The organism is Agrobacterium sp. LR_9 (assembly GCF_041954855.1).
Classification (GTDB): Bacteria; Pseudomonadota; Alphaproteobacteria; order Rhizobiales; family Rhizobiaceae; genus Agrobacterium; species Agrobacterium leguminum.
Window position 1 is genome coordinate 56,969 of the sequence record NZ_JAVAYA010000016.1, and the last position, 56,242, is coordinate 113,210.

Genomic DNA, 56,242 nt, shown 5'->3' on the forward strand with positions numbered 1-56,242 from the left:
GACGGTTCCGTCGTCGCATTCGATTTCCACCAGAATATGGGCGCGGCGGTCAAAACGCATGGATGCGCTTTCGAACGGCGTGTCCAGCCGGTGTTCGAGCAGATGCGTGCGCACCGCTGTGATCTTCATGGCTCCCCTCCCGCTTGTCTCGATCAGGCCTCCAAATCAGGCTTTGCGCTTATGCGTGCCGATCAAGGCGTCGAGCATGCCGATTTCCTCATTGGTCAGATCCTTCAGCGGCGCACGCACCGGACCGGCGTTGAAGCCCTGCAGGCGCACGCCTGCCTTGACGGCGGAGACGGCATAACCCTTGGCGCGGTTGCGGATCGCCATGAACGGATAGAAGAATTCCGTCAGGATACGCTCGCAGGTGGCGCGTTCGCCGGCGCGCAGCGCGGCGTAGAATTCATTGGCAAGGCCCGGCACGAAGTTGAAGACAGCCGAGGAATAGGTGGTGAAACCGGCGCCGAGATAGGCTTCGGCAAACAGTTCCGCCGTCGGCATGCCGCCGAGATACATCAGGCGATCACCCATCTTGGCGGTGATCTGGCGAACGAGACCGATATCGCCGGTGCCGTCCTTGAAGCCGACGAGGTTCGGGCATTCGTCGCAGAGACGCGCCAGCGTATCCGCCTGCAGCACGGAATTGTCACGGTTATAAACCATGACGCCGATGCCGACCGACTGACACACCTTCTTGATGTGGGCGTAAAGGCCTTCCTGCGGCGCATCGATAAGGTAATGCGGCAGAAGCAGGATGCCGTCCGCGCCGACCTTTTCGACCGAGCGGGCGATATCAACGGCAATCTCGGTGCCGTAACCGCAGCCGGAAACGATGGCGGTTTCACCGGCCACATCCTTGGCGGCGGAAACGATGGTCGGAATTTCATCCGGCTTCAGCGAGAAGAACTCACCCGTGCCGCCAGCGGCAAACAGCACCGGCGCTTTATAACCGGCAAGCCATTCGACATGCGCCCTGTAACTGTCCTGGGCGAAACGGCCCTCGGAATCGAAATGGGTGACCGGGAAAGACAACAGGCCGGAGCCGAGCGCCGTCTTGATTTGTTCAGGGTTCATGTTTGGTATTCCTTTGCAAATTCATTGACTGGAAGCCACCTAACCCGGTTGCCGCATGCTTGTCAACAATTCATCATACATGTTGTATGATGAATTGTTGAAATCTGTAACAGATCAGCGCGCCAGCCAGCCGCCATCGACATTGAGAATGGCGCCATGCACATAATCCGCCGCCGGCGAGGCAAGGAAAACCGCCGCCCCGGCTATATCGTCGGAATGGCCCCAGCGGCCGGCCGGAATACGCTCGAGAATGGCCTTGTTGCGGGCTGCATCCGCACGTAGCGCCTCGGTATTGTTGGTTTCGATGTAGCCGGGCGCAATCGCATTCACATTGATGCCCTTTGCCGCCCACTCATTCGCCAGAAGCTTGGTGAGGCCGGCGACGCCATGTTTCGCCGCCGTATAGGACGGCACGCGAATACCGCCCTGAAAGGAGAGGAGCGAAGCGATATTGACCACCTTGCCGGACCGGCCTTTCGCCAGCAACTCTTTCGCAAAAGCCTGGGTGGTGAAAAACAGCGCCTTGAGATTGACGTCCATCACCTCGTCCCAGTCGAGTTCGGAAAACTCAACGGAATCGGCACGGCGGATAATGCCGGCATTGTTGACGAGAATATCGAAACCGGCGCCGGCAAAACTGTCCTTCGCCGCCAGCGGATCTGCAAAATCGATAGATAATGCGCTGGCCCTGCCGCCGTCCCTGGCGATCATCTCCAGCGTTTCATCCGGCGCGCGGCGGGCGGCGCAGACCACCTCTGCGCCGGCAGCCGCGAGCCCCACCGCAATTGCCTGGCCAAGCCCCGTATTCGCGCCGGTGACGAGCGCTTTACGCCCCTGAAGCGAAAAGGGATTCTTCATTTCAGATCTCCCGGCTGGATGAAGTCCATGTCGGTGTAATCGACATTGTCTCCCGCCATAGCCCAGATGAAGGTGTAAGAACCGATGCCGGCGCCGGAATGGATGGACCAGGGCGGAGAAATCGCACCCTCTTCATTCGAAATGAACAGATGCCGGGTTTCCTGCGGCTCACCCATCAGATGCAGCACGCGCGACTTCTCATCCATGCCGAAATAGAGATAGGCCTCCATGCGGCGATCGTGAATGTGGGAAGGAATGGTGTTCCAGACCGAGCCGTCCTCCAGCGTCGTATACCCCAGCACCAGCTGGCAGCTTTCCATGACCAGCGGATGGATGAACTGGTTGATGGTGCGCTTGTTGGAGGTTTCGGTCGCGCCGAGCTTGACCTCCTTGCTATTGGCCAGTGTCACGAGCTTCGCCGGCAGGCTGCGATGCGCCGGGCAGGAGGTGATGTAGAATCGCCCTGCCCCGTCAAAGGTCACCGCACCGCTGCCTGCGCCGAGATAAAGCACATCGCCGCGATTGAGGGTATAGGTCTCGCCGCCGGCGCTGACCGTGCCGGTCTCGCCCACATTGACGATGCCCATCTCGCGCCGGTCGAGGAAGGACGGCGTTTTGGTCTCTTCCACCTTGTCCAGCGTCAGCGGCGCACCGTTCGGCACCGCGCCGCCCATCACGAAGCGGTCATAATGGGTGTAGATCAGCCTGATTTCGCCGGAACGAAACATGTCGTTGGCGAGGAAATGCCGGCGGAGCCCTTCGGTATCCAGCGTTTTTGCATATTCCGGGTTCACGGCCTGCCTTGTTTCGACGGTCAACATCAAACTCATCCTTCATGATTGTTGCGTATGGCACATAATATATGTTATCCGCTTTTTGTACGATCTGTATGACAAGGTCAAGAGGCATAGGCATATCTCGACCACGCCAGGGACGTGCAACGCTGAGGGAGAATGGCAATGAAACGGCTTCTTGTTACCGGTGCTGCGGGCCAGCTTGGCCGCGTTATGCGCAAACGCCTTGCATCGATGGCCGAGACCATTCGCCTTGCCGATCTCGCCCCGCTCGATCCGGCAGGCCCGAACGAGGAATGCATGCAATGCGACCTTGCGGATGCAGAAGCCGTTGACGCCATGGTTGCCGGTTGCGACGGCATCGTTCACCTTGGCGGCATATCGGTGGAGAAGCCTTTCGAACAAATCCTTCAAGGCAACATCATCGGACTTTATAATCTCTACGAGGCCGCCCGCGCCCACGGCCAGCCGCGAATTGTTTTCGCCAGCTCCAACCATACGATCGGCTATTATCCCCAGACCGAACGGCTTGGTCCCGATGTTCCCTTCCGCCCGGACGGCCTCTACGGCGTGTCCAAATGTTTCGGCGAAAACCTCGCCCGCCTGTATTTCGAGAAATTCGGACAGGAGACGGCGCTTGTGCGCATCGGCTCCTGCACGCCGGAACCCAACAATTACCGCATGCTGTCCACCTGGTTTTCTCATGACGATTTCGTGTCGCTGATCGAAGCGGCGTTTCGCGCACCCGTTCTCGGCTGCCCGGTCGTCTGGGGTGCGTCGGCCAACGATGCGAGCTGGTGGGACAATTCGCATCTCGGCTTTCTGGGATGGAAACCGAAGGACAATGCCGAGGCCTTCCGGGAGCACATCGCCCGGACAGTTCCCAAACCGGACCCGAGCGACGCGCTAGTCCGCTTTCAGGGTGGCGTGTTTGTCGACAACCCGATCTTCAAGGAGACGTGACATGTCGCACGGACCTTTCCCGCTAAAACGGCGGGATTGCATGCCAGGCCGCGAATGACGTATCGAGGAACGGTGCACGCAACCGACATTTTTTAGAACGGCGACCAAGATGACAAAAGCGACAAGCTTCGAACCGGCAGCTCCACAAGGCAGAACGCTTGTGGTGAAGGTTTCGGAGGAACTCCGCAGCCAGATCGCCAAGGGTCGTTACAAGACGGGTGAGCGCCTTCCCTCCGAAGCGCAGATGACGCAGGAATTCGGTGTCAGCCGTACCGTGGTGCGGGAGGCAATCGCCTCGCTGCGATCCGACGGTCTGGTCGAGCCGCGTCAGGGCGCTGGTGTTTTCGTACTGGAACCCGCACCCACTGAGCGGCGCCCCTTCCACAATGTCGATCTTGCGCGCGTCTCGTCGCTGATCGAAATGCTGGAATTGCGCACCGCCGTGGAAGGTGACGCCGCCGGTCTCGCCGCCATTCGCCGCTCGCCGGCGCAGGAGGAAAAGATCATCGAGGCCTTCGATGCCTTCCGCGCCAGCGCCACCAGGGGCGTGCCGACAGCAGAGGCCGATTTCGCCTTCCATCTCGCCATTGCCGAAGCGACCAACAATCCCCGCTTCAGCGAGTTTCTGCAGGTGCTCGGCCCCACCCTCATTCCGCGCCGCGCCGTGGCCGAAAACGGCACGGAAACTGTGCTTTCGCCCGCCGATCTCGCCCGGCTCGTCGGTGAACATGAAGCGATCCTGATCGCGATACAGGACGGCGACGAGGAGGCGGCGCGCAGCGCCATGCGCAGCCACCTGAAAAGCAGCCAGACGCGTTATCGCTCCATGCTGCGCGCGCCGCGCTGAGACTACCTGTTTAAACCGCATTGCATGACTGAGGAGAACGATATGCAGCAGCTTCCGACCTTCCCCACCGTTTCCCCCGACGATGGCGTGGAGCGCACCGTGCTTTCCGAAGCGCCGGAACTGATGGTGGTCTCCTTCCGCTTCAAGACCGGCGCCGAAGGCAGGCTGCACAGCCATCCGCATGTGCAATCCACCTATGTCGCCAGTGGCAGCTTCCGCTTTTATCGCGACGGTGAGGCCTACGACCTTCAGAAGGGCGATAGCCTCGTCATTCCCGGCCATATCGAGCACGGCTGCCTGTGTCTGGAAGAGGGCGAGCTGATCGACTGCTTTACCCCGCGCCGCGACGATTTCCTCTGATCCGGCGCTCAGTCCGCCGATAAATCCCGCATGGTGCGCGGCAGGCTGTTCATGCATTCCGCGCCGGAGGAGGTGACGAGGAACTGGTCCTCGATCATCAGCGCGCCCAGCCCTTCGCCATAAAACGGCGCTTCGAGCGCCACGACCATGCCGGGAAGAATGATTTCCGGATTGTCATGGGAAAAGAACGGCCATTCCTCGATGCCCACGCCACCGCCGACGGAATGGCCGAAATGGCCGCGATAATATTCGCTGAAACCTTGCCTGCGCATCGAGGCCAGCATGGCGGCGTGCACAGCACCGAATGTATTGCCGGGACGAATCACTTCGAGCCCGCTGGCAAAGGCCGCCTCCAGGGCGCTGAAAACATCGGCGGCCAGCGGCGAGACCGGCCCCCACGAAAAACTCCGCGCGCCATCCGATGAATAACCGTCGACCAGCGTGCCGACATCGGCCTTGATGAGCGCACCCGGCGTAACAACCGCCATATCCGACAAAGCGGGTCCGACGGATATGTAGTCCCAATGGCCGCTCAGCGAAAACCCGGATTTCGCGGCATGGGCCTGCGCGCCGGCCTTCCAGGCGGCGGAAAGCCCGCCGAGCGCCGCGCCAGGCCTGACGGCAGCGGCCATCGCGACCAGCCCGGCCTCTGCCGCCGCAGCCGCGCGCCTCAGAAGCTCGATCTCACGCTCGGATTTCACGGCGCGCAGGCGGCGCAGCACGGGCGATCCATCAACCCAATCGACATCGGGCAGCGCCTGACGCAGCGCCAGAAAATCGGCGGCGGGCATGAATTCGAGGTCTGCGCCAATGCGCGCCGCCGACAGCCCGCGCTCCCGCAGCAGGTCAGCCAGCAGGCCGAAACAGGCAGCGCGGTCGAATGTTTCCGGCCTAGGGCCACCGGAATTGTTGCGGCGATAGGCATCGTCCACCTGCGCGATGGTTTCGGCGCCCGACAGATCGACCATATCGATCCAGATGCGATGGCAGCGCAGATCGATATCCGGCGCGGCCCTTCTGACAAGCGAGGCGGCATGATCGCTGACGACAGCCGCAATTGGCGCATCGGCATCGGCCGGCACCAGCGCAATCGCCGAACCCGCCCTGCCCCACATGGTCGCGACACCGGCATGGGCGCCGACCGCATAACGGAAGGCTTCGGGTTGGAACAGCACCAGCGCCTCGATATCCGCTTCCCGCATCAGTTGCTGGGCACGGCTTCGGTCGATATCGCTCATGGGAACCCCGGTATATCATTTGCCTGCAATGCCAGGCCGCACGGTTTATGAGCCTACGCTTTAGCAGTCACCGGGGAAGGAATGAAGGTGGAAGATAACATCTCCACCTCGAAGATCGCCAGTTGGAACGAGCGGTTACCGCCTGTTTCTTCTCCCCGCCGGGGAGAAGTCCGCGGCAGCGGGATGAGGGGGCAAGGATAGAGATAAACCGAGAGCTTGCCCCCTCATCCGACCCTTCGGGCCACCTTCTCCCCGGCGGGGAGAAGAAATATGCCGCAACGCCTTGCACTATCCGAATGAGCGGCGGATAAATCCGCCGTCTCATTGCCTCTCACGCCTCCAGCCACGTCACCTGCTCGGCCGTCAGCCTGATATCCAGCGCCGAAAGACTGTCTTCCAGCTCCGCAATCGTGCGCGGCCCGATCAGCGGAATGACCGGGAAAGGCTGGGCGATGACATAAGCGAGCGCAATATGGATCGGGTGGCGGCCGAGTTTCTGCGCGAGCTCTATCGCCCGGTCGCGGCGGACGAAGTTGCGGTCGGAATACCAGACGCGGACGATTTCTTCATCGTCATGCTTGTCGCGCCCTGCCCTGTCCGTGAAAAATCCGCGCCCCTGGCTGGACCAGGCGAAATTGGGAATCTGGCGCGATTTCAGCCATTGCTTCCACTCATCGTCTGATGCAGCAACGCAGCCCGCCCAGATGGGATCGAGCATTTCCGCCAGCGAGAAATTGTTGGAGAGCGCGGCCGGAGCCTGCTTGCCATTCTTCGCAGCATAGGCGGCCGCCTCATCCATGCGCTCGCGCGTCCAGTTGGAGCCGCCGAAAATGCCGCGAATGCGTCCGTGCCGGACTTCGGCATCCATGGCATCGACGAACTCGCCGACCGGAACCTCCAGATTATCGCGATGCATGAAATAGGCATCGACATAATCCGTCTTCAGCCGCGCGAGCGACTGATCGAGCTGCTTTCCGATCATGTCAGGATAGCAGAGCGGCGAATGTGCACCCTTGCCGATCAGCACGATCTCTTCACGCGGCACGTTGCGGCTGGTGTGCCAGTCGCCGAAAATCGTCTCCGTCCTGCCTGCGCCATAAACATAGGCCGTATCGAAGAGATTGCCGCCCGCCTCGTAAAAGGCATCCAGCGTCAGGGATGCAGAAGCGAAATTGGGGAAGAATTCGAAACCGAGCGCGACCACGGAAGCGGGTTTGGCAAGGCCCGGAATCTGCCGCTTCGGCACTGCGTTTCCGGCCACGACCTTGCCGCCGGCAATATTGGCAACGCGCAACGTTGCTTTTTCAATGCTGTATTCGAGCCCGACGGAAGCCCGCCATTGATCCATGACACGCAGATTGCCGAGGCTGTCCGCCCAGGCCATGCCGGGTGCATCGAATTCCTTTTTTCCCTGCCGGATCGCCTCGCCGGCCGCGTCGACCTCGAAGGAATAAAGCCAGCGATCCTCCGGCAACTCGATGGTTTCCACCTTGTCGCCCCTGATGATATCGATCCGCCCGGTGCCGCCCTTGTGGCCGGCGGCGAACCAGAAATCCTTGACCTCGATACGGCCCTCCGAGCCGATGATGCGCAGCACATTGTCCTGCGCCGCCATGATCGAGCACGAGACTTCCGCGACAATGCCGTTTGCGAATTTCAGCACGGCCGAGGCCCATTCATCGACACCCGACTGGCCGAGATGGGCGGCGCCCGCCACTTTTTCCGGTTCGGCGAAAGGTTTTCCATCCACGGCGCCGGCGATCATCCGCACCATGGAAACCGGATAACCGCCGACATCGAGAATGCCGCCGCCCGCCGTTTCATTGGCGAACAGCCGGTGATCGGCCCGGAACGAGCCCATGTTGAAACCGAAGCTGGAGCGGATGATGCGGATATCGCCCACCGCCCGGGCTTTCACCAGTTCCAGCAATTTCGACGTCTGCGGGTGCAGGCGATACATATAGGCTTCGCCCGCGAAGACACCGGCCTTTTTCGCCTCGTGGAAAATGGCGTCGGCATCATAGGCGGAAAGCGCGATGGGCTTTTCCACCAGCACGTTTTTACCCGCCCGGATTGCCTTGATTGCCCATTCGGCATGGCCGGTATGGGGTGTGGCGATATAGACGGCGTCGATATCGGGATCGGCAAGCAGCGCGTCGTAACCCTTGATAATGCGCGCACCGGAAAAAGCTTCGGCAAGGCCCGGCTTGTCCGGGTTGCGGGTGGCGATGGCCTCTAACCTGCCGGTGCGGGAATGGGCGATACCGTCAGCAAAAGTTCTGGCGATGGTACCCGGGCCGATGATGCCCCAGCGGATCGGTTGTTCGGTCGTCATGAAATCCTCGTCCTTCATATCAGTCTTGGGTGCTTGGGAAAGGGTTCAGCGCAGGCGTTCGCCCCTGCTGTCAAAAAGGAAAGCCCGGCGGGCGGAAAGGCCGACCGTCAGCCGGTCACGATTGCCCACATCGCGCGACTCCGGCCGCTCGATGATGAGCTGCTCGCCGCCTTCGGTTCGGGCATAGACGTAGCTGGTATTGCCGAGATGTTCGGCGACATCGACATGCACGGTGAGATCGGCATCGCCCGCGCCCGCATCGTCAAAATGTTCCGGCCGGATGCCGAGCGAAACCTTGGCTCCCTCGCTCAAACGGCTTTTCACCGGCAGGCTCAGCCGCACCGCAGGATCGCTGTCGAGCGAGAGCGTAACGCTCTCCGCGCCGCTACCGATGATGGTGGCGTCGAGGAAATTCATCTTCGGCGACCCAACGAAACCGGCAACGAAGCGGTTGGCGGGATCATCGTAGAGATCGAGCGGCGCGCCGACCTGCTCGATATTGCCCGCCCGCAGCACAACGATCTTGTCGGCCAGCGTCATCGCCTCGGTCTGGTCATGCGTCACATAGATCATCGTGGTGCCGAGCTGCTTGTGCAGGCGCGAGATTTCCACGCGCATCTGCACCCGCAATTCGGCATCGAGGTTGGACAATGGCTCATCGAACAGGAAGACCTGCGGTTCGCGCACGATGGCGCGGCCGATGGCGACGCGCTGGCGCTGGCCGCCGGAAAGCTGCTTCGGCCGGCGCTGCATCAACTCGTTGATCTGCAGGATTTCGGCGGCGCGGTTGACCCGCTTTTGCGTATCGGCCTTCGGGTTGCCGTTCATCCGGAGGCCGAAGGAGAGGTTTTCGGCAACGGTCATATGCGGATAAAGCGCATAGGACTGGAACACCATGGCAATGCCGCGATCGGCCGGGTCGGCATCACTCACCGTCCTGCCGCCAATCACGATATCGCCACCGGAAATATCCTCCAGCCCGGCGATCATTCTGAGAAGCGTGGATTTGCCGCAGCCGGAGGGGCCGACGAACACGACGAACTCGCCATCCTTCACCTCCAGATTTGCGCCATGGATCACTTCCAGCGCGCCGTAACGCTTGACCACGTTGTTGAGCGAAAGTTCCGCCATGCGGCCCCCTTACTTGACTGCCCCGGCGGAAATGCCGGCGATGAAGTGACGCTGCAAAGCCACGAAAACCACGAGAATGGGTGCGGTGAGCAGCACCGCGCCGGCCATGATGCCGCCCCATGACACTTTGGTCAGCCCGATGAGGGTGCCAAGCGCCACGGGTGCGGTCATCATTCCTGGGCGGGAATTGATGAGAAGCGGCCAGAGATAATTGTTCCACGAGGCCAGGAAGAGAATGATCGACAGCGCCGCCATGGTGGGCCGCGCCAGCGGCAAAGCGATGCGCAGGAAGATCTGCCATTCCTTCACGCCTTCCACCCGCGCCGCATCGAAAAGCTCCGTCGGCATCATCGAGAAGGATTGCCGCATGAACAGCACGCCGAGCGAGTTGAACAGCGGCGGCACGATCAGCGCGACCCAAGTGTTGGCAAGCTTGAATTCCCGCGCCACCATGATGAATTGCGGAATGACGACGACGGCAAAAGGCAAAGTGATGGTGCCGAGAATGATGGCGATCACCACCCCGCGTCCCGCAAAACGGTAACGCGCCAGCGCCCAACCGGCCATCGACGTCAGGAACACCGAAAGCACGGTGTAAATGACGGCGACGGTGATCGAGATGAACATGGCCCTGAGGAAATTGGTGTCCGCCTGCAGGTTGTTGAAATTCTCGACGAAGTTGGTGGAGGGCACCAGCACGATATCCGGGCTGAAAATGCCGTAATCCGGCATGGTCGAAAAAACGAACATCATCCACAGCGGAAACAGCCAGATGATGGCGAGGGGTGTCAGCGCCGCATGCAGCGCGATCTTCTGCCAGAAAAGCGATCTCGATTTCGATCTCATTTCGGCTCCCTCCCGACCCAGAGATTAAGCAGCGAAATGGCGATGGCGAGCGCCGCCATGGTGTAGGCAATGGCCGAGGCGTAGCCGAAATTGAGCGAAGTGAAGCCCTGCCGATAAAGGAACAGCCCCAGCGTCTCCGTGCCGCCGCCCGGCCCGCCCCTGTTGGTGATGAGGAAGGGTTCGGCAAACAGCTGCATGGTGCCGATGACCGACAGCACGACGCAGAACAGGATGATGGGTTTAAGCAACGGCAGGGTGATATAAAAGAACTGCTGACGCTTGCTGACCTTGTCCAGCGTCGCCGCCTCATAGACATCGCCGGGGATCGATTGCAGCCCGGCCAGAATGATGATGGCGTTATATCCCGCCCAGCGCCAGGTAACCGCGATGATGACCAGTGCCATGGCCGCATTGGCATTGTCGAACCACGAGACGGGCGAAAGTCCGACTGAGGTGATGAGCTTGTTGATGATGCCGAAATCGGCGCTGAACATCAGCCGGAACACCGCCGCATAGGCCACCTCGCCAACGACGACAGGCGCAAAAAAGGCAAATCGATAAAGCGGCCGCGCCTTTAGGAGCGGCGAATTCAACAGCACCGCCATGACGGTGGCGAGCGCGATCATCACGGGCACCTGAATGACCAGAATGATCAGCGTGTTATAGAGCGCGTTATAAAAGGCCGGATCGGAAACGAGCCGCCCCCAGTTCATGGAAGGCGCAAACCGCCATGGGTTGATGCGGGTATTCTGGAACGACAGCATGAACGAGCTGATGATCGGCCAGACCCAGAAGGTGGCGAAAATCAGGAGATAGGGCGCAAGGAACGCATAAGCGATCCTGTTCCTAGACGGCATGGTGACCTCCAGATGCCGGACGATGGGCCGGATAAATGGAAAAGCTTCAGAAAGAGCGCGCCCCTATGAGGGGAATGCCTTTGCAAAACGGCGCGGCCTATTTCTTCTCCCCGAAGGGGAGAAGGTGGCCCGAAGGGTCGGATGAGGGGGCAAGCTCTCCGTATATCGCTACCGTCGCCCCCTCATCCCGCTGCCGCGGACTTTTCCCCCTCGGGGAGAAGAAGCTCGTAGCACCCGCTTGGCCATAAACAGCCGCCGGCTTACTCCGCGACCGGCAAACCGGTGGCCGTTTCGATCTGCTTGGCCGCATCGTCGAGCGCCGCTTTCGCGTCGGGATAACCGCCCGCGAAATATTTCGTCTGCGTCGCCTTGTAGATCGCATCCGCATCCGACTGGAACGCCGTGCCGCGGCTGGGCACGATCTTCGGCAGGGTGGCGAGAATATCGGTCCACACCGCCTGTCCGCCCCAATAGGCCTGCTTTTCCTTGACGAAAGGATCGTCGATGGCTGAGAGCAGCGAAGGAACGAGGCCAAAGGATTTCAGCATCGTCACCTGGCCTTCATTGGTGGTGAGCGCGTAATCGATGTATTTCCATGCGGCTTCCTTGTGCTCGGACGTCGAACTGATCGCCAGCGACGAGCCGCCGAGGTTGGCGGCGTGCGGACCATCCGGCGTCAGGCTCGGCATCAGATAGACGCCCCATTTGCCGGAAAGATCAGGAGAGCCGGAACGAACCGTGCCCTCATACCAGGCGCCATACATCTGGCTGGCGGCCTTGCCGGCCGTATTGGCCTGGATTTTCTCATCCCAGATCGCCGCCGTGATGATGCCGGCGTCTTTCATTTCCTTGACCTTTTCAAGGGTTGCGACACAGGCGGGCTGGTTGATGGTGATGTTCTGGCCATCGGTCGAAAAGTAACCGCATCCCTGCTCATTGGCGATCATGCGAAACCATTCGCTATCGCCATTGAAATCGGCCTGCGCCATGACGGTGCCGGGATTGGCGGCCATGACCTTCTTGCCGGCGGCGATGAAATCATCCCAGCTTTTGATGGTGGCCGGATCGACGCCTGCCTTCTCATAGAAGTCGCGGCGATAAAATACCGCCACCGGACCGGAATCCCACGGCACCGCATAGGCGACGCCGTCAACCTCCAGTTCCGTGCGCTTGAAATCAGGAAAAAGCGCCTGTTTCTCAGGCGTATAGCCAAGCTCGGTCAGATTGGCGAAACAATCGGGAAAGCGGCTCCAGAACAGCTCCGCCTCGAAATTCTCGATGGTGACAATATCCGGCAGCCCATCGCCGCCGGCGGCGCAGGCAGCCAGCGTCTTGTCAAAAACCTGATCGTTACCAAGGTCTTCAACGACGATCTTAATGTCCGGGTTCTGCTTGTTGAAGCCCTCCACCGTGGATTTCAGCGCGGAAGCCGCGACATTCCAGCTCCAGATGGTGACGGTTTCTGTTTGCGCGAAAGCCGGGGCTGCGAGAAGCAGCATAGCCGTAGACGCGCCAAGAAATTTCAAGCACATTGAAAACCTCCCTTTTTCAATTGCCGTTCTTCAGCGAACATGGGCACATTACCGGCGGCAGGAAATCTGTCTCGTAAAAAGGGAACATCGATTTGGCGGAAAGTAAGATTGCCGAAAGAGCCTTCTACCAGCCGGGTGCGAGCAGCATCGAAGGCATGCCGACAACGCTTCAGCTTTTTCACAATCACCCGCCCATCATGCTCAGGCCCCACTGGCACGCGCAGGTGGAAGTGAATTACGTCATGTCGGGATCGGTGCATTACCGCATGGGCGATCACGACCTGACGCTCAATGCCGGCCAGATGTGCATCTTCTGGGGCGGCCAGCCGCATCAGATGGACCACTCCTCCGACGATTCCTTTTATGCAGGCGCGCATCTGCCGCTCGTGCATTTCTTCCGCATGCGCCTGCCGGCCGCCGTCTCCAGCCAGTTGATGGGCGGTGCGACGATGGTGAGTGCCGAGACGGACAGGGCGGATGCAGAAAATTTCGGCCGCTGGTTCCGCTACGTCACCTCGGGCGATCCGGCAAAAGCCCAGCACGCGGTCGAGGAACTGCTGCTCCGGGTCGAGCGGATGTTTCTGGAGCCTTACTCCGTCATATCCTCCGCTCTCGATGGAAAACGCAGACAGGATGACGAGGGCATGGCGCCCTCCATCGGCGTGGTGCGCATGTGCGACTTCATCGCCGCCAATTTTCTCGACGATATCGACGCGACGGAAATTGCCCGTGCCGCCTCGCTGCACCCGAAATATGCGATGAACCTGTTCCGCAAATCCACCGGCATGACGCTGATCAAATATCTGACCCTGCTCCGGCTTTCCCGCGCGCAGGCGATGCTGATGACCGGCAAGGACAATATCCTGCAGATCGCCATGGAAAGCGGCTTCGGCTCGGTCAGCGCCTTTAACAAGGCGTTTCGCCAGATCGCAGGCATGTCGCCTTCCGATTTCCGCCGCGACATGCGGGCGACGGCGGCTTAGTCTTCATTATCGGCGAAAGCAGCGCTGCGCTGCCGCGCCGCCTGCCGATAGGCCCTTGGTGAACTGCCCAGCATTCGCCGGAACATGGTGGTGAAAGCCGGGATGTTTTCATAACCGGCATCCAGCGCCACATTCGTCACCGCTTCGCCGGCCGCCAGTCTCGGCAGGGAGGCGAAGATACAGGCCTGCTGGCGCCAGGTGACGAAACTCAACCCCAGCTCCTTGCGGAACAGCCGCGTAAACGAGCGCCGGCTGATGCCCATGGCCACCGCCCAGTCATCGATCTCCACCCGCGCCACCGGCTTTTTCAGGAAATCACGGCACAGCGCCGCCAGACGCTGATTATCGGGAAAAGGCAGCCCGAGCGGCCGTTCCGGCAGACGGTTGATCTCGTCCAGCAACAGCGCCCGCACCAGACCGCGCCGATGGAAAGCGGGTGGCTCATGCTCTTCGCCCAGCAGTTCCGCAATCAGGCTGGAGGCGAGATCGGTGATTTCCACCACCCGCGGCACTTCCGCCTGAAACAGGTCGGGATGCACATAGATCGATTGCATTTCCACCGTCGATATGGTTTCCGACTCGTGTTCCAGGCCGGCGGGAATAATCAGCCCATGGCCGGGCGGTATCATCCAGCGACCATCGGCGGTGCTGACCAGAACCACGCCCCGGCGGGCATGCCAGATCTGCGCCCGCAGATGGCTGTGGACCGGTGCGCGATGTCCCTTGGCATAGGTGCGGGAAATCGCCAGCACCGGCTCGTTGGTGCCATCGATCAAATTCAGCATGTAGTTGTGGTCTTCGGCAGAAAAGGAGCCGAAGATCATGGAATTGTTTTTTGCCATTTGGCCCACTCACAAAGAAAATCGTCCAGAGCAAAGATGCAGGCCAGAAACAATATGAATAAAAGCGGGAAGAAATAAAGACATGTTTCCCGCCTTCCGCCGGGAACCGGAGAGGAATTCATCATGGCCACTGTCACCAGCGCCAGCACCAGCACCGCGTTCAACCCGCAACGCACGGCGTTTTCAATCATCGCAGCCGCCAGCTTCTGCCACATGCTGAACGACATCATGCAATCGCTGCTGACGTCGCTTTATCCGCTGCTGAAAGCCAATTACGCGCTCGATTTCGTGCAGATCGGCCTGCTTACCTTCGCTTTTCAGGTCACCGCCTCGCTGCTGCAGCCCGTTGTCGGCATGGTGACGGATCGCTGGCCGATGCCGTTCTCCCTGCCCGTCGCCATGCTGTCCACCTGCGCCGGCCTCATCACGCTTGCTTTTGCCCATAGTTTCGAGGTTCTGGTGATCGGCGCCTGCCTCATCGGCATCGGTTCGGCGATCTTCCATCCGGAAGCTTCCCGCGTCGCGCGCCTCGCATCCGGCGGCCGCCATGGTCTGGCCCAGTCATTCTTCCAGGTGGGCGGCAATACCGGCACGGCCATCGGCCCGCTGCTCGCCGCCTTTATCGTCATCCCGCTCGGTCAGACGAGCCTCAGCTGGTTCTCGCTGATCGCGCTCGTCGGTTTTGGCGTGCTTTCCTGGGTTGGCGTCTGGTACACCCGCCACCGCCGCGCAACCGTTGGCAAGGCGCCGGCCAGCCGCACGCTTCCCCTTGCCCGTGGCACGGTGATCATGACGCTTCTGGTGCTGGTGGTTCTGACCGCTACCAAGAATGCCTATCTCGCCAGCCTGTCCAGCTACTTCACCTTCTACACCATCGACAAGTTCGGTCTTGGTGTTCAGGACGCACAGGTTCTGCTGTTCCTCTTCCTCGGCGCTTCGGCACTGGGCGTGTTCTTCGGCGGCCCGATCGGCGACCGCTTCGGCTCGCGCGTCGTCATCTGGTTCTCGATCCTCGGCGTCATTCCCTTCGCGCTGCTGCTGCCCTATGCGAACCTGTTCTGGACAGCCATTCTCGTCGTCGTCATCGGCTTCGTGTTCTCCTCCGCCTTCTCGGCCATCGTCGTGTTCGCGCAGGAACTGGTGCCGGGCCGCGTCGGCCTCATCGCCGGCATGTTCTTCGGTTTCGCCTTCGGTTTCGGCGGCATCGGGGCGGCAGTTCTGGGCGTTTATGCGGATAAGGAAGGCATCGAATTCGTCTACCGCATCTGCTCCTACATGCCGCTGCTCGGCCTGCTCACGGTGTTCCTGCCGAAACTGCCGAGCCACCGCTAAAAGCCTCGCGTTCAACGCTTTTCAATACGGCGGTCACCTGTGATACTCAGGTGACCGCCGTATTCCGTTGAGCAAAGCCCTACCCATGCAAATCCCGATAAAATCGATCCTCGTTTTCCACGCCGCGGCAAGGGCGGGCAGCATTTCACGGGCGGCGGAAGAGTTGAGCGTCACCCCTTCGGCCGTTTCCCAGCAGATCCAGTTGCTGGAAGGCCAGCTCGGCACGACCCTGATGGCACGGACCGGCCGCAAGGTGACATTGACGGAAGCGGGCGAGCGGTATTTCTCGATGATCACCGCCCAGATCGAGCAGATATCGGACGCCACCGACAGTATTCGCGGCTTCCGCTCTGTCACCACGCTGACGATCCGGGCGACGCCGACCATATCCAACAAATGGCTGCTGCCGCGTCTCGGCTCGTTTCTGGAGGAGCATCCTGAACTGGAAGTGCGCCTTGACGGCACCAACGAGCCCACCGATTTTTCGCAGGAACTCGTCGATATAGAGCTGCGCCATGGCGATGGCCGCTGGCCGGGCCTCTTCGTGGAAGGGCTGGTGGAGGAGGAATTCCTGCCGGTCTGTTCGCCGAATTATAAGGGTGCGGGTACATTTCTGCCCGAGGAATTGCAGAACCAGCGGCTGATCCATTCGGTGAAGGCGCAGGCGCAATGGAACCACTGGTTCCCTCTGGCCGGCGTGACAGCCGAAAAGCGCTGGCGGCGGGTGCTGTTCGACCGCAGCCACATGGCCATCGATGCCGCCGTTCTCGGCATTGGCGTGGCGCTGGAGAGCACATTGATGATGGAGCGGGAGCTTCAGGACAAAATGCTGGTGCCGGCCGTGACGGACGCGCCGCGCATCAAGCTCGTCACCCAATGGATCGTCTGCCCGCATTCCCATCTGCGGCAGAGAAAAGTCATGCTGTTTCTGGAGTGGATGCGAAAACAACGCGACGAGTGGCAAGCCCGTCGCGTTGTCTGATGTTTCAGGCAATCCGTTTTCGCGTCAATAAAGCCCCATCAGCCGGATTGGCCCGAGCGTCAGCACCGGGAACAGCACCAGCGCGAAGATGGCGAGCGTCAGCACCGTCATCGGCGCCAGCGAACCGCGAATGACATCCTCGATCTTCATGTTCGCCACCTGTGCCGCCGCAAACAGGCAGACCCCCACCGGTGGCGTCACCAGCCCGAGCGTCAGCGTCATGACAGTCACGATCAGGAAATGGATCGGATCGATGCCCAGTGCTTCGACCGGCGGCATCAGCACCGGGATGAGGATAAACATCGCCGGGATCGCTTCCATGAAGATGCCGATGATGAGCAGGAACACAAAGATGACGAGCATGCCGGTCATTGGCCCGAGATTCATGGCCTTCAGGAGATCGGCGACCTGCTCCGGCAGGCCATCGAAAGTGAAGACCCAGGCGGCGAGCTGCGAGGTGGCGGCGATGAACAGGATGGTGCCGGAAATGCGCGCCGTCGAGATCAATATTTCCGGCAGCTCCCGCACCGGCAGCGTACGATAGACGATGACGCCGAGCACCGCTACGTAAACCACCGCGATGGCAGCGGCCTCCGTTGGCGTGAACAGGCCGCTGGCAATGCCGATGATGAGGATCAGCGGTGTCAGCATCGGCAGGATTGCGCGCAGACCGGTGACGACCACCAGACGGAAATTGAACGGTGTCGGCGGATTGTAACCATAATGCACCGAATAGAAGTGGTTGAAGACCAGAAAGGCGAAGGCGATGAAGAGGCCGGGCACCAGACCCGCGATCAGCAGCGTGCCGATCGACACATTGGCGATGGAACCGGCAATCACGATCAGGATCGACGGCGGAATGATCGAGGAGAGTGTGGAGGTGCAGAGCGTCATGCCGACGGCATAACCCTTCGGAAAGCCGTGCCGCTCCATGGCCTTGATCTCGATGGCGCCGACCGAGGCGATATCGGCGACGGACGAGCCGGAGACGCCGGAAAAGATCACCGATGAGATGACGTTGACATGGCCAAGCCCGCCGGGAAGCCAGCCGACCATGGCCTCGGCGAAATCGAAGATGCGCTCCGCCACACGCCCTCGTTCCATGACGGTGCCGACGAGGATGAAAAGCGGCACGGCGACGAGGAGGAAGGAGTTCATCGACGAGAACATCGTCTGCGACAGCAGGTCCATGGGCATGGAGGTGAAGAGCCACAGCGTGCCGACACTCGCGAGCGCGAGCGCGATGGCAAGCGGCACGCCAAGCATGCTGAGACCGAAAAAGGCGACGAGAAGAAAGACCGACATGGCTCAATGTCCTGCTGAAATGGAGATATCGGCATGGGCGATCTCATCCGCCGGCAGACCAAGCTCGGGAAGCGCGATGAGCTCCCGGCGGCTGCGCAGCGATTCGATGATGGCCAGCACGGCGATGATGGCGGAAACCGGCAACACGATGCCGATGGTCCACATGGGGATCGGCAGGGTGGCGGCGGTCTCGTTCATCATGATCTGCTGGCGCACCATGGTCAGGCCCGTCCAGCCCATCATGCCGAAGAAGAACACCGAGGAACCGACATAGATCGGCACCGCCAGCCGCCGGAAGAAGCGGTGAAACAGCACCAGGAACACCACCACACGGGCGCTTTCAACGGTGCGGAAGCCGGCGGCAAGGCCGAGGAACACCATCCAGATGAAGAGGAAACGCGTCGCCTCCTCGGTCCAGGGAAGCGGGCTGCCGGCAAGGCGACCGATGACCTGAAGAAGAACGACGATGAGAATGCCGGCACAGGCTGCCCCTGCGGCCACATCGGCGATGAGTTTAACGATGGTGCCGAGCACCGAAGGTTTCGTATCGTTCATGACAATACCCTTCCACTGCTGAAACCGGATATCCGGTAAAACGAATGCCACCCTGCCTCTGCGGCAAAGCAACCCTTGCTGACGTTGGGGAAGGCCGAACCGAGATCCGGCCATCCACCGGCGCAACACGTCAGTTCGTCTTGAGGAAAGCCTGCGTCTTGTCGAAGAAAGCCTGATCTTTCACCAGTGCGGAGAACTTCGCCGAAAGCCCGGCTGCGACCTCTACGAAGGCCTTGCGTTCGTCATCGGTCAGCGTGTTGACCTCCATGCCGTTCTTCTTCAGCGTTTCGAGCGACTTGTCGATATCGGCAGCGTCATTCTGCGCCTTCCAGGCTTCGGTCTCGGTGGCTGCTTCCTTCAGCGCGACCTTGAAGTTCTCATCGAGACCTTCGAAGCGGGCCGGGTTCATGCCCAGCACCCAGGCGTCAGCGATGTGATTGCTGATCGTCAGATACTTCTGCACTTCGTAAAGCTTGGCGCTGACCGGCACGTTGACCGGATTTTCCTGCCCGTCGACCACCTTGAGCTGGAGAGCATTATAGACCTCGGCAAAGGCCATAGGCGTCGGAGCAGCGCCCATGGCGCCGAAGAACTCGACCCAGAGCGGATTGTTCGGCACCCGCAGCTTCATGCCCTTGAGATCGGCCGGCGACTTGATCGGCGCCTTGGAATTGGTGATCTGGCGCAGCGGCCGCGACCAGAGATCGAGCCCGAGAATGCCGATTTTGCTGAGATCGGTGGAAAGTTCCTTGCCGAGATCGCTGTCGAGATAGACCCGGAGCTGGTCGATATCGCGGAACTGGTAGGGAATGGCGATGGCCGTGAACTTGGGATTGAAGGTCGCGTAAAGCGAGGTCGAGTTCAACAGCATGTCGAGTGAACCGCCGGCCAGCTGCTTGACACCCGCTGAAGGGTCGCCGCCATAAAGCGTGCCGTTCGGAAACACCTTGATCTTGAGCTTGCCATCGGTCTTTTTCGAAACGATCTCGGCAAACTTGTTGGCGGCAAGCGTGATTTCGGACGTATCCGCATCGGGCGTCGAAAGCGTCAGCGTTTCGGCCTGCGCGATGGATGCGACCAGCATGGTGGCGGCCAGAGCCAGCCCGTAAAGTTTTGAAATTTTCATGTGTTCCTCCCTTTGTTGTCTCTCAAACAGTTTCGAGCGTTCCTCCGAACGCATTCATGCGCTTAATCTCAAGGATCACACCGCTGTGATCAAGCTCGCCCGCGCCATGCTGGACCATGGAGCGGAACAGCCGGTCAACCTCCTCGCCGACCGGTAGTCTGAGGCCCCGGCTTCTGGCGAAGGCCAGCGCCGTGGACGTATCCTTCACCTGATATTTCGCCGGCCCGCCGGGACGGAAATCGCCTTCCACCATGCGTTTGCCGTGCTGGCGGAAAACGGTGGATTCGGCAAAACCGCCCAGCAAAGCCTGGCGCACCTGCGCCGGGTCGGCTCCCCCCGCTTCAACCAGCGTCAACGCTTCGGCAACGGCGCAGATTGTCGAGGCGACGATCAGCTGGTTGGCGAGCTTGGCCAATGAGCCGCAGCCCACCGGCCCGACATGGGTGACGCGGCCAAGGCAATTGAGGAGTGGCCGCAATGCATCCACATCCTGCTGTTCGCCGCCGGCCATGATGGCGAGCGTTCCTTCGATCGCTCCCTTTTCACCGCCGGAAACCGGTGCGTCGACATATGCGACGCCATAAGCCTTGGCCACCTCTGCCTGTTCCCGTGCGCTGTCGACCGGGATGGAACTCATCACCAGCAGAATAGCACCGGGCTTCATGTTGGAAACGACACCCGAGGCACCGAGCAGAACCTCGTCACAGACCGGCCCGGAACTCAGCATGCAGATGACGACATCGGCTTCGGCCACGGCTTCGGCAGCAGTGGCCGCCGGCTGCACGCCTTTTGCCGCCAGAACCGCAGCTTTTTCAGCGCTTCGGTTCCAGGCTTTGACGGAAAACCCGGCCTCCGCCAGACGCCCCGCCATGGGGGCACCCATGATACCCGTTCCGATAACGGCGATCCGGCGGATGTCTGCCATCGCTCCCATCCTTCAAAGCCATTGCCGGTTCAGGAAACGCACCGGCAGTTCTTCTTCGATAAGGGCGGGAAAGGCCTCGCGAAACCGGTCGAGATGCGGTGTTTTGAGATGATCGTCGAAAGCCTCACGGCTGTTATAGACCTCGTAAAACACCACATTGTTCCCCGTTTCCGGCCGCACCACGTCGAATTGCTGGCAACCCGGTTCATCCTGAACCGAATGGGTGGCATCATCGCGTGCGGCGTCGAGAAAGGCATCCATCGCGTCAGGCTTCACCCGAAATTCCGCGATCACCACGAAAGCTCCTTTCGACATGTCCCGTTCTCCGTCCATCACGCGGCTGCGTCTTTTTGCGGACGGAAGCGGTTTTCCATGTCCTGACGCAACTTCACCACATCGAGGTCGTTCACCAGTTCCACATCGTCGAAGCTGACAATCTGGTCCTTTTTGATGGCGCGCTTCAGCTTGACATTATGGGCAAGGCCAATCGGCAGCGCCTTCATATCGAGGCTGCGGGTGGCCGGAATGGCGTTCGCCCAGACCGCGTATCCGCCCTCGCCGTCCAGCATCTCGCCTGGCTGCATATCCTTCTTCGCCGTGGCGACGGCATCGCCGCGGAACTCCTTGGAGCAACCGGTCGCTTCGTTGCGCAGCACGGCGGAAAGCACGCTGATCGAGGTTTCCAGCCCGATAATGTGGAACGGACGCCACATGGAGGCGTACCAGCCGGACGGATCGGTCAGCAGGCCATATTGCTTGAAGCAGGCGCGGGCATATTCATTGTGGGCCTTGAAGGTGACGAAAACACCATAGCGGATGTTGTTGAACACCTCGCGTCCGTCCGGCTCCTGGCTCGCAGCAATATCGACCAGACCGGAGCGCGACATACGGCCGCCATCGGCAGCGGGGCGGAAGACGCGGGCGAGATCGTGCAGGCCGGCGGGCGGAAAAGCCAGACCGTCATCCGGGCAATCCAGTCCCGTGCCGTTGGCGACGGCCGCCATCTCGATGGCCGCCTTGGTGCCGTCGGTGAAGGAATTGTACATTTTTGGATTGAAGTCGCCCTTGGCCACTTCCTCGTCCGTCCAGCCGAAATAACCCCAGACCGTGTCCGGCGTCGAATAACGGTAACGCGGCTCGAAATTCATGCCCTTGCCGGCAGAAACGACCTCGAAACCGGTGGCGCGCGCCCAGTCAACCAGCTCGCAGATCAGCGCCGGCTGATCGCCGTAAGCCATGGAATAGATCAGGCCCTTGGCCCGCGCCTTTTCAGCAAGGATCGGCCCGACCATGACATCCGCTTCGACATTGACCATGACGACATGCTTGTTGTGATCGATGGCGCCAAGCGCGTGGCGCGCGCCGGCCAGCGGATGGCCGGTCGCCTCGATCACGCATTCGATCTCGCCGCAGGCGAAAAGCTCGTTCACATCGTCGGTCACATAGGTCTTGCCGCTCTTCAGCGCCTCGGCGCAGCTCTTCGCATCGTAACGCTCCTTCGGCCAGCCAACGCGATCCAGCGATTCCTTCGCCTTGCCGACATTGAGGTCTGCGACGGCGACCATGTGGAAACCGGCGATGCGCTGCGCCTGCGCCAGCACCATGGAGCCGAACTTGCCCGCGCCGATGAGACCAACCCGAACAGGCTTGCCGCCGGCTGCACGCGCTGACAGAAGAGAATAGAGATTCATGTTTTGACATCCTTCGCTGGGGAAATTGCTGGCGAGAATGTCCAGTCAGCCCGGCGAAGGCCATGCGACACCGAGGCTGCGAAGGCTTATTCCTCGCGGCACGGACGGCATGACGATCTGACGTTCCTCCCGGATACCGGCACGCCTTTGCGCCGGCTCTCGCGGTCGCCTCCCAAAGCAACCTTGAGAACAGAGTAGGAGCGTTCAAATATTAGTTCTATTTAGAAAATCAGATTCTTTGTTTAGCTTATCTAACAAATCATCAGGCCGATTTGCGCAGCATCAGATCGGCGCTGAGGAGAATGCGCTCGCGCATCCGCGTCGTGTCATCCGCCTCCTCGTCGAGCTTCTGCAACAGGAGCTCAATCGACAGCCTGCCGATCTCGTTATAATTCTGCGCCACGGTGGTAATCGGCGGACAGGCATAACGCGACAGCGGATGATCGTCATGGCCGGCGACCCTGAGGTCATAATCCGCACCATGGCCGACCCTGAGGCCCTTCTGGAAGGCGGCGGCGATGACACCGAAGGCGATACGGTCGTTGGCGCACAGAATGGTGCGCGATGGCAGAGAACCCGCCCCTTCCAGCAGCCGGCCCGCCTCATCGAAGGCGAAACGCTCGAAATCCCAGGTGACAATATCCGGAACGTTGATCACCTGCGGCTCGAAACCAAGGCGCCGCATGGCCTCCTCATAGGCGGTGCGACGCGTGGCGGCATTGGTATTGACCTGCGGCATGTCGAAGAAACAGGGCGGCTCGCCCGAGCGGCAGAGATAATCCACCATCAGCCCCACACTCTGGCGGTTGTCGGTGCCGACAAAGGCCGAGGTCTCGTCGAGCGGCGAATCGACATAAACAATCGGAATGCTGGCAGCGAGTTGCTCCAGCGTGGCGCGGTGGGATTTGACGCCCAGCGGCGCGATGATCGCGCCGGCGACATTCATCGACTTGAAAGTGCGGATGGCGCGGTCTTCGATTTCCGCCTTGCCATCCGAGGACAGCACGAAAGCAAGAAACCCCGCCTCGTTGGCGATGAGCTCGATACGGCTCGTCAGCGCCATATAGAACGGATCGGTGGAATTCGGGATGATGATGCCAATGATATTGGAGCGGCGGCGGTTGAGATTGACGGCGAAAATATTGGGCCTGAAGCCCGATTTCTTCAGCGCATCCTCGATGGCGTCCCGGGTCTTCTTGCGGACCGAGGCCGGATCATTGAAGTATTTCGAAACAGTCGGGCGCGAAAGGCCGACGAATTCCGAAAACTCTTCCATCGTCCTGATAGATTTGGCCAAAGTGCTTGCCCCCATGAAATATTACATGTGGTACTTTATATCGACCGGCCTTCGCACGAAAAGCCGGTCGACTGCGGTTATCAACCACCAAACGATCATTCGGCTGCAAATTGCACTTTCATGGTGGCCGGATCGGATGGTTTCTTCGTAAAGAACGGCAGCATCTCCGAAAGCGGCAGCCGGTGCGAGACGAGCCGCGCCATGACATCGCCATCCGTTTCCAGAATGGCAAGCGCCTGCGGTATGTTGCGGTTCAACGAATGCGAACCGACAAGCTTCAGCTGACGCCTGAAGATTTCGAAGGGTGCGACCGAAATGCGGGCATCCGGCGCGCAGACGCCGAAGAACAGCGCCGTGCCGCCATCGGCAACCAGCGGGATCATCGCTTCCGCAACGGGGGCGATACCGGTGGCATCGGCCACGACATCGAAAGACTTCTGTTGCCGCAGCAGCGCTTCCGAACCGGAAACCGCCACCTTAAGCCCGAGACCTTCGGCAAAAGCCAGCCTGCTTTCGTTGATATCGGCAATCGTCACCGTCTCGACGCCGCGCGCTTTCAACGACAGGGCAAGCAGCAGGCCGATGGGACCGGCGCCAAAAACCAGCGCATTTTCAGCCACCGTTCCGTTCTCGCCGATACCCGCGCTCTGCATGCCGTTGACGACGCAGGCAAGCGGTTCGGCCAGCGCCGCGACATGATAGGGCATGGAGCCGATGCCATGCAGGTGATCGGCGCGCACCAGGCTGAATTCCGCGAAACCACCGTTATGGGAGACACCATAGGCCTTCAGCGTGCTGCACAGATTGGTCAGCCCCTTCCTGCAACTCGGGCAGGTGCCGCACGGTAGATTGGGGTCGACCACCACCCGGTCGCCGGCCTTTACGCCCGTCACATCGGCGGCCACGGCCGCAACTTCACCGGCATATTCATGCCCCGGAATGACCGGAAAGGCACCGTCGCCGTAACGCGCGTGGAGAACGTCGATATCGGTGTGGCAAAGCCCCGAAGCCTTGACCCGCACGAGCGCGTGGCCAGGCGGCAGATCGGCAACGGGAACTTCCGCCAGAACGGCCTGTCCCTTCTCGACGAATTGAATGGCATGCATGGTCATCTCCGGCTTTTCAGCTCATCCAGTTGCCGCCGTCGACATTATATGTCTGGGCGAGAATATAGTCGCTGTCGGAAGAGGCGAGGAAAACCGCGAGACCCTTGATGTCATCGGGCGTCGCAAAACGGCCGATCGGCACGGATTTCGCCACCGCCGCCTTCTTCTCACCCGGCTTCAGGCCTTCCCATTTGGCGAATTCCGCATCGACCACTTCCCAATGCTCGCCATCCACCACGCCCGGTGCAATGGCGTTGACATTGATGCCGTGCTTGACGAGCGCGAGCGCCGCCGACTGCGTGGCGGAAATGATCGCCGCCTTGGAAGCGCAATAAAGCGTGACGAGCGCTTCGCCGCGACGGCCGGCCTGGCTTGCCATATTGATGATCTTGCCACCGCGCGCCCGCTCGATCATCACATTGGAAACCGCCTTCATCATGAACAGCGGTCCCTTGAGATTGATGTCGAAGACCCGCTCATAACTCCGTTCGGTAATGCCGTTGATCGGCGCCATGTCGAAGATCGCGGCATTGTTGACGAGAATGTCGATGCCGCCGAATTCCTGATCTACCGCCTTCACCACGGCGTCGATCTCGGAAAGATCGGTCACATCCAGCTTCACGGCCTTGGCGGCAGGGCCGATGGCCGCGGCGGAAGCCGTCGCGCGGGCAATATCGATATCGGCGATAATCACCTTCGCGCCTTCATCGGCAAAAGCCCGCGCAAAACCAAGGCCGATGCCGCGGGCGGCGCCGGTAATCAGCGCGACCTTGTTCTTCAATCTCATGTCGATCTCCATGATGCATGGCGGGTAATCTGGCCATGCTCTTTTGTTGTTCGATGCTTTTCCTCACTCCCCTCATTCCTGCTTGTTGCAGGAATGCAGCCGACACGGCTCTCACGCGGCAAGAGAGTCCTTCCAAACCAAGGACTTGGGCTGGCTAGATTCCTGTGACAAGCACAGGAATGAGGAGACGGGTGCGAAAGCCCCACCCATGCCGCCCGCCGCCAAAGTGACGAACGGGCGGCACGCCGGGAGGACGCGGCTACTTGATGTAGCCCGCGCGGGTCATGTCACGTTCGACCTGTTTCTGTGCGCCTTCGAGCGCCGCATCGACGGTCTGCTGGCCGGAGAGGGCTGCCGCGATCTGCTGGCCGACAACCGTACCGATGGACTGGAACTCCGGTATGGCGACGAACTGCACACCGGTATAGGGCACCGGATCCTTGGTCGGCTTGGACGGATCGGCCGACATGATCGCCTTCAGCACGGTATCCGCGAAAGGCGCGGCCTTCTTGTATTCCGGCAACTCATAGGTGGATTTGCGCGTGCCCGGCGGCACGGCCACCCAGCCTTCGCTTTCACCAACCGTCTTCACATAGTTCTTTGAGGTCGCCCATTTGACGAAGGACTTGGCGGTTTCAAGCTTCTTCGTGCTGTTTGGAATGGCGAGGTTCCAGGACCACGACCAGCTCGACCCGTTCGGCGTTGCCTCGACCGGAGCACGCGTAAACGCGGTCTTGTCGGCAACCTGGCTCTGCTTGGGGTCATAAACGCGGCCCGCCGCTGAGGTGGCGTCAATCCACATGGCGCAACGGCCGGATGAAAACAGCGTCTGGTTCTCGTTGAAGCCGTTGGCGGCCGCGCCGGGCGGGCCGTAGGAGCTCATCAGCGCCACATAATCCGAGATCGCCTTTTTCCACGGCTCGCTCGTCAGCTGCGGTTTCCAGTCCATGTCGAACCAGCGGCCGCCATAGGTGTTGATCATGGTGCCGAGGAAGGCCATGTTCTCGCCCCAGCCCGGCTTGCCGCGCAGGCATATGCCATATTGCTGTTTCGACTTGTCGGTCAGCTTGGCAGCGAAATCCTTGATCTGATCGTAGGTCGGATTGTCCGGCATCTTCAGGCCGGCCGCATCGAACAGGTCCTTGCGATAAAGCGTGAACGAGCTTTCGGTATAGAATGGCACGGCGTAAAGCTTGCCGTCGACAGTCAGGCCTTTCTTGATCGGATCAAGCAGATCGGCGTAATCGTAGTCGTCGCCGAGATCGTCGACCGGCGCCAGCCAGCCCTGCTTGCCCCAGATCGGCGCTTCGTAGCCGCCGATGGTCATGATGTCGAACTGGCCGCCATTGGTGGCGATATCGGTGGTGACACGTTCGCGCAGAACATTCTCTTCCAGCACGATCCAGTTGATCTTGTTGCCCGTCTCCTTCTCCCAGGCGCTGGAAAGCTTCTGCATGATGATCATGTCGCCATTGTTGACGGTGGCGATGTTGATTTCTTCCGCCTGCGCCAGACCGGCGAAAAGGCCGATGCCAACCACGGACGATGACAGAATTCCAATTAATTTGCTCATGAGACCCGCTCCTCCTTTACGGATGTCCACGCATAACAATACATGCGTAAATTTTTTATCTCGCAAAATCCGCTCTCTTGTCAACGTCCGAAAATAAATCGGAGCATGGAGACATCGTCGCCAGCACCAGTAACTCACTGCTTTAAAACGGATAATATCATAAAAAATTATTTCCCGAGGCGTTCCTCTTGCTGCGATGCAACAAAATTTTCGTCATTTCATATATTGACGCGCGTAAATTTTTGAATGATATCCGAAAACCAGAAGCCCTCGGGACGGCGGGATTACCTCCGCCAAAAGGACGGGAGCCGAATGCATATGGAGGAGACGATGAGGCAGACATCCGCACTGGCGCCGCACACGAAAGGCCCGACCGTCACGGCGGGGGAAATCCTCGTGGAAATCATGGCGACGACGGTGGGCGACGGCTTTCTGGAGCCGCAGGCGCTGATCGGCCCCTTCCCGAGCGGCGCGCCGGCCATCTTCATCGATCAGGTGGCGCGCTGCGGCGGAGCCGCCGGCATCATTGCGGCGGTGGGTGACGATGATTTCGGCCGTCTCAATGTCGAGAGGCTGCGCGGCGACGGCGTCGACGTCTCGGCCATCGCCACCATCCCCGACCGGCCGACGGGCAGCGCCTTCGTGCGTTACCGGGAAAACGGCGCACGGGACTTCGTTTTCAACATTGCCCATTCGGCGGCCAGCGAAACGCATATGACCGATGAAGCGCAGGCTCTTATCGAAAAAGCCGGCCATGTGCATGTCATGGGATCGGCCTTTGCGATTGCCGGCATCGGCGAAATCATTCTCGAAGCCATCAGAAGCGTCAGGGCGCGCGGCGGCTCGGTCTCCTTCGATCCCAACATCCGCAAGGAACTGGCGCAGGGCGATGCCGGCCGCAGGCTGATCGACGATCTGCTTGGTGTCACCGATCTTCTCCTGCCCTCCGGCGAGGAGCTTCAGGCAGCCTCCGGTCTGGACGACGAGGAGGCGGCAATCGAAAAGCTGCTTGCCTCCGGCATCGGCGAAATCGTGCTGAAGCGCGGTGCGGATGGTGCAAGCCATTTCAGCCGCGCCCATGGACGAATTGATGTCCCCGGCTTGCGGGTCCGCGAAATCGACCCGACCGGTGCCGGCGACTGTTTCGGTGCGACTTATCTCACCTGCCGCCGCCTGGGCATACACCCCGGACAGGCGCTCGCCTATGCCAACGCCGCCGGCGCGCACAATGTCACCCGCCGCGGCCCGATGGAGGGCGCCGCCAGCCTTTCCGAACTCGACGCCTTTCTGGCCGCGCAACTGTCGGAGGAAATCCTGTGACCGGTATACTCGAAAATCTCGCCGCCGCGCGCCGCTCCGGCAAGCCCGCCGGCATCACCTCCGTCTGCTCCGCCCATCCCGTGGTTCTGCGCGCCGCAATCCGCCGTGCCGCCGCCGGCAGGACACCGGTGCTGATCGAGGCAACCTGCAATCAGGTCAATCATCTCGGCGGATATACCGGCATGACGCCACGGGACTTCGTCAGCTTCGTCAACAGTATTGCCGATGAAGAAGGGTTGCCCCGCGAACTGGTGATTTTTGGCGGAGATCATCTCGGCCCCAATCCCTGGCGCAGGGAAACGGCCGAGGAAGCGCTGACAAAAGCTGCCGCCATGGTCGAGGCCTATGTGACGGCGGGTTTTCGCAAGATCCATCTCGATGCCTCGATGGGCTGCGCCGGTGAACCGGCGGCGCTGGACGACGACACGATAGCCAACCGCGCCGCCAAACTTGCGGCCGTCGCCGAAAAGGCCGCCACGGCTGCCGGCCTGCCGAGACCGCTTTATATTCTCGGCACCGAGGTGCCGGTGCCGGGGGGTGCGGACCATGTGCTCGACACCGTCGCACCGACGCAGCCGCAGGCGGCGCGCCAAACCATCGACCTTCACCGCGAAATATTCGCGCGACACGGCCTTTCCGATGCGTTCGAGCGGGTCATCGCCTTTGTCGTGCAGCCCGGCGTTGAATTCGGCAGCGACAATGTCGTCGCTTACGACCCGCAAGCGGCCACCGCCTTGAGCGCCGTGCTGGACGCCGAACCGCAACTGGTCTTCGAGGCCCATTCCACCGATTACCAGACGCAGGCCGCCCTCACGACACTGGTATGCGATGGATATCCCATCCTGAAAGTGGGCCCCGGCCTGACCTTCGCCTATCGCGAGGCGCTTTACGCTCTCGACATGATCGCCTCCGAGATGATCGGCGATTATGGCGACCGTCCTTTGGCGCGCACCATGGAGGAGCTGATGCTTTCCTCACCCGGCGACTGGCGCGGACATTACCATGGCGATGACATCACGCTGCGATTGCAGCGCCACTACAGCTACAGCGACCGTATCCGCTATTACTGGACGCGGCCGGAAGCGCTTGCGGCCGTTTCCGCCTTGCATAAGGCGCTGGATGGGAAGACAATTCCCGAACCCCTGCTGCGCCAGTATCTCGGCGAGTTGCCGCTCGCGGCAGTTGCAGGAAAGGATATGGAGGAGGTTCTGGTCGCGGCAGTGGATCAGGTGCTGGCGACCTACCATGCGGCAACCGGCGAAGATCGTCACTAAGACAATCGTTAAATTGGGATGCCCCGGCGGGAGACGTTGCGGGTATCGGTCAGGGAGGGGAAACTCATGGCAACCCGAAACACAAGCGGATTAGCGCGGGTCATGCTTGCGCCATCGGTGCTGTTGTTGCTGGTGTGGATGATCGTGCCTCTGGCGATGACGCTGTGGTTCTCGTTCCAGAACTACAATCTCCTCAATCCGGCCAATGTCAGCTTCGCTGGTCTGTTCAATTACCAGTATTTCTATACCGACCCGGCCTTCTTCCAGTCGATCTGGAACACGCTGTTGATCGTCGGCGGCGTCCTTCTGATCACCGTCATCGGCGGCATCGCCATTGCGCTTCTGCTCGACAATGACATTTTCGGCCAGGGCATCGTGCGCATCATGATCATCTCGCCCTTCTTCGTCATGCCGCCGGTGGCAGCACTGGTGTGGAAGAACATGATCATGCATCCCGGTTATGGGGTGCTCGCCGATTTGTCGCGCTTCTTCGGTTTCCAGCCGGTCGACTGGTTCGCGCAGTTTCCGCTCTTGTCCATCATCATCATCGTCGCCTGGCAATGGCTGCCGTTCGCGACGCTGATCCTCTTGACCGCCCTGCAGTCGCTCGATGGCGAACAGAAGGAAGCAGCCGAGATGGATGGCGCCAACTTCGTCAACCGCTTCGTCTATCTGACGCTGCCGCATCTGTCGCGCGCCATCACCGTCGTCATTCTGATCCAGACGATCTTCCTGCTCGGCGTCTATGCGGAAATCCTCGTCACCACCAATGGCGGACCGGGTTATGCCTCCACCAACCTCGCCTTCCTCATCTATCGCACCGCACTTCTGGGCTACGACGTCGGCGGCGCTTCGGCCGGCGGCATCATCGCCGTCATCCTCGCCAATATCGTCGCCATCTTCCTGATGCGCGCCGTCGGCAAGAATCTCGACCGGTAAGGGGGAAACATCATGGCCCGCAAGACAACCACTCGCGCAAAGATCGGCTTTTCCATCGCGGCCTGGGCCGTGGCGCTGCTGCTGTTCTTCCCGATCCTCTATGCCTTCCTCACCTCGATCAAGACCGAGCCCGAGGCAATCGCAGGCTTCAGCCTCATTCCGTCGGGCACCTTCGAGAATTACGTGACGGTCCAGACCCAGCGCGATTACTTCAAGCCCTTCATGAACTCGGTGGTGCTGTCGCTCGGCTCGACGATCATCGCGCTGATCATCGCCATTCCCGCCGCCTGGGCCATGGCGTTCTCGCCGACCAAGCGCACCAAGGACATTTTGATGTGGATGCTCTCCACCAAGATGATGCCAGCCGTCGCCGTGCTGGTGCCGATCTATCTGATCTTCCGCAATGCCGGCCTGCTCGATACCCGCATCGGGCTCACCATCATGCTCACCTTCATCAACCTGCCGATCGTCATCTGGATGCTCTACACCTACTTCCGGGAAATCCCCGGCGAGATCCTCGAAGCCGCCCGCATGGATGGCGCATCGCTGTGGAACGAAATCGTCCATGTGCTGACCCCGATGGCGGTTCCGGGCATTGCCTCGACGCTGCTCTTGAACGTCATCCTCGCCTGGAACGAATCCTTCTGGACCATCCGGCTGACGACCACCAATGCCGCCCCGCTGACGGCCTTCATCGCCTCCTTCTCAAGTCCGCAGGGGCTGTTCTGGGCAAAACTCTCGGCCGCCTCGATGATGGCGATCGCCCCCATTCTCGTCATCGGCTGGTTCTCGCAGAAACAACTCGTGCGTGGCCTGACCTTTGGCGCCGTGAAATAAGGAACGACAAACATGGGCAGCATTTCCCTTCAGAACGTGTCCAAGCTCTTCGGTGAGGCGAAAGTCATCCCGTCGATCGATCTCGATATCCATGACGGCGAATTCGTCGTCTTCGTCGGTCCCTCCGGCTGCGGCAAGTCCACGCTGCTGCGCCTCATCGCCGGTCTGGAAGATGTTTCCGGCGGCAAGATCGTCATCGACGGCAAGGATGTGACGGAAAAGGCGCCGGCCGAGCGTGGCCTTGCCATGGTGTTCCAGTCCTATGCGCTTTATCCGCATATGAGTGTCAGGAACAACATCGCCTTCCCGCTGAAGATGGCCAAGCTCGACAAGGCGATCATCGATAAAAAGGTCGAAGACGCCGCAAGGGTGCTGAACCTTACCGATTATCTCGAGCGCCGGCCCTCGCAGCTGTCAGGCGGCCAGCGCCAGCGTGTCGCCATCGGCCGCGCCATCGTGCGCGAACCTTCCGCCTTCCTGTTCGACGAGCCGCTTTCCAACCTCGATGCGGCGCTGCGCGGCACCATGCGGCTGGAAATCTCCGAGCTGCACAACACGCTGAAGACAACGATGATCTACGTCACCCACGACCAGGTGGAAGCCATGACCATGGCCGACAAGATCGTCGTGCTCAACCGCGGCAATATCGAGCAGGTCGGCTCGCCGATGGAGCTTTACCGCTCCCCCGCCAACCTCTTCGTCGCCGGCTTCATCGGCTCGCCGCGCATGAACCTCATCACCGGTGACTTTGCCCGCCAAACGGGTGCGACCACCGCCGGCGTGCGGCCGGAGCATCTGGTGCTGTCGAAGGAAAGCGGACTGTGGCAGGGCAAGGTCACCGTCGCCGAACATCTCGGCTCCGATACCTTCCTGCATCTCGAGGTGAACGGCATCGGGCCGATCACTGCCCGCACGGACGGCGAGTTCGAGTGCAAACACGGCGATACCGTGTTCATCACGCCGGATGACACCAAGATCCACAGGTTCGATGAAAAGGGTGTGGCGATATCGGCCTGAGCCTCACGCCTCCCCTATTCTGACGCCATTCCTGTCGAAGACATGCAGCTTTTCCTGCGGGAAATTGACCCGCAGGGACTTGCCCGGCTGCAACAATGCCCGGTCTGAAGAAAACAGCTTGAACGGCAATCCATGCACGGTGAGGTGCAGGATAACGCCGAGGCCGGTCGGCTCGACCAGATCGACCGTCGCTTCCACACCGCCTTCAACCGGCGCGACGGTCACATGTTCCGGGCGGATACCGAGCGTGACCGGTTCGCCATCGGCCCGCTTCACATCGCGGCCAAGCGCCAGACGCGTGCCGTCACCCAGCACGACGAAACTGCCGCCGTTCTCCTGCCCGAGCCGCCCTTCGAGAAAATTCATTCCGGGGGAGCCGATAAAGCCGGCAACGAATAGATTGGCGGGGCGATCATAGAGATCGAGCGGCGCGCCGATCTGCTGTACATGACCGGCATTCATGGCGACGATACGTGAGGCAAGCGTCATCGCCTCGATCTGGTCGTGGGTGACGTAAACCGAGGTAGCACCAAGATCGGCATGCATGCGTTTGATTTCGGCACGCATCTGCTCGCGCAACCGGGCATCGAGGTTGGACAGCGGCTCATCGAACAGGAAGGCCTTTGGCTGGCGCACGATGGCGCGGCCCATGGCGACGCGCTGGCGCTGGCCGCCGGAGAGCGCCTTCGGGCGGCGGGCGAGATAAGGATCGAGGCCGAGCTTGGCGGAAGCACCGGCCACCGCCGCCGCGATGGTTTCCTTCGGGCTGCGGCGCAGGCGCAGGCTATAGCTCATATTGTCGGCGACGCTCATATGCGGATAGAGCGCATAGGACTGGAACACCATGGCGATATCGCGATCCTTCGGCCGGCGATCATTGACGCGCTCGCCATCGATGGAAAGGTCGCCGGATGTTATCTCTTCAAGCCCGGCGATCATGCGCAGCAGCGTCGATTTTCCGCACCCGGAGGGGCCGACGAGCACGATGAACTCGCCATCCCTGATATCAAGATCGACGCCATGCAGCACGGCGAGGTCGCCATAGGTCTTGCCGACATTCTTCAGCTCGATGGAAGCCATGGGATTATCCTTTCACCGCACCGGCCGTCAGGCCCTGCACGAGATAACGTTGAATGAGCAGGAAGAAGAGGCAGGCCGGAATGAGCGCCAGAACGCCCGCCGCCATCATCTGCCCGAAATCGACGGAGAATTTCGAAACGAAGGTCAAAAGCCCGACCGGGAAAGTGGCGCTCTGGTTGCCGGAAATCAGCATCAGCGCAAACAGAAGCTCGCTCCACGCGGCGGTGAAGACGAAACCGAGCGTCGCGGCAATGCCAGGCAGCGTCAGCGGCAGGATGATCTGGCGGAAGGCCGTAAACCGGCTTGCCCCGTCGATCATCGCCGCCTCTTCCAGATCCTTCGGAATGCCATCGAAGAACGACTGCATCAGGAAGGTGGCGAAGGGCACGTTGAAGGCTGTATAGACGATGACGAGGCCCGTCAGGCTATTGGTGAGGCCGAGCGGCGACAGCATCTTGAAGATCGGCGCGACCAGCATGACCAGCGGAAACATCTGGGTGATCAGCATTAGCGCCACGATCCAGTATTTGCCCTTGAAACGGAAGCGCGACAGCGCGTAACCCGACAGCGAGGAGAGTATCGTTACGGCAATTGCCGTGGAGCCCGCGACGATGACGCTGTTCTTAAAAAACGTCGGGAAGGCACTGTTTTCTATGACGAAACGATAATGATCCCAGGTCGCCCGCGATGGCCACATCCTCACACCTTCGCTATAGAGCAGGTCATTCGGCGTCACGGAAACCTTCAGCAGCCAGAAGAGTGGGAACAGTGCGAAGGCGATGTAGGCGAGGATCGCAAGACGATGGGCAAGGGTGAGAAATATCCTTGATGTCATCGGTCAGTCCTTCTCGATCAGGCGCTGGCGCAGCAGCACGATCAGCATGGAATAGGCAAGCAGCAGCACCAGCAGGACCAGCGCAATGGCCGAGGCATAACCGAAATCCAGCCGCCTGAAGGCCTGGGTGAAGATGTAGCTGGCGACGATCTGCGTGCGGTCGGCCGGCCCGCCATTGGTCATGACGATGATGAGATCGGCAAAATTGGCGATCCAGACGGTGCGCAGCAGGATGGTGATGGCGATGGTGGGCGCCAGAAACGGCAGGGTTATGGAGGTGAAGCGCTGCAGCGGGTTTGCCCCGTCAATTTCCGCCGCCTCATAAAGATCGCGCGGGATGGCCTGAAGTGCCGCAAGCAAAGTGATGGCGAAGAAGGGAATGCCCCACCAGACATTGGCGATGATCGGCCCCCACATGGCAAGCTGCGGATCGGCGAGGATATTGTTGGGTGCGGATAACAGCCCGACCGAGACCATCCAGTGCGGCAGCGGCCCGATGACCGGATTGAACAGCCACGCCCAGTTGAGACCGGCAAGGAAAGTCGGCACGGCCCATGGCAGGAATACCAGCGCCTGCGCCAGCCCCCTGCCCGCAAAGGGTTTATCGAGCAGCAGCGCCAGAATGAGGCCGAAGAAGAATTGCAGGAACACGGAAGCGCCGGTCCACCACAACGTATTTTTCAGCGCCCGGTAAAAGGCCGCATCCTGCGAGAGCGTCTCCAGATGTTTGAGGCCAACGAAACCGCCGGAAAACGGATTGAGCAGCTGCACATCGCGAAATGCATAGGAGAGGCCAAGCACCAGCGGCACCAGCATGACGGCGACAATGAGCACCAGCACGGGCGCGCTGTAAAGCCACGGTTCGGCCCAATCGGCAAACCGCCGCATCGCGGGCTTGCCAGCCGGTTTGCGCGCAGCCACCGGCCCGGCGCCATGGGCATAGGACATTGTATCGCTCCCTGATCGGACGACGGAACGGACGGGTTTTCCAGCCTCTCGGCTTACCGGTCCGAAAAATTGCGAGGAAAAGGCCTGTCGCAGCGAAGGCCGGCAAGACCCGCCGCACGGGCATTTGCGCCCGCGCAGCCGGTCAATGTCGTCACTTCGAGGCCAGGAACTTCTGCTGCGCCTTGGTCATGTAATCAGCCCATTGCTTGGCGAGGTCTTCCGGCGTGATATCGCCGAGCAGCGCTTCCTGCGACGTCTTGATCACAAGCGAATCCTTGAAGAAGGCGAATTCCTCGAGATAGGTCGGCATCGTCGTCGGCACGGCGTTCTTGTCGGCCAGCTCGTCGAACCAGCCCTTGAACTGCTCGCTGGCATAGAAGGGGTCCTTCTCCGCCGACTTGTGCACCGGCAGCGCCCCGGTCTTCTTGTTCCACTCGATATTACCTTCCGGCCCTTCAAGCGTCTCGATCAGCTTCCAGGAAAGGTCCTTGTTTTCAGACTTCGCCATCATCGACCAGCCAGCAAAACCAATCGTCGGGAAGGTCTTGCCGTCAGGTCCCTTCGGCATGGTCATGACGCCGAAATCTTCCGGCTTCATGCGCTGGGCAATGGCAATCAGCGCATCCGGGTCCTGATCGAGGAAGGCGCAGGTGCCGGAATAAAAGCCGGCAACGATCTCGTTGAAGCCCCAGTTGACGCTGTCCTTCGGCGCGTAACCGTTCTTGTAGAGATCGATCACATAGGTCAGGCCATTCACCCAGCCGGGGCTGTCGAAGGTGGAGGTGCCGTCCTTGGTGAAGAACTCGTTCGAACCGGCCATGGATGCTCCGAACATGACCCAACCATTGAGGCCGCCCGGGCCGCCGCGAAGGCAATAGCCATATTTGCCGGGAAGGGCCGCGACCTTCTTCGAAGCGTCGGCGAATTCATCAAGCGTCTTTGGCGGCTCCTTCACGCCAGCCTGTTCCAGCAGTTTCTTATTGTAGAACATGGCGCGGAGATAGAAGCCGTAGGGCAGCATATAGGCCGTGTTCTTTACGTCGCGACCGAGTTCGAGCGTGCGCTCGCTGAGCCCTGCCGTGTGTTCCCATTTGGCGAGGTAGGGCTCAAGGCTTTCGAGCATGCCGTTATTGGCGTAGAGCGACAGCCAGGTATCAGGCATTTCCATCACATCGGGAATATCGCCCGCAGAGACCATGGTGGCGAATTTCTGGAAAGCCTCGCTCCATGGAAGCGAGATGATTTCAACCTTGGTGCCGGGATTGGCCGCTTCGAATTTCGAAACGATGCCTTTCAGCGTTTCGGTGCGTTCCGGGCTGGTGATAACTTCCACCAGCTTCAAGGTCGTGTCCGCCAGCGCCGTTCCGGTCATCAGGGCGGTGAAGATTGCTGCTGTTACCAGTTTTTTCATGTCGTTCTCCCCTTTTTTGTCGTCAGTTTAAAAATGCGTCAGGCGGCGGTAGCCGCCTTGATCGCGGGTTCGAGATCGTTCCAGAGGGCTTCCGTGCCCTCCAGCCCGACATGCAGGCGCACCGAACGCGCGCTGATGCCGAAGGTGTGGGCGGAGTTTGGCTGCGCCTTCTGTTCAAGCACCACTTCGCCGGGGACGATCAGGCTTTCATGCCCGCCCCAGGAAACACCCAGTTTGAAAAGCTTCAGCCGGTCGGCAAAAGCGCGCACATCCACGCCTTCCTTGAAAATGAAGGAAAACAGGCCCGACGTGCCGTTGAGACCCGGCGGCAGGCGGTTCGCCAGCCCGGGATGGCAGACGGTTTCCACGACGTCGAGCGCGTGAAGACGCGTTGCGATATCCAAAGCCGAGGCCTGATGCGCCTTCATGCGCAGTGGCAGGGTGCGAAGCCCGCGAATGAGCAGCCAGGCATCAAAAGGCGACATCTTGCCGCCGAGATAGGGATAGGTTTCCGCCCGGATGCGATCAATCATCGCCTTCGAACCGGCCACCACGCCGGAGACCACATCGCTATGGCCGCCAAGATATTTCGATGCCGAATGCACGACGAGATCGACACCCAGCGAAATCGGCTGCTGGAAGACCGGGCTTGCCCAGGAATTGTCGATGACGGTGACGGCGCCATGCCGCTTGCCAATGGCGGCGAGCGCGCCGACATCATGCGCCTCCATCACCCAGCTCGTCGGGCTTTCCATGTAGAACAGCTTTGCGCCCGGCATCGCCTTTTCAACCGCCGCCTCATCGCGGCCGTCAACATAGGTCACCTCGATATTCATGCGCTGCATGAAGGTGCCGAACAGGCGGAACGCATCGGGATAGACATGGCGCACGGCGACGATCCGGTCGCCCGGCGAAACGAAGGAGAGCACGGTGGAGGAAATGGCCGACATGCCGCTTGCAAAACCGAGCGCATCTTCCGCCCCTTCCAGCTTCGCCAGCATCTCTTCGAACAGCCGCACCGTGGGGTTCAGCCCGCGCGTATAGACCGGCCGCACCTTCTCACCGCGATAGGTGGAGACCATCTCGTCATAGCTGGAAAAGGTGAAAAGCGAGGTCTGCACGATGGGCGGCACCACGGCTTCGAAGGCGTGGGCCTCGTCATGCGCAACGATAAATGAGGCGGGATCGAAGAGATCGTTGCCATGGTTCATTTCGACATGTCCTTGATATCTTCCTCGACGACAGCGAGGATTTTCAATGTTTCTTCCCGCGCCGTTTCCGCATCCCCGGCGGCGATCGCGTTGAACAGCGTGCGGTGAAAGGGAAAGGAGCGGCTGGCGAAATCCGGCCGATCAAAGGGCTTCGACCAGAAGCGTTCAAAACCCTCGCGCATCTGTTCCAATAGCTGCTTGAAGAGCGAATTATGCGTGGCGTCATAGATAGAGAGGTGAAAGGCGAGGTCCGCCTTGCCAGAGGTTCCCTCGGCCAGATGCACCCGCTCCATCTCATCGAGCCGCGCTTCCATGGTGGCGATATCCTCGGGCGTGCGACGGCGCGCGGCGGCCATGGAGGCTTCCACCTCGATGCCGCGCCGTACTTCCAGCGTCATCAGCAGCGCATCGCGCAGGCTTTCGGCATCGATGGAAATCGGCATATGCACGGTGGCAGCGGAAATCGGCTTCAAGAGGTAATTGCCGCTGCCCTTGCGGCTGTCGATAACGCCGAGCGCCTGAAACTTGCGGATGACTTCGCGGATGGTGGACCGCCCCACACCCAGCGCCGCCATCAGCTCCCGCTCCGCCGGCAGACGGTCTCCCGCCTTCAGCCCCGCCCGCTCCACATAGTCGGAAAGCGCAGCCTCCACCTGGCGCACGCGGTCGCTCGGCGGAATCGGCTGCATGAGTTCCCGGCTGGACCTGTCCAAGACGCACCCCCTAAATTGGTCTGACATCTTACCATTTCAAACGGAATGTGGATTGTCAACCGGCAAGCGGCCGTGGGTGCACACCATTCGGTTTGAGTCGCGAAAGAGTACCGTCGCAACCGCTCGATACGGAAAAAGGTCAAGACGGGATGGCTGAAGTGAAGAGGTTAAAGCGCCGAATCACGGCGACTGACGGCCACCGGCTAAATCGCCGTCGCGCGGGCCACTCCCCGCGCCAAAGCATCGGCATGCTCGTTCCCGACAGTGCCGGAATGCCCTTTGCACCATTCTACAACCACATGGGGATGCCGCTCCAGCAGGCTGTCGAGCTGCTGCCAGATGTCCCTGTCGGGGATCGGTCTTCGGCGGGTGCGCTGGTTGGGCGTGATCCGCTTCCAGCCGTTGTTGCGCCAGATGGACCTATATCGGCGGCAGCCTTCGATAACATGAACGGCATCCGTCCAGAGCGTGACAGCCCGTGTTGGCGCCTCGGCGGCGATCCAGGATAGTGCGTTGAGAACGGCGAGGACCTCGAAAGTATTGTTCGATGTGCCGACAGTCCTGCCTGAAGCGGAATGAACTTGGCGGCCCGCTTCATGAACCACGAACGCCCATCCTCCGGAGCTGGAAGCATCGTCGAAGGAACCGTCGGTGAAGATGTGAAGCGCATCGGACATGAGGAGGCTTTTTAGCACCGATATGGAAATCGCTAAAGGAAGAGTTCCAGGGCCATTGCATAAACACAAAAGCAGAGAGGGCGGCACAGGCCACCCTCCCCGAACTTACAGCGAGATGGTCGAACTTACTGGCCGAGCACAGCCGCCGTGATCGTCTCGATATTGTGGTTGATCATGTCGATATAGGTTGCAGCCGGGCCGTCGGCAGTCGAAAGCGCGTCGGAATAGAGCGTGCCGCCAACCTTCAGGCCGGTTTCGCTGGCAATCTGGTCGATCAACCGCTTATCGGTGATGTTTTCGACGAAGATCGCCGAGGCCTTGTCGTGTTTAACCTGATCCACCAGCTTGGCGACATCGGCGGCCGAGGCTTCGGATTCCGTCGATACGCCTTCAGGTGCGAGGAAGTTCAGGCCATAGGCATGCTCGAAATAACCGAAGGCGTCATGCGAGGTGATGATGACGCGCTTTTCCGGCGGGATGGCGGCGATCTCGGTCTTCACCTTCTCGTTCAGAGCGGCAAGCTTGGCGATATAGGCGTCCGAATTGGCGGTGTAGGTCGCGCAACCGGCCTTGTCGACCTCACAAAAGGCGCCGGCAATGTTCTTCACGTAGATTTCGGCGTTCTTGATCGACTGCCAGGCATGCGGGTCGAACTCGCCGTGATGGTGATGTCCCTCATGGCCGTGGTCGTGATCATGGGCCTCGGCGGTCTCATGGCTGTGGCCAGCTTCCTCTGCCTTGTGGTCGTGACCTTCCTCTTCCTCGGCTTCCGGATGGGCGTGACCGGCCGGCTCTTCGGAAAGCTTGAGCGGCTCCACGCCCTTGGTCAGCTCCATCACCGGCGCCTTGGTGCCGCTGGTGTCGATCAGCCGTTTCAGGAAGCCTTCGAATTCCAGACCGTTAACCAGCACCACATCCGCCTTGCTGACGGCGACGGCATCGGCCGGGCGGGGTTCATAGACATGGGCGTCGCCATCCGGCCCGACGAGCGTGGTGATTTCGACGCGGTCGCCGCCGACGTTCTTCGCAAAATCGGCGATGATCGAGAAACTGGCAACGACCTTGAGTTCGGCGGCGGAAGCCTGCGCCATCAGAACCGGGGAGAGGGAAAGAAGGCTGGCGCAGGTGGCCAGACGGAGGCTTTTGAACATGAAGGTTCTCCTTTTTCGAACGCTGTTTTCAGGCCGTCCTGTGACGACCGGAACCGAGAAGATCGCTGAGCACGCCGCGCGTGCCGATGAGGATGGAGAGCGCATAGATGACGCCCGCGGAAAGGATGATCGCCGGGCCGGATGGCAGCGACGCGTGATAGGACAAAAGCAGACCGGCAAAGCAGGACACCATGCCGATGCCGATGGAAATGAAGCACATGGGTGCGACACGGTTGGACCAGAAACGGCTGGCGGCGGCGGGCAGCATCATCAGCCCGACGGAAAGCAGCGTTCCCAGCGCCTGAAAGCCGCCGACCAGATTGAGCACGACGATGGCAAGGAAGAGGAAATGCACCGGGCTGCCCCAGTTGCTGACCGAACGCAGGAACAGGGGATCGAGGCATTCCGCCAGCAGCGCCCGCCAGAAAGTGATCATCACCACCAACGTCACGATGCAGATGCCGCCGATCAGGCCGAGCGCCTCATTGTTCAGCGCCAGCACCGTGCCGAACAGCACATGCATGAGATCGACGCTGGAACCGCGCCATGAGACGAGCAGCACGCCAAGCGCCAGCGAGATGAGATAAAAGGCGGCAAGCGAGGCGTCTTCCTTCTGGATGGTGAAGCGTGACACAGCGCCTGCACCCAGCGCGACAAGAAGACCGACGGCCAGCCCGCCGATGGTCATGGGCAGGATTTCCAGCCCGTAGAACAGAAACCCGACCGCCGCTCCCGGCAGGATGGCGTGGGACATGGCGTCGCCTGTCAGGCTCATGCGGCGCAGCATCAGAAACACCCCGACCGGGCCACAGCTGACGGCAAGGATCAGCGCACCGGCAAGCGCGCGCTGCATGAAGACATATTGGACGAAGGGTTGGATGAAGATATCAGCCATGGACATTCGAATTCGCGTGGTAGTGGGAATGGGAATGGGCGGATGCCGCCTGCGGACTTGCCCCGACGATCTGCAGCGAAGGCGCCTCGGCCGGCTCGCACCAGGGCGCATTCTCCTCCCACGCCTCGTGGAAATGCCGCGCCTGCCGGATGTTCTCCGCCTGCAGGACCTCGGCCGTCGGACCCAGCCCGACAAGCTTTCGGGCAAGGAACAGGGTCTCCGGGAAATGCTGCCGCACGAGCTGGAAGTCATGAAGGACGGCCAGAACCGTGCGTCCCTCCGCCACCCATGATTTAATGAGGGCCATAAGGTCGGAAACGGTGCGCTCGTCGACGGCGTTGAAGGGCTCGTCAAGCAGGATCAGCTGCGCATCCTGCAACATGGCGCGGGCAAACAGGGCGCGCTGCATCTGACCGCCGGAGAGCGAATCTATATTGCGCTTTTCAAAACCGGAAAGCCCGACCGCCTCCATCACGCAGCCCATCGCCGCCCGGTCTTCGGGACGGTGGCGGCCAAGCAGGCCGCGTTTCGACCAGAGACCAAGCGCCACCAGATCCCGCACCTGCGCCGGGAAAGAGCGGTCGAGTTCCGATTGCTGCGGCAGATAAGCGACGGACATATCTGGGCTTACCCGGCATTCGCCGCCGAGCGGCTTCAAAATGCCGGCAATGCCTTTCATCAGCGTCGATTTTCCCGAGCCATTGGCGCCGACCACCGCAGTGAGCGAGCCTTTGGCGATATCGCCATTCAGATGATGCACGGCCGCGCGGCCGGCATATCCAAGCGTCAGGTTTTTGAAGGCGAGGCACGGATCGCTCATCGATCCCTCCGGGGCAGGATGTCATTCGATGGCCCTTGATATGTAATGTTATTACATTCGTCAAACGAATACGTAATGAAATAACATTAACTATCGGAAAGATAAGTTGCGCTTCGCGTAAGCCGCAGCCCTCGCGTTGCGGGACGCTTTTTTTCTGTCGCCAGTTGACAGTTGGTCAGCATGTAATGTTATTACGTTACAAAATAAAGACGGGGCAGCACCGAACCCGTCATTTCCAGATCGTGCGCGTGGCCGCCATGAGGTCCACGCGGGCGTTGCCAAAGAACGAGGTCCATATGTCGCAAAAACTTCCCGTCACCGTGCTTTCCGGCTTTCTCGGCGCCGGCAAGACGACGCTTCTCAACCATATTCTCGCCAATCGCGATGGTCTGCGCGTGGCGTTGATCGTCAACGACATGAGCGAGATCAATATCGACGCCGCACTGGTGCGCGATGGCGGCGCCAATCTCTCCCGTACGGAAGAGCAATTGGTGGAAATGACCAATGGCTGCATCTGTTGCACGCTGCGCGACGACCTCCTGACGGAGGTGCGGGCGCTGGCCGAACAGGGCCGTTTCGATTACCTGCTGATCGAATCCACCGGCATCGCCGAGCCGCTTCCGGTCGCCGCAACCTTTGATTTTCGCGATGAAAACGGCCGCAGCCTTTCCGATGTCGCGCGGCTGGATACGATGGTGACGGTGGTGGATGCCGCCAATCTTCTCAACGATTACGGTTCGTCCGATTTTCTGGCCGACCGGGGCGAAACGGCGGGCGATGGCGACAACCGCACAATCGTCGACCTTCTGGTGGAGCAGATCGAATTTGCCGATGTCGTCGTCCTCAACAAGATCGGGACTGCCACACCGGAACAGCGGGACGCCGCCCGCAAGATCATTGTCGGGCTGAACCCGGATGCGAAATTGATTGAAGCCGATTTCGGCAAGGTGGCGCTGAAGGAGGTTCTGGGCACGGGGCGTTTCGATTTCGCCAGGGCCGAAGAACACCCCCTGTGGTTCAAGGAATTGCACGGCTTCAAGGACCACATTCCCGAAACCGAGGAATATGGCATCCGCTCCTTCGTTTACCGCGCCCAGAAACCCTTCGACCCCGTGCTGTTCCAGCGTTTCATCGACCGCGCCTGGCCTGGCGTGGTGCGCGCCAAGGGCTTTTTCTGGCTTGCGACGCGTCCGCGTTATGTCGGCGAGATCAGCCAGGCCGGCGCGTTGGTGCGCACCGGCAAGATGGGCCTGTGGTGGTCCGCCGTGCCGAAGGAGCAATGGCCGCGCGAAAAGCAGTTCCTCGATATGATGAAGCCCTATCTCGATCCGGTCTTCGGCGACCGGCGACAGGAAATCGTCTTCATCGGCTCCGACCCGATGAACGAGGCGCGCATCCGCGCGCAGCTCGACGCCTGCCTGATCGATACCGAGGCATTCACACCGGATGCATGGCGGCACCTGCCCGATCCTTTCGCAAGCTGGGACAGGCAGGCGGCTTGATCGATTGCTACCGATGCGGAGCATCCGTAAACCGTCACCCCGGGCTAGGTCCGGGGTCCAGCGCGATCAAGTACCTGATCGCGAGAGACTCTTTTCACGGCGCAGACGCGCCGTGGCTGGATGCCGGATCTAGTCCGGCATGACGGAGGAGAGGCTTCATAGAAAATTCAGCGTCACCAGCGCCAGAACGAGATAACGCCCGACCTTGGCGATGGTGACCAGCAGCAGGAAGACCGGCAGCGGTTCCTTCATGATGCCGGCGGCGACAGTCAGCGGATCGCCAATCAGCGGCGCCCAGCTGATGAGCAGGGACCATTTGCCGTAACGACGATACCAGTTCTGGGCGCGCTCCAGCGCCGCCTCCCCGACCGGAAACCAGCGTTCATGCCGAAAGCGCTCGATACCGCGGCCGAGCAGCCAGTTCGCAAAGGAGCCGGCGACATTGCCGGCGCTGGCCACGGCGACCAGCAGCCAGACGGGCTGTGATTTCAGAACAATGAGGCCGGCCAGTGCGGCCTCCGACTGCATGGGCAGAATGGTCGCCGCGATAAACGCCGTCAGGAACAAACCCGCATATACCGCCAGATCGGCCATCGCCCGCCCTTCATCATCCGCGAATCCCGTCGCTGCCCCTGAAGTGGCGGATGAGGGCGCCGGCGGTCAAGCGCATCTTGAGCCTGAAAACGGGTTCTCAAGCCGAATTCGCAGCGATGGCGTGCACGATATCGTCATGATCCACCGCGAGAAGCGGCTTGTGGATGGATAGTTGCCGGCTTGTACCGGAAGCCGACAGGATGACGATCACCGTTTCGCGCGGCGGGCAATCCGGCAGGGCGCAGGAAAGCTCGCTGACGGTGATAATGTCTTCGGGGTGGAGATGCAGCAGATCGCGGGACCATTGCTTCAGAAGACGGGCCTGCGAGACGATTGCGGAGCCGCTGCGCGCAAGCGGATTGTTCATGCCCTGCCCTTTCGCCCCGCCTGCGAGGCCAATGTCTCGAAGAGAGCGCGGATCGGCTGCTGCGGCATGTCCATGCCGATCAGCACGATGCGCGTGGAACGATTGCCATCCGGCCAGCGCTCCAGGCGGGTCAATGGATAAAGCCGGTGCTGCACCGCATGGGCGACAACCGGCCGCTCCGGATCATCCGTCGCGCCGAAAATTCCCTTGAGCCGCAGCAGGCCGGAATGCACATTGCTGGTGACGAGCTCCAGAAACGTGACGATCGCCTGCGGATCGAAAGCGCCTTCAAAGGTCAGATCGAAAGCCTCGATCCCGACACCATGGCGGTTGATATCGTGCTGGTGGGCGGCATGAAGGCTCAGCCTGTCGGCCGCAAGCCACCCCGGCGCATCCTCCGGCTTGCCACTAAGCGAATAATCCGAGGCTGCAAACAATGACATCAGATCGAAATCGACGGCATTACGGTCATGAAACGAGGCCGCAGGATTGAGATCGGCGAGGCTATCCCGGTCCACGGCAGCGGCATCGGCAAGATCGGTTTTCGTCAGAACGATATGGTCGGCAAAGGCAAGCTGTTTCCAGCCTTCGATAAAGCTGTCGAGCATCGCCGGGCCGGCGACAACGTCGAAAGCCGTGACCACGCCTGAAAGGTGGAAATGCCGGGCCACGATGTGATCGCGCAGGCCAAGCGCCGGCGTGCCGCCGGCGATCAGGCTGTTGATGATCGGCGCGGGATCGGCAAGGCCAGTGGTTTCGATGACGACCCGCGATACTTGCGGCATCATCCCCTCCAGAAAGGCCTGATGCAGCTCGTAAAGCGAGGTGCGGATATCGCTGGTGGCCGTACAGCAGATGCAGCCCGTCGTCGTTCTGAAATATCGTTCAGAACCCGTTCGCACCAGACCGTGATCAATGGGCACCGAGCCGAATTCATTGACGATGACCGCGGCATCGCGCATGGCCGGCTCAGTCAGAAGCGCGTTCAGCAACGTCGTCTTGCCCGCGCCCAGAAAACCGGTCAGCAGGGTAACCGGCACCGTGCGGACAGGTGGCGCGACGGCCGAATCGTCCCTGGAATCGACCGCTTTCTTCCGCTTCATTCCGAACACATCCGCACCTTCGACATTCATAAATTCACCGCACCATAATACGTAATGTAATAACATATCAATGGCGATCATTGGATTTCCGGCGGGAGCTGATCCTGCGCCTGTATGCCCCTGAGGTCGGGCGCATGAAAAAACCATGGAACGAAGGAAATGGAATAATAAATCCGTTTCCTTCACTTTCGTTTTAATCGTTCCACGTTCTCTTGCATTTTCGTTAGAGTTCGCTTTTAATCAGTAATGCTAATACAGAGAAGATCGCCCGCAGCCGGATCGAGGAGGAACCACTGCAATAAGGGGCTGTATCTTTTACTGTTTTCATAACGGGAGGAATGACCTTGAAAAAACTCAGCTACCGCCTCGCCGCGGCATCCGCGCTTTCGTTTTTTGTCACATCGAATGCATATGCAGTAACGGACATTCAGTGGTGGCACGCCATGACCGGCGCCAATAACGAGGTCGTGGATACGCTTGCCAAAGAATTCAACGATAGCCAGAAAGAATACAAGATCACGCCCGTCTTCAAGGGCACCTATCCGGAAACGCTGAATGCCGGCATTGCGGCGTTCCGCGCCAAGCAGCCGCCGGCGATCATTCAGGTCTTCGACGCCGGTTCGGGCGTGATGATGGGTGCTGCCGGCGCCATCAAGCCGGTGGCGGACGTGCTGAAGGAAGGCGGCTACACTTTCAACAAGGCCGACTATCTGGCCGGTATCGTGGCCTATTATTCCAAGCCTGACGGCACCATGCTGTCCTTCCCTTACAATTCGTCCTCGCCGATCCTCTATTACAACAAGGATGTCTTCCAGAAGGCCGGCCTCGATACTGCCAACCCGCCGAAGACCTGGCCGGAAGTTTTCGAAGCTGCGAAGAAGATCAAGACCAGCGGTGCGGCCCAATGCGGTTTCACCTCCACCTGGCTCACCTGGATTCAGACCGAAAACTTCGCCGCCTGGAACAACGTCTCCTATGGCAGCAATGAAAACGGCCTTGGCGGCACGGATGTGAAGCTTGCGGTCAATGCACCGCTCTTCGTAGAGCATTTCCAGGCGATTGCCGACCTCGCGAAAGACGGCACCTTCCGTTATGGCGGCCGCACCTCGGAGGCCAAGCAGCTGTTCATGTCCGGCGAATGCGGCATCCTGACCGAATCTTCCGGCGGCCTTGGCGATATCGTCAAGACCGGCATGAATTACGGCATCGGCCAGCTTCCCTATTATGAGGGCCATGGTCCGCAGAACACCATTCCCGGCGGCGCCAGCCTCTGGGTCTTCGGCGGCAAGAGCGATGCCGAATATAAGGGTGTGGCCGAGTTCTTCCACTTCCTCTCCCAGACCAAGATTCAGGCGCGCCTGCATCAGGTCTCCGGCTACATGCCGGTAACGATCGCGGCCTATGAGGAAACCAAGAAATCCGGCTTCTACGACAAGAACCCTGCCCGCGAAACGCCGCTGCTGCAGATGATGGGCAAGCCGCCGACAGAAAACTCCAAGGGCGTGCGTCTCGTGAACCTGCCGCAGGTGCGCGACATCATGAATGAAGAGTTCGAGGCGATGCTGGCCGGCAAGCAGGACGCGAAAGCGGCACTCGACAAGATCGTAGAGCGCGGCGATGCGGCCATCAAACAGGCTGCCGGCAACTAAAAGATCCCCTGCCCCGCCCGCATCCTCAAAAGGGTGCGGGCGGCATTCCCATCTCATCAGGAGATCGCCGTGCAAAGCGTCGTATTCCCCAACAAGATCCTGCCCTATCTGCTGGTCGCGCCGCAGATCATCCTCACGGTGATCTTTTTCTTCTGGCCGGCAAGCCAGGCGCTTTACCAGTCGACCATGCGCGAGGACGCCTTCGGGCTGAACAGCAATTTTGTCGGGCTGGCGAATTTTTCCGCCGTGCTGTCGGATGAAAGCTATCTGAACTCGCTGCAGGTCACCGTCATCTTCAGCATCCTGACCGCGCTCGTCTCCATGGGGCTGGCGCTGCTTCTGGCGACGGCGGCGGACCGCGTGGTGCGCGGCAAGGGTTTTTACCGCACCATGATGATCATGCCCTATGCCGTCGCCCCTGCGGTGGCCGGCATGTTGTGGCTCTTCATGTTCAACCCGGCCATGGGCACCTTCTCCTACATTCTGCGCCGCAACGGCATCATGTGGGACCCGCTGCTCAACGGCGATCAGGCCATGCTGCTCGTCGTCGCGGCTGCCGCGTGGAAGCAGATCAGTTATAATTTTCTGTTTTTTGTCGCAGGCTTGCAGGCAATTCCTAAATCATTGCTGGAGGCGGCCTCCATTGATGGCGCGCGCGGTTCGCGGCGCTTCTGGACCATCGTTTTCCCGCTGCTGGCGCCGACAACCTTCTTCCTTCTGGTCGTCAACACGGTTTACGCCTTCTTCGATACCTTCGGCATCATCCATGCCGTCACCGGCGGCGGCCCCGCCAAGGCGACGGAAACGCTGGTCTACAAGGTCTATAATGATGGCTTCGTGAACCTCAATCTCGGCTCTTCCGCCGCGCAATCCGTGATCCTGATGGTGATCGTCATCGCGCTCACCGCCTTCCAGTTCCGCTTCGTCGAGAAGCGCGTGCATTACGGCTGAGGATTTCCCATGATTGAAAATCGCCCGGTCGCCCGCGTGATCGCCCATCTGATGCTGGTACTCGGCATCATCATCGTGGCCTTCCCGATCTATTACACCTTCGTCGCCTCCTCCATGACCTCGACGGATATTATCCGCCCGCCCATGTCGCTTTTGCCCCGCGACCATCTCAGCGCCAATTACACCGAGGCCATGGTCGGCGGTGTCGAAAGAGTGGTCGGCGTCAGCCTCGAGCGGCTGCTGTTCAACAGCTTCGTTGTGGCGCTCGCCATCGCCATCGGCAAGATCGTCATTTCGTTCCTGTCGGCCTTCGCCATCGTCTTCTTCCGCTTTCCCTTCCGCATGGGCTTCTTCTGGATGATCTTCATCACGCTCATGCTGCCGGTGGAGGTGCGTATCCTGCCCACTTACAAGGTCATCGTCGATCTTGGGCTTATCGACACCTATGCGGGATTGACGCTGCCCCTGATGGCATCTGCGACGGCAACCTTCCTGTTCCGGCAGTTCTTCCTGACCATTCCCGGCGAGCTGGTCGAGGCGGCACGCATCGACAATGCAGGGCCGTTCCGCTTCATGCGGGATATTCTGTTGCCGCTGTCGAGAACCAATATCGCCGCCCTTTTCGTGATCCTGTTCATCTATGGCTGGACCCAATATCTCTGGCCGCTGCTCGTGACCAACGACGCCAAGATGAACACGATCATCATCGGCTTGAAGCGCATGGTGGATTTCACCGACGCCTCGACGCCCTGGAATTATGTGATGGTGACGGCGATCCTCGCCATCATCCCCCCGATTATCGTTGTGGTGCTGATGCAGCGCTGGTTCGTCAAAGGTTTGGTGGAGACCGAAAAGTAATGGCAAAAATTGCGCTGAAAGACGTCCGCAAGGTTTATGGCGGCAATGTCGAGGCCATCAAGGGCGTATCGATGGATATCGCCGACGGCGAAATGATCGTGCTCGTCGGCCCCTCCGGCTGCGGAAAATCCACCCTGCTGCGCATGATCGCCGGGCTGGAAGGCATTTCGGGCGGCCAGATCGTCATCGGCGACCGCGTCGTCAACGATCTCGAACCCTCCGACCGCGATATCGCCATGGTGTTCCAGAACTATGCGCTTTATCCGCATATGACGGTACGACAGAACCTTGCCTATGGCCTGAAGAACCGCAACACGCCGAAGGACGAGATCGAGAGGCGCATTACGGAGGCGGCCAAGGCTCTCGAAATCGAACAGTTCCTGGAGCGCAAGCCGCGCCAGCTTTCCGGTGGCCAGCGCCAGCGCGTGGCCATGGGACGCGCCATTGTGCGCAAGCCGGCGGCGTTTCTGTTCGACGAGCCGCTCTCCAACCTCGACGCCAAGCTGCGCGTGCAGATGCGGGTGGAAATCCGCCGCCTGCAGCGCTCGCTCGCCACGACAAGCGTTTATGTCACCCATGACCAGATGGAGGCCATGACGCTGGCCGACCGGCTGGTGGTGCTGAACGCCGGCCGCATTGAGCAGATGGGTACGCCGATCGAGCTTTACGAAAAGCCGGCGACCACCTTCGTCGCCACCTTCATCGGCTCGCCTTCCATGAACCTGCTGAGCCATGGTGCGACATCGGCAAACGGCTCTTCCGGCTGGTCGGTGCAGGGAACCGCGGCACTGCCGCAGGGCGTCGCCACGCTCGGCATCCGCCCCGAAGACATCACCCTTGCCGATGAAGCCCCCGCAGACGCCGCCTTCACCGGCACCGTGCAGGTAGACGCCGTGGAACTGGTGGGTGCGGAAAGCTATGTGCATGGCTCCTTCGCCGACGGCACCACAATCGTCTTCCGCGTACACGGCCGCTCGCAGCTGCGCATCGGCGAAACACTGAAGATCGCCGCCCAGGCGAAGGATTTTCACCTGTTCGATTCTGCGGGGACGCGCATTTAAGCCACTGCGGGATGCCATTACTGCGACGTCCAGCATCTAAGTAATGGCGTCCCGTGGTGTTAGCCGCCCTTTCTCGCTGTAAAATGAAAGGTAAGGACATCACCTTGATAATGCTCGGAAAGCAAAACGTCCTTCATTCCGTTCCGACTGAACGCGGCGAGGATGGCGATAGGATCATATTCCGACATTCGCATTGAAAGTGTATTCCAGCCTTTTCCACGCAGGAATCTATATGTTGCCGCCAGCACTGGCACATTGTGGCGCAGGTGATAGCGTAGGCGGTCTGACAAGCGGCGTTGAGGCCTTTTGACGCTCGTTTGGAGAATGGCAACACCGCTGGGGCCGACCTTTGACAGCAACTTGTCGATCAGCATGACTCCCCTCTTGGCATCTACGTGCTGGAGAACGATATAGCTGAGGACGAGATCATATTCGCCCGAAGCGTGACTTAAATCGTCGTCTGAAGGGACCATTTCGACATTTTTGACATTGTATAACTGGCAATTCTTAGCGGCTTCGGCACGCATGTCTGGAGATAGTTCAACGCCGATTACGGTTTCAAAACGAGACGCAAGCGGTATGCTCATTCGAGCCACCCCGGCACCGAACTCAAGAACACGCCCTTTACCCAACGGCCCGAAATACTGTTCCGCACGACCCAGCATCCAAGAGACATTGGCTTCCCCTGTAGCGAAGAATTCGCCCTTCGTTGCCTCGATATTTGAAGTGTGAAATCGGTCTTCGGAATACACGCCGTAATATGGGTTTTTCCTGCCCCATTCCAGCCACTGCGTATCGCTCATAAAATCCCTCAAATATAAGCAGAAAATAATATTTATATACCAACTATTATATACAAGAACAGATATCACTTTGCAAAACAAATATGCAATAAATACTATTAATAAGACACAAGCGCGACCAAAAAATCTATCATATATACTCGGACGAGCACTGACGTGTATTAAGGGGGCGATGCGGAGAAATGCGGTGAACATCGCAAATTTCGACTGAACCCCCATTCAGTTTTCAAATGAAAAGGGGTTCAAAAGCCTGAAATCCCGTGCGTCGCCTCCCCGAAGAACGACCAATCAAAGGGTGCGCCAACCTACCACACCAGTTCCACCTGCGGCCGGCCATTAGAGGTTTTCTCCACCGTACGGCCGGATGTGTCGACATTGCAGTGGACGCGCTGGCGAAAGGCGGAAAAGCTTTCGAAAGTCACCACATCCACCGGATCGTCGAGATGCAGGGTCAGCCGGTAGCGTTCGGGATCGCCGCCGAGCGCCTGCACGCCCAGCACCGAAGCCACGAAGGGTTGGCCGAGGTAAAAACCTTCCACCCTTGAGCCCAGAAGATAGGGGTTGAAGGCGGGGCGGTTGCCGGCCGATGCGTGGAGGGTGTTCCAGTCGCGGAAGCCATATTGCGCGGCGATGAGTTCCAGCGCCTTCGAATGGGTGATTGCCTGCCCCTCACCTTCAAGGGCGGCGCGCAGGCGTTTTGCCTGTTCTTTCAGCCCCTCAAGTGCGGGAAACGGTTTGGACACGTTCATAACGGTTCTCCAACATGCGCATGCCGACTATTCCGAAGGGGGTCCGCGTTGCCATCGACGACATGCAAAACATGGGATGACCGTTGTTAAAGAAAGAGCTTCACCAGGGGCGCAAACGCCTGCGGACGGCCGGGGCTCTTTGCCCGTGGCCGTCCCTATAGCTTAGAAAGCGCCGCCCGTCAAAGGGAGCGCCCGGCACCCCCGCAATCAGAAGCGATAGGTGATACCCGCGCCGATCAGCCACGGATCGAGCTTCGCCTTGCCGCTGATCGGCGTGCCGCCGAGTTCCGCCGTCCAGTCGGTCTTGAGGAAGACCTTCTTCACGTCGAAGTTCACGCCCCAATGCTCGTCCAGCATATAGTCGAAACCGACCTGCACGGCTGCACCGACCTTGTTCTTGACATCGAGATTGCTGAAACCGGGCTTTTCCGTCTGGTTATAGAACAGCGAATAGTTCACGCCCGCGCCGACATAGGGCTTGAAAGCACCGAAATCGGTGAAGTGATATTGCAGCGTCAATGTCGGTGGCAGCAGCCACGTCTTGCCGACCGGCGTGCCGGCCAGCACGCCTTCGCCGTTGATCTTGGCATAGGTGGTGCCGAGGATAAGCTCTGCGGCAAAGTTTTCGGTGAAGAAATAGCTGATGTCGAGTTCCGGGATCACGGTGTCCGAATAAGACAGGCCCGCTCCCGGCACACCGTCGACGCTGCCGCTGTCATGGGTGATGACGCCGAGGCCGCGCACGCGCAGCATCCACGGGCTTGCCGCTGCAATCGCCTCTTCGGCGGTGGGGGCCGGCGCTGCCTGGGCCAGATCGGCAGCCATCGCATTGGCGGATACCAGCATGGCCGCGACACCGACTGCGACACTGGCAAGCAAGGCGGTTTTTTTGTTTCCGTTCGTCATTCCATCTCTCCTATAGCGCACCGCAGCCGGGCAAGTCCCCGGAACCGGCTGATGACGGCGGGCTTTCGCGAATCTTCGCCTGCCGCAACCGCTTGGGGCCACTATGACGAAGGGAGAGGCGGGCCGATTGAGATGGATCAAACCGGAACGCCGATCATGGATCGGAACGATTAACCGGCAAGGATTGTGACAATTACGCAACAAGTGCCGTCCGGCGATCGTGGAGCTCGTGCACAACGCGCCGGCAGATGCCGGAAAAATACGAAAAAGGCCTGCAAATGCAGGCCTCCTTCCAGTGTATCACGTCTATCACGCGGCCTGGGGCGTCAGGGTTGCGGAGCCCGGCTTGCGCAGAAGCAGAACCGAGACGGCGGCGATCATGCACATCAGACCGGCAATCTGCAGCGCGGGCATATAGGTATCGAAGTCGCTTTTGAAGAAACCGGCGCCAAAGGCGGCTGTGGCGGCTCCCAGCTGATGGCCGGCAAACACCCAGCCGAAAACGAGACCGGCCTTTTCGCGCCCGAAATTCTCGGCAGCGAGCTTCACCGTCGGCGGCACGGTCGCCACCCAGTCCAGACCGTAAAAGACGGCGAAGACCGATAGCTCCACGAAGCTGAACCCTGAGAATGAGAGATAAAGCAGGGACAGACCGCGCAGACCGTAAAACCAGAACAGCAGGAAGCGATTGTCGAACCGGTCGGAAAGCCAGCCGGCGAAAATCGTGCCGAAGAAATCGAAAATGCCGATCACCGCCAACGTGCCTGCCGCCGTCACCGCAGCCATGCCAAAATCGCCGCAGATCGAAATCCAGTGTGTCTGGATGAGACCATTGGTCGAAAGCCCGCAGACAAAGAAGGTGCCGAAAAGCACCCAGAACACCGGGTTGCCCGATACGCTCTTCAGGGTCACCAGCGGCGATACCAGTGTGGCGAGAAGATTGTGATCCTGCTTGACCGGCTTCGCCACCGCCGTCTCGCCATAGGCCGGCAGGCCGACATCGGCAGGATGGTCACGCATCAAAAGCAGGACGAGAACCATGGCGGTGGCGATTACCGCAACGGACAGGGTCAAGGCGGTTCGCCAGCCGTATGCTTCCGTCAGCGCCGCGAGCAGCGGCAGGAAAACCAGCTGGCCGGTGGCGTTGCTCGCCGTCATGAGGCCGATCACCAGTCCGCGACGCTTGGAAAACCAGCGTGTCGCCACGGTAGCGCCCAACACCAGCGCGGTCATGCCCGTGCCGACGCCGATCACCACGCCCCAGAGCAGCAGCAATTGCCACACCTCGGTCATGAAGAAGGAGGCGACAATGCCGCCCATGATCAGGGCAAGCGCGGTCGAAACCACCTGCCGGACGCCGAAATGATTCATGAAGGCGGCGGCAAAAGGTCCGAGCAGGCCAAAAAGCACCAGCCTGACGGCCATTGCGGAGGAAATATCGGCGATATCCCAGCCGAATTCCTGATGCAGCGGCTGGATCATCACCCCGGCGGATCCCATCGCACCGGCGGTGGCCAGCATGGTCAAAAAGGTGGTTGCAGCAACGAGCCAGCCATAATGCAGATTTCTGCCGGCCATCCAGCTGGCGAGGCGTGTGGAGAGCATGTTCAAATTCCCTTTCCAGCGGCCGCGGCCGATATTTTACGGGTATATACCCTATATTGCGGGTAGATACCCGCTTATGCCCCCAAAAGTCACAGGGCTGCGAGCAGTTCCTGCAATTGTGCTGTCTTCTCAGGCCCAAGCCGGGCCTCGATTTCATCCTGCACCCCATCCCAGAGCGGCGCGCCCGCTTTCAGGATCGCGTGGCCTTCCTTCGTCACCGTCAGCATCGCTTCCCGCTGATCCTCGCCGTGGCCGATGGCCACCAGACCCATGCGAGCCAGCACCTTGGCGTTGCGGCCGACGGTGGAACGATCCAGCTCCACCCGCGCGGCCAGATCGGTCAACGAAACCGGCGCCGTGCGATTGATGTTCCGCAACAGGCTGAACTGACCGATATTCACGCCGAGCGGCGCCAGGGCCTCGTCATAATAGGACGAAACCTTGCGGGATGCTTTGCGCAACAGGATGCAATGGCAACTATCGTTTGGCATTTGTCTCGGGTATATACCCGTAAATTTCTGTGCGCAAGAGGCGCTCCGAGAAATTATCGGCGGGCAACGGCCGACCCCAAAGCCATAGAGCAGAAACAATAAACCCCGGCTTTGGGCCGGGGTTTGATATCAGCAGCGAGGCCGGCCTCAGGCAGAGAGCCTGCGACCGCTTGCCACCAACAGGCCGGCAGCGCCTTCAAGCCAGCCGGCTTTCAGTTCCAGCGCCAGGAAACGGCTGCGCTCGAACGGGCCGGGCATGATGAGGTGCTGGGCCTTGTCGGCGAAAAAGCCGAAGCGCTCGTAATAGGGTGCATCGCCCACCAGAAGAACGGCGCCGTGGCCACGCTTGGTGGCTTCGGCAATGGCAGCGCGCATCAGCGCCGAGCCGATGCCCTTGCCTTCATGGGCGGCATCGACGGCCAGCGGGCCGAGCAGCAGGGCTTCGACGGCGCGGCCTTCGCGCGAGATGCCGGCCTCGACGTTCCACAAGCGCACCGTGCCGATGACATGGCCGTCCTCATCGCGGGCGACGAGCGCCAGGCCTTCGGCCGGAATGCGACCCGCGCGCAGCTTTTCTGAAGACTTGCGGCGGCGGCCGGCGCCCATGGCGCGGTCCAGCAGGTTCTCACGGGCGACGACATCGCCCGGATTTTCCTGATCGACATGAAATGTCTGAGGCGTGAAAAATGCCCGTACCGAATTCAAAAGAGCGGCCATCCTTGGCCTCCCGTCACACTACCGCCCACACGCGGCCCTTGATGAAAAATTGGTGGAGCCGTTCCGGCCCGCCGACACGCTTTCCTCGGCTGGAAGAGGTGCAGCAAGCAGGGATTTGCGCATCAGCACAATCGGCAAAGCCGGAACGGAAGCTTGGTCGAGACGCCGCCCTCCTCAGCGGGCGGCGCTCGGATCAGATGACGTAGGCCTTCAGCGGCTCGAAACCGTTGAACGCGACCGCCGAATAGGTGGTCGTGTAAGCGCCCGTGCCTTCGATCAGAACTTCGTCGCCGATGGTCAACGAGACCGGCAGCGGGTACATGTTCTTTTCATACAGCACGTCGGCGCTGTCGCAGGTCGGGCCGGCCAGAACGCAGGGCTCCATCTCGTCCTGATCGCGCTCCGTGCGGATCGGG

At 60.3% G+C, this 56,242-nt stretch carries 57 protein-coding genes (2 of these 57 cut by a window edge); 16 read left to right on the plus strand and 41 right to left on the minus strand.

Annotated elements, in window-relative coordinates; all coding sequences use genetic code 11:
- The 4 genes from RAC79_RS18030 to kduI all read right to left on the minus strand — a co-directional run.
- Positions 1-129 carry the 5' end (the start) of a D-galactarolactone cycloisomerase gene (locus tag RAC79_RS18030; protein WP_174039826.1) on the minus strand. It extends 1,008 nt beyond the left edge of the window, so the window shows 129 of its 1,137 coding nt (coding positions 1-129); the start codon lies at positions 127-129; its stop codon lies off the left edge, out of view.
- Between the two features lie 36 nt (positions 130-165).
- On the minus strand, positions 166-1,077 hold the full coding sequence (kdgD, locus tag RAC79_RS18035) for a 5-dehydro-4-deoxyglucarate dehydratase (protein WP_174036718.1): 912 nt from the start codon (positions 1,075-1,077) through the stop codon (positions 166-168).
- Positions 1,078-1,191: 114 nt separating this feature from the next.
- Positions 1,192-1,935, minus strand: a complete 744-nt coding sequence (gene kduD, locus RAC79_RS18040; protein WP_065656168.1) for a 2-dehydro-3-deoxy-D-gluconate 5-dehydrogenase KduD — start codon at positions 1,933-1,935, stop codon at positions 1,192-1,194.
- Complete coding sequence (kduI, locus tag RAC79_RS18045) at positions 1,932-2,756, minus strand: 5-dehydro-4-deoxy-D-glucuronate isomerase (RefSeq protein WP_065656169.1); 825 nt, start codon at positions 2,754-2,756, stop codon at positions 1,932-1,934. Before kduI ends, kduD begins: the two co-directional genes overlap by 4 nt.
- A 138-nt stretch (positions 2,757-2,894) precedes the next feature.
- Here kduI and RAC79_RS18050 point away from each other — a divergent pair, with 138 nt between their 5' ends.
- The 3 genes from RAC79_RS18050 to RAC79_RS18060 all read left to right on the plus strand — a co-directional run bounded on the left by RAC79_RS18050 (position 2,895) and on the right by RAC79_RS18060 (position 4,899).
- On the plus strand, positions 2,895-3,692 hold the full coding sequence (locus tag RAC79_RS18050) for an NAD(P)-dependent oxidoreductase (protein ID WP_174045090.1): 798 nt from the start codon (positions 2,895-2,897) through the stop codon (positions 3,690-3,692).
- A gap of 109 nt (positions 3,693-3,801) precedes the next feature.
- On the plus strand, positions 3,802-4,539 hold the full coding sequence (locus tag RAC79_RS18055; protein ID WP_078053634.1) for a FadR/GntR family transcriptional regulator: 738 nt from the start codon (positions 3,802-3,804) through the stop codon (positions 4,537-4,539).
- A 42-nt stretch (positions 4,540-4,581) separates the two neighbouring features.
- Positions 4,582-4,899, plus strand: coding sequence for a cupin domain-containing protein (locus RAC79_RS18060; RefSeq protein WP_003522691.1), 318 nt, complete (start codon positions 4,582-4,584; stop codon positions 4,897-4,899).
- Positions 4,900-4,907: 8 nt separating this feature from the next.
- Here the strand turns inward: RAC79_RS18060 and RAC79_RS18065 are convergent, their stop codons facing one another.
- The 6 genes from RAC79_RS18065 to RAC79_RS18090 form a co-directional block, all read right to left on the minus strand.
- Positions 4,908-6,137 carry a M24 family metallopeptidase gene (locus RAC79_RS18065; RefSeq protein WP_374997424.1) on the minus strand — a complete coding sequence of 410 codons (1,230 nt, stop codon included), beginning with the start codon at positions 6,135-6,137 and terminating at the stop codon, positions 4,908-4,910.
- A gap of 331 nt (positions 6,138-6,468) precedes the next feature.
- Entirely contained in the window at positions 6,469-8,472 is a 2,004-nt protein-coding gene (locus RAC79_RS18070) for an aldo/keto reductase (protein WP_174045096.1), read from the minus strand.
- A gap of 45 nt (positions 8,473-8,517) precedes the next feature.
- On the minus strand, positions 8,518-9,603 hold the full coding sequence (locus tag RAC79_RS18075) for an ABC transporter ATP-binding protein (protein ID WP_125146391.1): 1,086 nt from the start codon (positions 9,601-9,603) through the stop codon (positions 8,518-8,520).
- A 9-nt stretch (positions 9,604-9,612) separates the two neighbouring features.
- Positions 9,613-10,449, minus strand: a complete 837-nt coding sequence (locus tag RAC79_RS18080) for a carbohydrate ABC transporter permease (protein WP_046800394.1) — start codon at positions 10,447-10,449, stop codon at positions 9,613-9,615.
- Positions 10,446-11,306: a carbohydrate ABC transporter permease gene (locus RAC79_RS18085; RefSeq protein ID WP_065656190.1), complete on the minus strand. Its 861-nt coding sequence runs from the start codon at positions 11,304-11,306 to the stop codon at positions 10,446-10,448. The genes RAC79_RS18080 and RAC79_RS18085 overlap by 4 nt, the downstream gene beginning before the upstream one ends.
- Before the next feature lie 260 nt (positions 11,307-11,566).
- A complete protein-coding gene (locus RAC79_RS18090; protein WP_174039829.1) occupies positions 11,567-12,838 on the minus strand; it encodes a sugar ABC transporter substrate-binding protein in 1,272 nt (423 codons plus the stop codon).
- A gap of 86 nt (positions 12,839-12,924) precedes the next feature.
- On the opposite strand from RAC79_RS18090, the gene RAC79_RS18095 reads away from it, so the two are divergent.
- Entirely contained in the window at positions 12,925-13,821 is an 897-nt protein-coding gene (locus tag RAC79_RS18095) for a helix-turn-helix domain-containing protein (protein ID WP_174000112.1), read from the plus strand.
- Here the strand turns inward: RAC79_RS18095 and RAC79_RS18100 are convergent.
- Positions 13,818-14,663 (minus strand): helix-turn-helix domain-containing protein, encoded by an 846-nt coding sequence (locus RAC79_RS18100; protein ID WP_065656177.1) that lies wholly within the window; start codon positions 14,661-14,663, stop codon positions 13,818-13,820. The two genes, RAC79_RS18095 and RAC79_RS18100, sit on opposite strands and share 4 nt — an antisense overlap.
- A 123-nt stretch (positions 14,664-14,786) precedes the next feature.
- Between RAC79_RS18100 and RAC79_RS18105 the strand changes: the two genes are divergently transcribed.
- A complete protein-coding gene (locus RAC79_RS18105; RefSeq protein WP_174039830.1) occupies positions 14,787-15,995 on the plus strand; it encodes an MFS transporter in 1,209 nt (402 codons plus the stop codon).
- An 85-nt stretch (positions 15,996-16,080) separates the two neighbouring features.
- Complete coding sequence (locus tag RAC79_RS18110; RefSeq protein ID WP_174039831.1) at positions 16,081-16,977, plus strand: LysR substrate-binding domain-containing protein; 897 nt, start codon at positions 16,081-16,083, stop codon at positions 16,975-16,977.
- A gap of 24 nt (positions 16,978-17,001) precedes the next feature.
- On the opposite strand, the gene RAC79_RS18115 is transcribed toward RAC79_RS18110, so the two are convergent.
- The 10 genes from RAC79_RS18115 to RAC79_RS18160 form a co-directional block, all read right to left on the minus strand.
- Complete coding sequence (locus tag RAC79_RS18115; protein WP_020812270.1) at positions 17,002-18,282, minus strand: TRAP transporter large permease; 1,281 nt, start codon at positions 18,280-18,282, stop codon at positions 17,002-17,004.
- A 3-nt stretch (positions 18,283-18,285) separates the two neighbouring features.
- Positions 18,286-18,837, minus strand: a complete 552-nt coding sequence (locus tag RAC79_RS18120) for a TRAP transporter small permease (RefSeq protein WP_125146397.1) — start codon at positions 18,835-18,837, stop codon at positions 18,286-18,288.
- A 130-nt stretch (positions 18,838-18,967) separates the two neighbouring features.
- On the minus strand, positions 18,968-19,963 hold the full coding sequence (locus RAC79_RS18125; protein WP_142844547.1) for a DctP family TRAP transporter solute-binding subunit: 996 nt from the start codon (positions 19,961-19,963) through the stop codon (positions 18,968-18,970).
- Positions 19,964-19,985: 22 nt separating this feature from the next.
- Positions 19,986-20,888: an NAD(P)-dependent oxidoreductase gene (locus RAC79_RS18130; RefSeq protein WP_374997425.1), complete on the minus strand. Its 903-nt coding sequence runs from the start codon at positions 20,886-20,888 to the stop codon at positions 19,986-19,988.
- A 12-nt stretch (positions 20,889-20,900) separates the two neighbouring features.
- A complete protein-coding gene (locus RAC79_RS18135) occupies positions 20,901-21,203 on the minus strand; it encodes a putative quinol monooxygenase (RefSeq protein WP_080858110.1) in 303 nt (100 codons plus the stop codon).
- 17 nt (positions 21,204-21,220) lie between these two features.
- A complete protein-coding gene (locus RAC79_RS18140; protein ID WP_271046462.1) occupies positions 21,221-22,579 on the minus strand; it encodes an NAD(P)H-dependent oxidoreductase in 1,359 nt (452 codons plus the stop codon).
- Positions 22,580-22,841: 262 nt separating this feature from the next.
- Complete coding sequence (locus tag RAC79_RS18145) at positions 22,842-23,855, minus strand: LacI family DNA-binding transcriptional regulator (protein ID WP_065656182.1); 1,014 nt, start codon at positions 23,853-23,855, stop codon at positions 22,842-22,844.
- Between the two features lie 116 nt (positions 23,856-23,971).
- Complete coding sequence (locus RAC79_RS18150) at positions 23,972-24,982, minus strand: D-altritol 5-dehydrogenase (protein WP_142844550.1); 1,011 nt, start codon at positions 24,980-24,982, stop codon at positions 23,972-23,974.
- 16 nt (positions 24,983-24,998) lie between these two features.
- The gene (locus tag RAC79_RS18155; protein ID WP_142844551.1) at positions 24,999-25,769 is read right to left on the minus strand and encodes a galactitol 2-dehydrogenase; all 771 of its coding nucleotides are present in this window, start codon (positions 25,767-25,769) and stop codon (positions 24,999-25,001) included.
- A gap of 259 nt (positions 25,770-26,028) precedes the next feature.
- A complete protein-coding gene (locus tag RAC79_RS18160) occupies positions 26,029-27,342 on the minus strand; it encodes a sugar ABC transporter substrate-binding protein (RefSeq protein WP_174039835.1) in 1,314 nt (437 codons plus the stop codon).
- Positions 27,343-27,654: 312 nt separating this feature from the next.
- Between RAC79_RS18160 and RAC79_RS18165 the strand changes: the two genes are divergently transcribed.
- The 5 genes from RAC79_RS18165 (at position 27,655) to RAC79_RS18185 (ending at position 32,729) form a co-directional block, all read left to right on the plus strand.
- Complete coding sequence (locus RAC79_RS18165) at positions 27,655-28,662, plus strand: sugar kinase (RefSeq protein WP_065656185.1); 1,008 nt, start codon at positions 27,655-27,657, stop codon at positions 28,660-28,662.
- Entirely contained in the window at positions 28,659-29,936 is a 1,278-nt protein-coding gene (locus RAC79_RS18170) for a D-tagatose-bisphosphate aldolase, class II, non-catalytic subunit (RefSeq protein ID WP_174039836.1), read from the plus strand. The genes RAC79_RS18165 and RAC79_RS18170 overlap by 4 nt, the downstream gene beginning before the upstream one ends.
- A 66-nt stretch (positions 29,937-30,002) precedes the next feature.
- Positions 30,003-30,875, plus strand: coding sequence for a carbohydrate ABC transporter permease (locus RAC79_RS18175; protein ID WP_082184903.1), 873 nt, complete (start codon positions 30,003-30,005; stop codon positions 30,873-30,875).
- Between the two features lie 12 nt (positions 30,876-30,887).
- Positions 30,888-31,712 (plus strand): carbohydrate ABC transporter permease, encoded by an 825-nt coding sequence (locus RAC79_RS18180; protein ID WP_104679666.1) that lies wholly within the window; start codon positions 30,888-30,890, stop codon positions 31,710-31,712.
- A gap of 12 nt (positions 31,713-31,724) precedes the next feature.
- Positions 31,725-32,729 carry an ABC transporter ATP-binding protein gene (locus tag RAC79_RS18185; RefSeq protein ID WP_374997426.1) on the plus strand — a complete coding sequence of 335 codons (1,005 nt, stop codon included), beginning with the start codon at positions 31,725-31,727 and terminating at the stop codon, positions 32,727-32,729.
- Between the two features lie 3 nt (positions 32,730-32,732).
- Here the strand turns inward: RAC79_RS18185 and RAC79_RS18190 are convergent, their stop codons facing one another.
- The 10 genes from RAC79_RS18190 to aztA all read right to left on the minus strand — a co-directional run bounded on the left by RAC79_RS18190 (position 32,733) and on the right by aztA (position 42,470).
- Positions 32,733-33,809, minus strand: coding sequence for an ABC transporter ATP-binding protein (locus RAC79_RS18190; protein WP_374997427.1), 1,077 nt, complete (start codon positions 33,807-33,809; stop codon positions 32,733-32,735).
- Between the two features lie 4 nt (positions 33,810-33,813).
- Positions 33,814-34,644, minus strand: a complete 831-nt coding sequence (locus RAC79_RS18195) for a carbohydrate ABC transporter permease (RefSeq protein WP_035228147.1) — start codon at positions 34,642-34,644, stop codon at positions 33,814-33,816.
- A gap of 3 nt (positions 34,645-34,647) precedes the next feature.
- A complete protein-coding gene (locus tag RAC79_RS18200) occupies positions 34,648-35,592 on the minus strand; it encodes a carbohydrate ABC transporter permease (protein ID WP_121490427.1) in 945 nt (314 codons plus the stop codon).
- Between the two features lie 151 nt (positions 35,593-35,743).
- The gene (locus RAC79_RS18205) at positions 35,744-37,003 is read right to left on the minus strand and encodes an ABC transporter substrate-binding protein (RefSeq protein WP_374997428.1); all 1,260 of its coding nucleotides are present in this window, start codon (positions 37,001-37,003) and stop codon (positions 35,744-35,746) included.
- A gap of 38 nt (positions 37,004-37,041) precedes the next feature.
- Positions 37,042-38,214: a PLP-dependent transferase gene (locus RAC79_RS18210; protein ID WP_065655466.1), complete on the minus strand. Its 1,173-nt coding sequence runs from the start codon at positions 38,212-38,214 to the stop codon at positions 37,042-37,044.
- Positions 38,211-38,903 (minus strand): FadR/GntR family transcriptional regulator, encoded by a 693-nt coding sequence (locus RAC79_RS18215; RefSeq protein WP_003525094.1) that lies wholly within the window; start codon positions 38,901-38,903, stop codon positions 38,211-38,213. Before RAC79_RS18215 ends, RAC79_RS18210 begins: the two co-directional genes overlap by 4 nt.
- A gap of 227 nt (positions 38,904-39,130) precedes the next feature.
- Positions 39,131-39,604: a ribonuclease HI gene (locus RAC79_RS18220; RefSeq protein ID WP_174045120.1), complete on the minus strand. Its 474-nt coding sequence runs from the start codon at positions 39,602-39,604 to the stop codon at positions 39,131-39,133.
- 125 nt (positions 39,605-39,729) lie between these two features.
- On the minus strand, positions 39,730-40,755 hold the full coding sequence (gene aztC, locus RAC79_RS18225; protein ID WP_174036739.1) for a zinc ABC transporter substrate-binding protein AztC: 1,026 nt from the start codon (positions 40,753-40,755) through the stop codon (positions 39,730-39,732).
- 28 nt (positions 40,756-40,783) lie between these two features.
- Positions 40,784-41,650, minus strand: coding sequence for a zinc ABC transporter permease AztB (aztB, locus tag RAC79_RS18230; RefSeq protein WP_003525097.1), 867 nt, complete (start codon positions 41,648-41,650; stop codon positions 40,784-40,786).
- Positions 41,643-42,470 carry a zinc ABC transporter ATP-binding protein AztA gene (gene aztA / locus RAC79_RS18235; protein WP_174039843.1) on the minus strand — a complete coding sequence of 276 codons (828 nt, stop codon included), beginning with the start codon at positions 42,468-42,470 and terminating at the stop codon, positions 41,643-41,645. Before aztA ends, aztB begins: the two co-directional genes overlap by 8 nt.
- A 296-nt stretch (positions 42,471-42,766) precedes the next feature.
- Between aztA and zigA the strand changes: the two genes are divergently transcribed.
- Positions 42,767-43,972, plus strand: a complete 1,206-nt coding sequence (gene zigA, locus RAC79_RS18240; RefSeq protein WP_065655471.1) for a zinc metallochaperone GTPase ZigA — start codon at positions 42,767-42,769, stop codon at positions 43,970-43,972.
- Between the two features lie 156 nt (positions 43,973-44,128).
- On the opposite strand, the gene RAC79_RS18245 is transcribed toward zigA, so the two are convergent.
- The 3 genes from RAC79_RS18245 to RAC79_RS18255 all read right to left on the minus strand — a co-directional run bounded on the left by RAC79_RS18245 (position 44,129) and on the right by RAC79_RS18255 (position 46,036).
- Entirely contained in the window at positions 44,129-44,566 is a 438-nt protein-coding gene (locus RAC79_RS18245) for a YqaA family protein (protein ID WP_003523340.1), read from the minus strand.
- Between the two features lie 97 nt (positions 44,567-44,663).
- A complete protein-coding gene (locus RAC79_RS18250; protein WP_174039844.1) occupies positions 44,664-44,933 on the minus strand; it encodes a hypothetical protein in 270 nt (89 codons plus the stop codon).
- Positions 44,930-46,036, minus strand: a complete 1,107-nt coding sequence (locus RAC79_RS18255; RefSeq protein ID WP_236780914.1) for a GTP-binding protein — start codon at positions 46,034-46,036, stop codon at positions 44,930-44,932. The genes RAC79_RS18250 and RAC79_RS18255 overlap by 4 nt, the downstream gene beginning before the upstream one ends.
- Before the next feature lie 338 nt (positions 46,037-46,374).
- Here RAC79_RS18255 and ugpB point away from each other — a divergent pair, with 338 nt between their 5' ends.
- The 4 genes from ugpB (at position 46,375) to RAC79_RS18275 (ending at position 50,555) form a co-directional block, all read left to right on the plus strand.
- Complete coding sequence (ugpB, locus tag RAC79_RS18260; protein ID WP_174039845.1) at positions 46,375-47,685, plus strand: sn-glycerol-3-phosphate ABC transporter substrate-binding protein UgpB; 1,311 nt, start codon at positions 46,375-46,377, stop codon at positions 47,683-47,685.
- 69 nt (positions 47,686-47,754) lie between these two features.
- Complete coding sequence (gene ugpA, locus RAC79_RS18265) at positions 47,755-48,636, plus strand: sn-glycerol-3-phosphate ABC transporter permease UgpA (protein ID WP_003523346.1); 882 nt, start codon at positions 47,755-47,757, stop codon at positions 48,634-48,636.
- Between the two features lie 9 nt (positions 48,637-48,645).
- Positions 48,646-49,494, plus strand: a complete 849-nt coding sequence (gene ugpE / locus RAC79_RS18270) for a sn-glycerol-3-phosphate ABC transporter permease UgpE (protein WP_174039846.1) — start codon at positions 48,646-48,648, stop codon at positions 49,492-49,494.
- Positions 49,494-50,555 (plus strand): sn-glycerol-3-phosphate import ATP-binding protein UgpC, encoded by a 1,062-nt coding sequence (locus RAC79_RS18275; protein ID WP_174039847.1) that lies wholly within the window; start codon positions 49,494-49,496, stop codon positions 50,553-50,555. Before ugpE ends, RAC79_RS18275 begins: the two co-directional genes overlap by 1 nt.
- A 59-nt stretch (positions 50,556-50,614) precedes the next feature.
- Here RAC79_RS18275 and RAC79_RS18280 read toward each other — a convergent pair whose 3' ends face one another.
- From RAC79_RS18280 to odc2, 7 genes are all read right to left on the minus strand, one after another.
- Positions 50,615-51,358, minus strand: a complete 744-nt coding sequence (locus tag RAC79_RS18280) for a bifunctional 2-polyprenyl-6-hydroxyphenol methylase/3-demethylubiquinol 3-O-methyltransferase UbiG (RefSeq protein ID WP_142844563.1) — start codon at positions 51,356-51,358, stop codon at positions 50,615-50,617.
- A 305-nt stretch (positions 51,359-51,663) separates the two neighbouring features.
- A complete protein-coding gene (locus tag RAC79_RS18285; RefSeq protein ID WP_142844564.1) occupies positions 51,664-52,107 on the minus strand; it encodes a glyoxalase superfamily protein in 444 nt (147 codons plus the stop codon).
- A gap of 207 nt (positions 52,108-52,314) precedes the next feature.
- Positions 52,315-53,013 (minus strand): OmpW family protein, encoded by a 699-nt coding sequence (locus RAC79_RS18290; protein WP_142844565.1) that lies wholly within the window; start codon positions 53,011-53,013, stop codon positions 52,315-52,317.
- Between the two features lie 309 nt (positions 53,014-53,322).
- Positions 53,323-54,618 carry an MFS transporter gene (locus RAC79_RS18295; RefSeq protein ID WP_080820717.1) on the minus strand — a complete coding sequence of 432 codons (1,296 nt, stop codon included), beginning with the start codon at positions 54,616-54,618 and terminating at the stop codon, positions 53,323-53,325.
- Positions 54,619-54,707: 89 nt separating this feature from the next.
- A complete protein-coding gene (locus RAC79_RS18300) occupies positions 54,708-55,109 on the minus strand; it encodes a MarR family winged helix-turn-helix transcriptional regulator (protein WP_020813347.1) in 402 nt (133 codons plus the stop codon).
- 147 nt (positions 55,110-55,256) lie between these two features.
- On the minus strand, positions 55,257-55,826 hold the full coding sequence (locus RAC79_RS18305; protein ID WP_080854677.1) for a GNAT family N-acetyltransferase: 570 nt from the start codon (positions 55,824-55,826) through the stop codon (positions 55,257-55,259).
- Positions 55,827-56,019: 193 nt separating this feature from the next.
- On the minus strand, positions 56,020-56,242 hold the 3' end of the coding sequence (gene odc2, locus RAC79_RS18310) for an ornithine/lysine decarboxylase (RefSeq protein ID WP_003523360.1). The gene runs 911 nt beyond the window's last position; only the last 223 of its 1,134 coding nucleotides appear in the window; its start codon lies beyond the right edge, outside the window; it ends in the stop codon at positions 56,020-56,022.

Bases quoted from the DNA above. Each gene is read 5' to 3' on its own strand.
- RAC79_RS18295 (WP_080820717.1), bottom strand. From the start codon at position 54,618: ATGCTCTCCACACGCCTCGCCAGCTGGATGGCCGGCAGAAATCTGCAT.
- RAC79_RS18190 (WP_374997427.1), bottom strand. From the start codon at position 33,809: ATGGCTTCCATCGAGCTGAAGAATGTCGGCAAGACCTATGGCGACCTC.
- zigA (WP_065655471.1), top strand. From the start codon at position 42,767: ATGTCGCAAAAACTTCCCGTCACCGTGCTTTCCGGCTTTCTCGGCGCC.
- RAC79_RS18285 (WP_142844564.1), bottom strand. From the start codon at position 52,107: ATGAACGTGTCCAAACCGTTTCCCGCACTTGAGGGGCTGAAAGAACAG.
- ugpE (WP_174039846.1), top strand. From the start codon at position 48,646: ATGATTGAAAATCGCCCGGTCGCCCGCGTGATCGCCCATCTGATGCTG.
- RAC79_RS18120 (WP_125146397.1), bottom strand. From the start codon at position 18,837: ATGAACGATACGAAACCTTCGGTGCTCGGCACCATCGTTAAACTCATC.
- aztA (WP_174039843.1), bottom strand. From the start codon at position 42,470: ATGAGCGATCCGTGCCTCGCCTTCAAAAACCTGACGCTTGGATATGCC.
- RAC79_RS18075 (WP_125146391.1), bottom strand. From the start codon at position 9,603: ATGGCGGAACTTTCGCTCAACAACGTGGTCAAGCGTTACGGCGCGCTG.
- aztC (WP_174036739.1), bottom strand. From the start codon at position 40,755: ATGTTCAAAAGCCTCCGTCTGGCCACCTGCGCCAGCCTTCTTTCCCTC.
- RAC79_RS18290 (WP_142844565.1), bottom strand. From the start codon at position 53,013: ATGACGAACGGAAACAAAAAAACCGCCTTGCTTGCCAGTGTCGCAGTC.
- RAC79_RS18180 (WP_104679666.1), top strand. From the start codon at position 30,888: ATGGCCCGCAAGACAACCACTCGCGCAAAGATCGGCTTTTCCATCGCG.
- RAC79_RS18200 (WP_121490427.1), bottom strand. From the start codon at position 35,592: ATGTCCTATGCCCATGGCGCCGGGCCGGTGGCTGCGCGCAAACCGGCT.
- RAC79_RS18130 (WP_374997425.1), bottom strand. From the start codon at position 20,888: ATGGCAGACATCCGCCGGATCGCCGTTATCGGAACGGGTATCATGGGT.
- RAC79_RS18055 (WP_078053634.1), top strand. From the start codon at position 3,802: ATGACAAAAGCGACAAGCTTCGAACCGGCAGCTCCACAAGGCAGAACG.
- RAC79_RS18275 (WP_174039847.1), top strand. From the start codon at position 49,494: ATGGCAAAAATTGCGCTGAAAGACGTCCGCAAGGTTTATGGCGGCAAT.
- RAC79_RS18090 (WP_174039829.1), bottom strand. From the start codon at position 12,838: ATGTGCTTGAAATTTCTTGGCGCGTCTACGGCTATGCTGCTTCTCGCA.
- RAC79_RS18175 (WP_082184903.1), top strand. From the start codon at position 30,003: ATGGCAACCCGAAACACAAGCGGATTAGCGCGGGTCATGCTTGCGCCA.
- RAC79_RS18050 (WP_174045090.1), top strand. From the start codon at position 2,895: ATGAAACGGCTTCTTGTTACCGGTGCTGCGGGCCAGCTTGGCCGCGTT.
- RAC79_RS18080 (WP_046800394.1), bottom strand. From the start codon at position 10,449: ATGAGATCGAAATCGAGATCGCTTTTCTGGCAGAAGATCGCGCTGCAT.
- ugpB (WP_174039845.1), top strand. From the start codon at position 46,375: ATGACCTTGAAAAAACTCAGCTACCGCCTCGCCGCGGCATCCGCGCTT.
- aztB (WP_003525097.1), bottom strand. From the start codon at position 41,650: ATGGCTGATATCTTCATCCAACCCTTCGTCCAATATGTCTTCATGCAG.
- RAC79_RS18280 (WP_142844563.1), bottom strand. From the start codon at position 51,358: ATGAGCGATACGCAGTGGCTGGAATGGGGCAGGAAAAACCCATATTAC.
- kduD (WP_065656168.1), bottom strand. From the start codon at position 1,935: ATGAAGAATCCCTTTTCGCTTCAGGGGCGTAAAGCGCTCGTCACCGGC.
- RAC79_RS18305 (WP_080854677.1), bottom strand. From the start codon at position 55,826: ATGGCCGCTCTTTTGAATTCGGTACGGGCATTTTTCACGCCTCAGACA.
- RAC79_RS18105 (WP_174039830.1), top strand. From the start codon at position 14,787: ATGGCCACTGTCACCAGCGCCAGCACCAGCACCGCGTTCAACCCGCAA.
- RAC79_RS18215 (WP_003525094.1), bottom strand. From the start codon at position 38,903: ATGCAGCCGATTCCGCCGAGCGACCGCGTGCGCCAGGTGGAGGCTGCG.
- RAC79_RS18150 (WP_142844550.1), bottom strand. From the start codon at position 24,982: ATGCATGCCATTCAATTCGTCGAGAAGGGACAGGCCGTTCTGGCGGAA.
- RAC79_RS18155 (WP_142844551.1), bottom strand. From the start codon at position 25,769: ATGAGATTGAAGAACAAGGTCGCGCTGATTACCGGCGCCGCCCGCGGC.
- RAC79_RS18245 (WP_003523340.1), bottom strand. From the start codon at position 44,566: ATGGCCGATCTGGCGGTATATGCGGGTTTGTTCCTGACGGCGTTTATC.
- RAC79_RS18210 (WP_065655466.1), bottom strand. From the start codon at position 38,214: ATGAACCATGGCAACGATCTCTTCGATCCCGCCTCATTTATCGTTGCG.
- RAC79_RS18060 (WP_003522691.1), top strand. From the start codon at position 4,582: ATGCAGCAGCTTCCGACCTTCCCCACCGTTTCCCCCGACGATGGCGTG.
- kduI (WP_065656169.1), bottom strand. From the start codon at position 2,756: ATGTTGACCGTCGAAACAAGGCAGGCCGTGAACCCGGAATATGCAAAA.
- RAC79_RS18065 (WP_374997424.1), bottom strand. From the start codon at position 6,137: ATGAGCGATATCGACCGAAGCCGTGCCCAGCAACTGATGCGGGAAGCG.
- RAC79_RS18110 (WP_174039831.1), top strand. From the start codon at position 16,081: ATGCAAATCCCGATAAAATCGATCCTCGTTTTCCACGCCGCGGCAAGG.
- RAC79_RS18125 (WP_142844547.1), bottom strand. From the start codon at position 19,963: ATGAAAATTTCAAAACTTTACGGGCTGGCTCTGGCCGCCACCATGCTG.
- RAC79_RS18160 (WP_174039835.1), bottom strand. From the start codon at position 27,342: ATGAGCAAATTAATTGGAATTCTGTCATCGTCCGTGGTTGGCATCGGC.
- RAC79_RS18085 (WP_065656190.1), bottom strand. From the start codon at position 11,306: ATGCCGTCTAGGAACAGGATCGCTTATGCGTTCCTTGCGCCCTATCTC.
- RAC79_RS18135 (WP_080858110.1), bottom strand. From the start codon at position 21,203: ATGTCGAAAGGAGCTTTCGTGGTGATCGCGGAATTTCGGGTGAAGCCT.
- RAC79_RS18070 (WP_174045096.1), bottom strand. From the start codon at position 8,472: ATGACGACCGAACAACCGATCCGCTGGGGCATCATCGGCCCGGGTACC.
- kdgD (WP_174036718.1), bottom strand. From the start codon at position 1,077: ATGAACCCTGAACAAATCAAGACGGCGCTCGGCTCCGGCCTGTTGTCT.
- RAC79_RS18185 (WP_374997426.1), top strand. From the start codon at position 31,725: ATGGGCAGCATTTCCCTTCAGAACGTGTCCAAGCTCTTCGGTGAGGCG.
- RAC79_RS18195 (WP_035228147.1), bottom strand. From the start codon at position 34,644: ATGACATCAAGGATATTTCTCACCCTTGCCCATCGTCTTGCGATCCTC.
- RAC79_RS18115 (WP_020812270.1), bottom strand. From the start codon at position 18,282: ATGTCGGTCTTTCTTCTCGTCGCCTTTTTCGGTCTCAGCATGCTTGGC.
- RAC79_RS18140 (WP_271046462.1), bottom strand. From the start codon at position 22,579: ATGAATCTCTATTCTCTTCTGTCAGCGCGTGCAGCCGGCGGCAAGCCT.
- RAC79_RS18100 (WP_065656177.1), bottom strand. From the start codon at position 14,663: ATGGCAAAAAACAATTCCATGATCTTCGGCTCCTTTTCTGCCGAAGAC.
- RAC79_RS18145 (WP_065656182.1), bottom strand. From the start codon at position 23,855: ATGGAAGAGTTTTCGGAATTCGTCGGCCTTTCGCGCCCGACTGTTTCG.
- RAC79_RS18300 (WP_020813347.1), bottom strand. From the start codon at position 55,109: ATGCCAAACGATAGTTGCCATTGCATCCTGTTGCGCAAAGCATCCCGC.
- RAC79_RS18165 (WP_065656185.1), top strand. From the start codon at position 27,655: ATGCATATGGAGGAGACGATGAGGCAGACATCCGCACTGGCGCCGCAC.
- RAC79_RS18205 (WP_374997428.1), bottom strand. From the start codon at position 37,003: ATGAAAAAACTGGTAACAGCAGCAATCTTCACCGCCCTGATGACCGGA.
- RAC79_RS18250 (WP_174039844.1), bottom strand. From the start codon at position 44,933: ATGAACAATCCGCTTGCGCGCAGCGGCTCCGCAATCGTCTCGCAGGCC.
- RAC79_RS18255 (WP_236780914.1), bottom strand. From the start codon at position 46,036: ATGAAGCGGAAGAAAGCGGTCGATTCCAGGGACGATTCGGCCGTCGCG.
- RAC79_RS18220 (WP_174045120.1), bottom strand. From the start codon at position 39,604: ATGTCCGATGCGCTTCACATCTTCACCGACGGTTCCTTCGACGATGCT.